Source organism: Citrobacter sp. Cm038 (assembly GCF_030333105.1).
Lineage (GTDB): Bacteria > Pseudomonadota > Gammaproteobacteria > Enterobacterales > Enterobacteriaceae > Citrobacter > Citrobacter murliniae.
This window is the reverse complement of sequence record NZ_JAOWGO010000022.1, coordinates 1-57,671: the sequence shown is the minus strand read 5'-3', so window position 1 is coordinate 57,671 and position 57,671 is coordinate 1. Positions and strand designations below refer to the sequence as shown.

The 57,671-nt window shown below is 46.6% G+C and carries 54 protein-coding genes, 2 tRNA genes, 2 rRNA genes and 1 pseudogene (1 of these 59 running past the window's edge); 33 read left to right on the top strand and 26 right to left on the bottom strand.

The genetic code is table 11. The features are described from left to right. The 4 genes in view from flgE to OGY01_RS11615 are tightly spaced (at most 26 nt apart) and all read right to left on the bottom strand, a layout consistent with a single transcriptional unit that may run on beyond the window. Positions 1–728, bottom strand: the 5' portion of a protein-coding gene (flgE, locus tag OGY01_RS11630; protein WP_045440177.1) for a flagellar hook protein FlgE. The gene continues 505 nt to the left of window position 1, outside the view; 728 of the gene's 1,233 nt are visible here — the first part of the coding sequence; it begins with the start codon at positions 726–728; its stop codon lies beyond the left edge, outside the window. A 26-nt stretch (positions 729–754) separates the two neighbouring features. Next, positions 755–1,639: a flagellar hook capping FlgD N-terminal domain-containing protein gene (locus tag OGY01_RS11625; RefSeq protein ID WP_045440175.1), complete on the bottom strand. Its 885-nt coding sequence runs from the start codon at positions 1,637–1,639 to the stop codon at positions 755–757. Continuing rightward, entirely contained in the window at positions 1,639–2,070 is a 432-nt protein-coding gene (flgC, locus tag OGY01_RS11620) for a flagellar basal body rod protein FlgC (RefSeq protein WP_045440172.1), read from the bottom strand. The genes OGY01_RS11625 and flgC overlap by 1 nt, the downstream gene beginning before the upstream one ends. Before the next feature lie 2 nt (positions 2,071–2,072). Continuing rightward, complete coding sequence (locus OGY01_RS11615; protein WP_045440169.1) at positions 2,073–2,420, bottom strand: flagellar basal body protein; 348 nt, start codon at positions 2,418–2,420, stop codon at positions 2,073–2,075. 82 nt (positions 2,421–2,502) lie between these two features. On the opposite strand from OGY01_RS11615, the gene flgA reads away from it, so the two are divergent. The 12 genes from flgA (at position 2,503) to OGY01_RS11555 (ending at position 15,010) form a co-directional block, all read left to right on the top strand. Continuing rightward, positions 2,503–3,273, top strand: a complete 771-nt coding sequence (flgA, locus tag OGY01_RS11610) for a flagellar basal body P-ring formation chaperone FlgA (RefSeq protein ID WP_284097335.1) — start codon at positions 2,503–2,505, stop codon at positions 3,271–3,273. Positions 3,274–3,367: 94 nt separating this feature from the next. Next, on the top strand, positions 3,368–3,655 hold the full coding sequence (flgM, locus tag OGY01_RS11605; RefSeq protein ID WP_045449457.1) for a flagellar biosynthesis anti-sigma factor FlgM: 288 nt from the start codon (positions 3,368–3,370) through the stop codon (positions 3,653–3,655). 12 nt (positions 3,656–3,667) lie between these two features. Then, a complete protein-coding gene (gene flgN, locus OGY01_RS11600; protein ID WP_045440164.1) occupies positions 3,668–4,096 on the top strand; it encodes a flagellar protein FlgN in 429 nt (142 codons plus the stop codon). A gap of 138 nt (positions 4,097–4,234) precedes the next feature. Further along, on the top strand, positions 4,235–5,179 hold the full coding sequence (locus OGY01_RS11595; protein WP_286493130.1) for a lysine-N-methylase: 945 nt from the start codon (positions 4,235–4,237) through the stop codon (positions 5,177–5,179). 57 nt (positions 5,180–5,236) lie between these two features. Beyond that, a complete protein-coding gene (locus OGY01_RS11590) occupies positions 5,237–7,792 on the top strand; it encodes a glycosyltransferase (protein WP_286493129.1) in 2,556 nt (851 codons plus the stop codon). A 220-nt stretch (positions 7,793–8,012) separates the two neighbouring features. Continuing rightward, a complete protein-coding gene (locus OGY01_RS11585) occupies positions 8,013–9,203 on the top strand; it encodes a UDP-N-acetylglucosamine 4,6-dehydratase (protein ID WP_286493128.1) in 1,191 nt (396 codons plus the stop codon). A 14-nt stretch (positions 9,204–9,217) separates the two neighbouring features. Continuing rightward, positions 9,218–10,369 carry a LegC family aminotransferase gene (locus OGY01_RS11580; RefSeq protein WP_284097337.1) on the top strand — a complete coding sequence of 384 codons (1,152 nt, stop codon included), beginning with the start codon at positions 9,218–9,220 and terminating at the stop codon, positions 10,367–10,369. Positions 10,370–10,380: 11 nt separating this feature from the next. After that, complete coding sequence (neuC, locus tag OGY01_RS11575) at positions 10,381–11,529, top strand: UDP-N-acetylglucosamine 2-epimerase (protein WP_286493127.1); 1,149 nt, start codon at positions 10,381–10,383, stop codon at positions 11,527–11,529. A gap of 6 nt (positions 11,530–11,535) precedes the next feature. After that, entirely contained in the window at positions 11,536–12,609 is a 1,074-nt protein-coding gene (neuB, locus tag OGY01_RS11570; protein WP_286493126.1) for an N-acetylneuraminate synthase, read from the top strand. Beyond that, positions 12,602–13,258 (top strand): acetyltransferase, encoded by a 657-nt coding sequence (locus tag OGY01_RS11565; RefSeq protein WP_200041912.1) that lies wholly within the window; start codon positions 12,602–12,604, stop codon positions 13,256–13,258. Before neuB ends, OGY01_RS11565 begins: the two co-directional genes overlap by 8 nt. A 10-nt stretch (positions 13,259–13,268) precedes the next feature. After that, a complete protein-coding gene (locus OGY01_RS11560; protein ID WP_200041911.1) occupies positions 13,269–14,321 on the top strand; it encodes a nucleotidyltransferase family protein in 1,053 nt (350 codons plus the stop codon). Beyond that, positions 14,318–15,010 (top strand): acylneuraminate cytidylyltransferase family protein, encoded by a 693-nt coding sequence (locus tag OGY01_RS11555; protein WP_284097341.1) that lies wholly within the window; start codon positions 14,318–14,320, stop codon positions 15,008–15,010. Before OGY01_RS11560 ends, OGY01_RS11555 begins: the two co-directional genes overlap by 4 nt. 135 nt (positions 15,011–15,145) lie before the next feature. Here OGY01_RS11555 and OGY01_RS11550 read toward each other — a convergent pair whose 3' ends face one another. The 9 genes from OGY01_RS11550 to OGY01_RS11510 are packed head-to-tail and all read right to left on the bottom strand — an operon-like array spanning position 15,146 to position 24,963. After that, positions 15,146–16,279 carry a hypothetical protein gene (locus tag OGY01_RS11550; protein WP_200041909.1) on the bottom strand — a complete coding sequence of 378 codons (1,134 nt, stop codon included), beginning with the start codon at positions 16,277–16,279 and terminating at the stop codon, positions 15,146–15,148. Positions 16,280–16,287: 8 nt separating this feature from the next. Then, a complete protein-coding gene (locus OGY01_RS11545) occupies positions 16,288–18,354 on the bottom strand; it encodes a glycosyltransferase family 9 protein (RefSeq protein WP_286493125.1) in 2,067 nt (688 codons plus the stop codon). A 42-nt stretch (positions 18,355–18,396) separates the two neighbouring features. Beyond that, complete coding sequence (fliJ, locus tag OGY01_RS11540) at positions 18,397–18,837, bottom strand: flagellar export protein FliJ (RefSeq protein ID WP_045449451.1); 441 nt, start codon at positions 18,835–18,837, stop codon at positions 18,397–18,399. 2 nt (positions 18,838–18,839) lie between these two features. Further along, the gene (fliI, locus tag OGY01_RS11535; protein ID WP_045440130.1) at positions 18,840–20,180 is read right to left on the bottom strand and encodes a flagellar protein export ATPase FliI; all 1,341 of its coding nucleotides are present in this window, start codon (positions 20,178–20,180) and stop codon (positions 18,840–18,842) included. After that, a complete protein-coding gene (gene fliH, locus OGY01_RS11530; protein WP_045440128.1) occupies positions 20,173–20,883 on the bottom strand; it encodes a flagellar assembly protein FliH in 711 nt (236 codons plus the stop codon). Before fliH ends, fliI begins: the two co-directional genes overlap by 8 nt. 3 nt (positions 20,884–20,886) lie before the next feature. Continuing rightward, positions 20,887–21,903 carry a flagellar motor switch protein FliG gene (locus OGY01_RS11525; RefSeq protein ID WP_045440125.1) on the bottom strand — a complete coding sequence of 339 codons (1,017 nt, stop codon included), beginning with the start codon at positions 21,901–21,903 and terminating at the stop codon, positions 20,887–20,889. Then, positions 21,881–23,563, bottom strand: coding sequence for a flagellar basal-body MS-ring/collar protein FliF (fliF, locus tag OGY01_RS11520; protein WP_286493124.1), 1,683 nt, complete (start codon positions 23,561–23,563; stop codon positions 21,881–21,883). Before fliF ends, OGY01_RS11525 begins: the two co-directional genes overlap by 23 nt. A 4-nt stretch (positions 23,564–23,567) precedes the next feature. Beyond that, the gene (gene fliE, locus OGY01_RS11515) at positions 23,568–23,930 is read right to left on the bottom strand and encodes a flagellar hook-basal body complex protein FliE (RefSeq protein ID WP_286493123.1); all 363 of its coding nucleotides are present in this window, start codon (positions 23,928–23,930) and stop codon (positions 23,568–23,570) included. A gap of 46 nt (positions 23,931–23,976) precedes the next feature. Continuing rightward, on the bottom strand, positions 23,977–24,963 hold the full coding sequence (locus OGY01_RS11510; RefSeq protein WP_045440118.1) for a sigma-54 interaction domain-containing protein: 987 nt from the start codon (positions 24,961–24,963) through the stop codon (positions 23,977–23,979). Positions 24,964–25,573: 610 nt separating this feature from the next. Here OGY01_RS11510 and OGY01_RS11505 point away from each other — a divergent pair. Genes OGY01_RS11505 through OGY01_RS11475 form a run of 7 tightly spaced genes read left to right on the top strand, consistent with a single transcriptional unit; the run spans position 25,574 to position 31,831 of the window. Next, positions 25,574–26,437, top strand: a complete 864-nt coding sequence (locus OGY01_RS11505) for a FliM/FliN family flagellar motor switch protein (protein WP_045440116.1) — start codon at positions 25,574–25,576, stop codon at positions 26,435–26,437. Then, the gene (locus tag OGY01_RS11500) at positions 26,430–26,801 is read left to right on the top strand and encodes a FliM/FliN family flagellar motor switch protein (protein ID WP_045440114.1); all 372 of its coding nucleotides are present in this window, start codon (positions 26,430–26,432) and stop codon (positions 26,799–26,801) included. The genes OGY01_RS11505 and OGY01_RS11500 overlap by 8 nt, the downstream gene beginning before the upstream one ends. Further along, positions 26,798–27,556, top strand: coding sequence for a flagellar type III secretion system pore protein FliP (gene fliP / locus OGY01_RS11495; RefSeq protein ID WP_045440112.1), 759 nt, complete (start codon positions 26,798–26,800; stop codon positions 27,554–27,556). Before OGY01_RS11500 ends, fliP begins: the two co-directional genes overlap by 4 nt. A gap of 12 nt (positions 27,557–27,568) precedes the next feature. Beyond that, positions 27,569–27,841, top strand: coding sequence for a flagellar biosynthetic protein FliQ (locus OGY01_RS11490; protein WP_045440110.1), 273 nt, complete (start codon positions 27,569–27,571; stop codon positions 27,839–27,841). A 1-nt stretch (position 27,842) separates the two neighbouring features. Further along, positions 27,843–28,625 carry a flagellar biosynthetic protein FliR gene (gene fliR / locus OGY01_RS11485; protein ID WP_045440107.1) on the top strand — a complete coding sequence of 261 codons (783 nt, stop codon included), beginning with the start codon at positions 27,843–27,845 and terminating at the stop codon, positions 28,623–28,625. Next, positions 28,615–29,754, top strand: a complete 1,140-nt coding sequence (gene flhB / locus OGY01_RS11480; protein WP_045440105.1) for a flagellar biosynthesis protein FlhB — start codon at positions 28,615–28,617, stop codon at positions 29,752–29,754. The genes fliR and flhB overlap by 11 nt, the downstream gene beginning before the upstream one ends. Further along, positions 29,738–31,831, top strand: a complete 2,094-nt coding sequence (locus tag OGY01_RS11475) for a flagellar biosynthesis protein FlhA (RefSeq protein ID WP_045440103.1) — start codon at positions 29,738–29,740, stop codon at positions 31,829–31,831. Before flhB ends, OGY01_RS11475 begins: the two co-directional genes overlap by 17 nt. 38 nt (positions 31,832–31,869) lie before the next feature. Here OGY01_RS11475 and OGY01_RS11470 read toward each other — a convergent pair whose 3' ends face one another. Beyond that, positions 31,870–32,631 (bottom strand): C40 family peptidase, encoded by a 762-nt coding sequence (locus OGY01_RS11470; protein WP_045440100.1) that lies wholly within the window; start codon positions 32,629–32,631, stop codon positions 31,870–31,872. 338 nt (positions 32,632–32,969) lie between these two features. Between OGY01_RS11470 and dpaA the strand changes: the two genes are divergently transcribed. Continuing rightward, positions 32,970–33,710, top strand: coding sequence for a peptidoglycan meso-diaminopimelic acid protein amidase (dpaA, locus tag OGY01_RS11465; protein WP_045440098.1), 741 nt, complete (start codon positions 32,970–32,972; stop codon positions 33,708–33,710). Here dpaA and OGY01_RS11460 read toward each other — a convergent pair. Beyond that, on the bottom strand, positions 33,681–34,448 hold the full coding sequence (locus tag OGY01_RS11460; RefSeq protein WP_045440090.1) for a class II glutamine amidotransferase: 768 nt from the start codon (positions 34,446–34,448) through the stop codon (positions 33,681–33,683). The genes dpaA and OGY01_RS11460 overlap by 30 nt on opposite strands. A 213-nt stretch (positions 34,449–34,661) precedes the next feature. Next, on the bottom strand, positions 34,662–35,240 hold the full coding sequence (gene lpcA / locus OGY01_RS11455; RefSeq protein WP_045440088.1) for a D-sedoheptulose 7-phosphate isomerase: 579 nt from the start codon (positions 35,238–35,240) through the stop codon (positions 34,662–34,664). Positions 35,241–35,479: 239 nt separating this feature from the next. On the opposite strand from lpcA, the gene fadE reads away from it, so the two are divergent. The 9 genes and pseudogenes from fadE to OGY01_RS11415 all read left to right on the top strand — a co-directional run bounded on the left by fadE (position 35,480) and on the right by OGY01_RS11415 (position 44,892). Next, positions 35,480–37,924 (top strand): acyl-CoA dehydrogenase FadE, encoded by a 2,445-nt coding sequence (gene fadE, locus OGY01_RS11450; RefSeq protein ID WP_286493122.1) that lies wholly within the window; start codon positions 35,480–35,482, stop codon positions 37,922–37,924. 109 nt (positions 37,925–38,033) lie between these two features. Beyond that, the gene (locus tag OGY01_RS11445) at positions 38,034–38,801 is read left to right on the top strand and encodes an amidohydrolase (RefSeq protein WP_284097348.1); all 768 of its coding nucleotides are present in this window, start codon (positions 38,034–38,036) and stop codon (positions 38,799–38,801) included. Positions 38,802–38,952: 151 nt separating this feature from the next. Next, positions 38,953–39,363 carry a Spy/CpxP family protein refolding chaperone gene (locus OGY01_RS11440; RefSeq protein ID WP_045440080.1) on the top strand — a complete coding sequence of 137 codons (411 nt, stop codon included), beginning with the start codon at positions 38,953–38,955 and terminating at the stop codon, positions 39,361–39,363. 286 nt (positions 39,364–39,649) lie between these two features. Further along, positions 39,650–40,474 carry a PRD domain-containing protein gene (locus OGY01_RS11435; protein ID WP_045449449.1) on the top strand — a complete coding sequence of 275 codons (825 nt, stop codon included), beginning with the start codon at positions 39,650–39,652 and terminating at the stop codon, positions 40,472–40,474. A gap of 31 nt (positions 40,475–40,505) precedes the next feature. Next, positions 40,506–41,774, top strand: a pseudogene (locus OGY01_RS11430) (PTS transporter subunit EIIC); the annotation flags it as partial. Further along, positions 41,751–42,092 carry a PTS sugar transporter subunit IIB gene (locus tag OGY01_RS23800; protein ID WP_502873411.1) on the top strand — a complete coding sequence of 114 codons (342 nt, stop codon included), beginning with the start codon at positions 41,751–41,753 and terminating at the stop codon, positions 42,090–42,092. The pseudogene OGY01_RS11430 and the gene OGY01_RS23800, both read left to right, overlap by 24 nt. Continuing rightward, a complete protein-coding gene (locus tag OGY01_RS11425; RefSeq protein ID WP_286493120.1) occupies positions 42,092–43,276 on the top strand; it encodes a MalY/PatB family protein in 1,185 nt (394 codons plus the stop codon). Before OGY01_RS23800 ends, OGY01_RS11425 begins: the two co-directional genes overlap by 1 nt. Then, on the top strand, positions 43,269–43,865 hold the full coding sequence (locus OGY01_RS11420; RefSeq protein ID WP_045440072.1) for a KpsF/GutQ family sugar-phosphate isomerase: 597 nt from the start codon (positions 43,269–43,271) through the stop codon (positions 43,863–43,865). Before OGY01_RS11425 ends, OGY01_RS11420 begins: the two co-directional genes overlap by 8 nt. A 73-nt stretch (positions 43,866–43,938) precedes the next feature. Further along, positions 43,939–44,892: a phosphoglycerate dehydrogenase gene (locus OGY01_RS11415; RefSeq protein WP_045440069.1), complete on the top strand. Its 954-nt coding sequence runs from the start codon at positions 43,939–43,941 to the stop codon at positions 44,890–44,892. A gap of 45 nt (positions 44,893–44,937) precedes the next feature. On the opposite strand, the gene OGY01_RS11410 is transcribed toward OGY01_RS11415, so the two are convergent. Together OGY01_RS11410 and dnaQ are read right to left on the bottom strand one after the other, a co-directional pair. Further along, positions 44,938–45,014: transfer RNA gene (locus OGY01_RS11410), tRNA-Asp, on the bottom strand. A 134-nt stretch (positions 45,015–45,148) separates the two neighbouring features. Further along, complete coding sequence (gene dnaQ, locus OGY01_RS11405) at positions 45,149–45,877, bottom strand: DNA polymerase III subunit epsilon (RefSeq protein WP_045449447.1); 729 nt, start codon at positions 45,875–45,877, stop codon at positions 45,149–45,151. 64 nt (positions 45,878–45,941) lie between these two features. Between dnaQ and rnhA the strand changes: the two genes are divergently transcribed. Next, positions 45,942–46,409, top strand: coding sequence for a ribonuclease HI (rnhA, locus tag OGY01_RS11400; protein WP_045440067.1), 468 nt, complete (start codon positions 45,942–45,944; stop codon positions 46,407–46,409). Here rnhA and OGY01_RS11395 read toward each other — a convergent pair. Further along, positions 46,406–47,128 carry a class I SAM-dependent methyltransferase gene (locus OGY01_RS11395; protein ID WP_045440064.1) on the bottom strand — a complete coding sequence of 241 codons (723 nt, stop codon included), beginning with the start codon at positions 47,126–47,128 and terminating at the stop codon, positions 46,406–46,408. The two genes, rnhA and OGY01_RS11395, sit on opposite strands and share 4 nt — an antisense overlap. A gap of 33 nt (positions 47,129–47,161) precedes the next feature. Between OGY01_RS11395 and gloB the strand changes: the two genes are divergently transcribed. Continuing rightward, positions 47,162–47,917, top strand: a complete 756-nt coding sequence (gloB, locus tag OGY01_RS11390) for a hydroxyacylglutathione hydrolase (RefSeq protein WP_200013295.1) — start codon at positions 47,162–47,164, stop codon at positions 47,915–47,917. A gap of 71 nt (positions 47,918–47,988) precedes the next feature. Then, positions 47,989–49,347: a murein transglycosylase D gene (gene mltD / locus OGY01_RS11385; RefSeq protein ID WP_136345274.1), complete on the top strand. Its 1,359-nt coding sequence runs from the start codon at positions 47,989–47,991 to the stop codon at positions 49,345–49,347. 49 nt (positions 49,348–49,396) lie between these two features. On the opposite strand, the gene OGY01_RS11380 is transcribed toward mltD, so the two are convergent. The 3 genes from OGY01_RS11380 to OGY01_RS11370 all read right to left on the bottom strand — a co-directional run bounded on the left by OGY01_RS11380 (position 49,397) and on the right by OGY01_RS11370 (position 52,353). Next, the gene (locus OGY01_RS11380) at positions 49,397–50,167 is read right to left on the bottom strand and encodes a class I SAM-dependent methyltransferase (RefSeq protein WP_286493119.1); all 771 of its coding nucleotides are present in this window, start codon (positions 50,165–50,167) and stop codon (positions 49,397–49,399) included. Positions 50,168–50,245: 78 nt separating this feature from the next. Further along, the gene (locus OGY01_RS11375; RefSeq protein WP_045440054.1) at positions 50,246–51,046 is read right to left on the bottom strand and encodes an endonuclease/exonuclease/phosphatase family protein; all 801 of its coding nucleotides are present in this window, start codon (positions 51,044–51,046) and stop codon (positions 50,246–50,248) included. Positions 51,047–51,177: 131 nt separating this feature from the next. Beyond that, entirely contained in the window at positions 51,178–52,353 is a 1,176-nt protein-coding gene (locus OGY01_RS11370) for an MFS transporter (RefSeq protein ID WP_200013294.1), read from the bottom strand. Positions 52,354–52,457: 104 nt separating this feature from the next. Here OGY01_RS11370 and yafC point away from each other — a divergent pair, with 104 nt between their 5' ends. Then, entirely contained in the window at positions 52,458–53,372 is a 915-nt protein-coding gene (gene yafC, locus OGY01_RS11365) for a DNA-binding transcriptional regulator YafC (protein WP_286493118.1), read from the top strand. Positions 53,373–53,394: 22 nt separating this feature from the next. On the opposite strand, the gene dkgB is transcribed toward yafC, so the two are convergent. The 4 genes from dkgB to OGY01_RS11345 form a co-directional block, all read right to left on the bottom strand. Further along, positions 53,395–54,198, bottom strand: a complete 804-nt coding sequence (gene dkgB, locus OGY01_RS11360) for a 2,5-didehydrogluconate reductase DkgB (protein WP_136345273.1) — start codon at positions 54,196–54,198, stop codon at positions 53,395–53,397. A 160-nt stretch (positions 54,199–54,358) separates the two neighbouring features. After that, a tRNA-Asp gene (locus OGY01_RS11355) sits at positions 54,359–54,435 on the bottom strand. A 55-nt stretch (positions 54,436–54,490) separates the two neighbouring features. Then, positions 54,491–54,606 (bottom strand): 5S ribosomal RNA (gene rrf, locus OGY01_RS11350). A 91-nt stretch (positions 54,607–54,697) separates the two neighbouring features. Then, positions 54,698–57,604 (bottom strand): 23S ribosomal RNA (locus OGY01_RS11345). Between the last annotated feature and the right edge of the window lie 67 nt (positions 57,605–57,671).

The following is a 57,671-nucleotide window of genomic DNA, read 5'->3' as shown; positions in this document are numbered from 1 at the left end:
GTATTCGGATCGAACGTCAGCGTGGTGGGTGGTACGCCGTCCTGCTTCTCGCCATCAAAGGTATAATCAACTTCCCAGGTATTATCCGCCGTCTTGGTAAAGTACTGGCTGACCGAGTGTTCATTACCCAATGAGTCATACACGGTTGTGGTGTAGCTGTCGGTATAGGTATCGCTGTTGTTAGGATCAAAAGGTACAGCATCAACAGGTGGTGTCGCAGTTGCATCACCATCACGATCGATAACCTCATCACTGGCATTAAAGTTTGCCGTGAACGTCATACTGTCCGTTGCCTGTGCCGGAATATTGCCGGTTTTAATCTGAATATCAGTGACTGTACCGGTTTGCAGCGTACCGCTGTCATCAACCGGATAGCCCTGCAGATAATCACCGGTAGCGTTTACGATATAGCCGTTTTTATCGGTCACGAAAGACCCGGCACGCGTATAGGAAATGTTTCCTGCGCTATCGCATGTCACAAAAAAACCGTCGTTATTGATGGCCAGATCCAACGCGTTTCCGGTTGAAACCATGGAGCCCCCCGTCGAGATGCTTTGTGCAGAGCCGGCCACACTCACGCCCATCGCCTGCGTTCCCGCATACATGGCGGAAAACTGCGTGGTCATGGATTTGTACCCCACCGTTCCGGAGTTAGCGATGTTGTTACTGATCCCATCAAGTTGTTCGTTGACGGCATTCAGCCCCGTCGCTGCAATTTCATAACTCATTGTTTATTCCTGTTATTTAAACTTCATCAAAGCACGAGATTTTCGCTGCTACTGTCCGTCTGCTCTGGGGTAACATCATCGCTACCGTCATCCGGTGGCACTGGCGTAACATCATCGGTACCATCCGGTATACCGAACTGAGTGATCATGGTGAAAGGCACTTCACCGACACCATCAACATTGAGCACCGGTGTGCTTCCATCAAGCGGAATACGCACATCTTTAACCTCTCCGGAAACCTCGATAGGGACCTCTTCCTCCCCGGTATTGGTCACCACAGATACGCTGTAATCGCCGGGCGGGATCCCGTAATCAGCCGGATTAATATCGAAATCCACCTGTCCTGGTCCTGCAGAGGTTTCACCTTCCGGGATCAGCGAGACGGTGTAATCGTTGCCCGCTTCGTCGGTAAAATGCAGGTCAACATCGGTACAGGCATCATCCAGCGTGACACGCCCCTGAATCTCCTGATCGCTCACGTCCAGTGATGTGGTCTGTACCATGATGTTGTCACCCACCATATTCCCCAGCGCCATTACCTGAATGTTGCTCATCAGCACGGCATTGGTATTCGCCTGTACGCTCATCTCTTCCATCATCGCCACCTGTGCCATTGAGGAAAGCTGATCGATATAAGCGGTCGGATCGGTAGGGTTGGTTGGATCCTGGTTTTCAATTTCAGCCACGAATAATGTCAGGAACGTTTGCACACCTGACGGCTCCGTAGACGTTGTCGTTGTCGGGGTGTTGCTGGTACCACTGGTATCCGTTGTGCTAGTAGTGTTTGAGGAGCTGCTGTCCCCCAGATTGGTGCTTTGCGACGTCGCCCCCACGTTATTTTCTGCGACTGCTGTCTTCTCCTGAGAAGAAGACAGCGCCTGAGATTGGGCATACAAAGCCAGGCTATTCATTACACTTCTCCCAGTTTGAGTAAGCTTTGCTGCATACTTTTGACGTTATTCAGCACATCAACGTTGGTTTCAAAATCTCGGGATGCGGACATCATGTCAGCCATTTGTTCGACGACGTTGACATCCGGATACCAGACATAACCATCCCGATCCGCCATAGGATGATGAGGCTCATAGCGTTTCACCGCCCCACCGCTTTGCATGACGTCCTGCACCTGAACACTCGCACCATCAATAGCGTGATGGTTGTGCCCACCAATCAGGCTATTGTTGTAAACGGCAGCAAAGACGGGGCTTCTTGCTTTGTAGGCCTGCGCCTCGCTGCTGGCTGGAGACTCGGCATTTGCCATGTTACTGGCGACGGTATTCAGGCGAATGGTTTGCGCCGTCATCGCCGAACCCGAGATCTGATAAATATCAGTAAACGACATCGTTATTTCCCTTCAATGGCCTCTCTGACACCGCTAAGCTGCAGGTTCAGAAAGGTCAGACTGCTTTGATAATCCATACTATTTTGTGAAAACCGAGCCTGCTCGGTATTCAACTCCACGGTATTGCCATCCTCTGAGGGTTGCATCGGCACACGATATTTCACATCAACCTCTGGCATAACATTTGAGCGACTTGCCCGTTGCATCTCAGTGGAAAAATCAATATCTTTAGCCTTGAAATTTGGCGTATCGACATTCGCTAAATTCGCAGTCAGCAGCTCGGTCCTCTCAAGACGTAACTTCACTGCCTGCGGATGTACACCCAATGCCTGTTGAAAACTGATTCCCATTTCTCGCATCACTCCTGCATCAATATCGCTTCTTTAAGCAATATACATGCCAACTTTTAAGTGACTGATGAGAAATGGTTTTATGAAATTAACAATCAACCGAAGGAAGTGTTCTTTCCTCTTTTCCGTGGAAATTATGCTGGCCTTATTCTGTGCCTTACCTGCATATGCCGCTGTCCATCCCGTTCAACACAGCGCCCGGGAACAAATCAACGCGCAGGTTCTCAATGCCGCAAGCCATGAAATTGAAGCCCTGGCGCAAAAGCAGCAGTGGCATGACTATCGCTACACCTTCAATATCTATATCCCCTCCGTGGTAAGCACCAGCGCGCTATGCGCTACAGCTCCGAAAGCCACTTTCACCTCTTCCCCGGAGGCGGTCCTGACACGAATGAATTTTTCAGTCGCCTGCCCAGGAAGTGCTGGTTGGCAAGTTAACGTGGCAGTACGCCCTGATGTATTCGTGCCTGTGGTGATGCCTAAGTCGCTGATTGCGCGGGATACGGTGCTGACCGCCGATGTCCTGCAGCTCAAAAAATTCAATATCAGCGGCCAACGAGAAGGACTGATGATGAATGTTGAGGAGGCTATCGGGCTGACCAGCAAGCGCACCTTACAGCCTGGAAAACCCCTTACCCGTGCGGCGCTGGTCTCTCCCGTACTGGTCAAACGAGATCAACCGGTGATGATTGTGTCGCACATGGAAGGGATCACCGCGTCTATGCCCGGTGTTGCAATGAAAAATGGCCATAAAGGGGATGTGATAAAAATTCGCAATAGCAGCAGCCAGCGGGTGATTAGCGGCGTGGTAGAGGATACGGGTGTTGTCACCACGCTAACGGCGGAACAATAAGAGATTTTTTGTGATGGGATTAAAGTTTTCCCCCCAGCAGTCGCTTTTATCCGATAACAGATACACAACCACACGGAACATGCTCGAGGTTGATATGAAAATTACACCTACTCTGCCTGGTAATCGCCCGACATCTGCGACCGGAACGGACCGCTCAGACAAGAACGCTGCGCAAGCTACGGCAACCAGCGCAACAATGCTTTCTGCCGACGACATTACTCAGGCGGGTTTACAAACCGCACAGCAAACGCTGAGCAGTGATGCGCAAAATGACGTTGATTACGACAAAGTCGCGCAAATGCAGGCCATGCTGGCATCGGGTGACCTGCAGGTTGACAGCGATCAACTGGCTGGCGATATGCTCAGCTTTTTTCAGAAATAAGAGGCGGAAAGAGTGAGCACCAGGCTACAGCAGGTCAAAACCCTGCTTCAGGGCATTCGTGAAGATGAAATGCTGTATGACACACTTCGGGCCCAGCTTGAACAGCAGCGTCTGTGCATGATTCGTCGCGCCAGTGAAGAGTTATTGACCGTCAATGACACCATTCAACAGCACTATGAACGGCTGAAAAACAGCAGTCAGCAACGCCGCTCAATCCTGCAACAGCTGGGGGTAAGCGTCAATCGCGCGGGGCTGGAGCAGGTTTTCAACTGGTTACCTGTACCACAAAAAAGCGCCGCGCACAGCTGGTGGCAAAATCTTGAGCAGAAAGCAGAACGCTGCAAAACCTACAATGAAAAAAACGGCGAACTGCTGATCCGACAATATGAATTTATTCAGTCATTTTTAGGTACTGAAGCAGATTTTATTTACCACCGTTAACGTGTTCAGCCTTCCGTTTCGCGGAAGTCTTTTTTCCTCTGTGCAAATAACTCGTTGATATTTACCCATATAAAATTCAGGCATGCAATTTGCATTACGTTAGCCAGATTTGTCTATTGGGGTTACTGAGAACACGTTATGAGTAAGATTGAAAGTTACGAACCTGACTTTGTCCGGTCGTTTTTATCCCGCAATCCAGATTCTCCTTTGCACACCAGAATAGTGCGCAAAAATGAAATTCGACACAGCCTGCTACTGACAGACATTGCCAGCAGCAAAGCAGCGCTGGGCGAACCCCATGCTTTTACTTTACATGTTTCCTGTTGCGACAGAGAACCGGAAAGCCGCGCACTCTCTCCGCGTGACCAGGTACTGAATCAGGCCGCGCTGGATACCGTAACCCTGGCAGGATTACCGCCAGAGCTGAGGCTCTACGCGCTGGGAATTATACTTTCTTACTCGGAGAAATTGCCCGGCGACACTCCTGATGTCTTACGTCAACTCGCCTCTTTGCCGCAGGCTCTGGCAGGACATGCTGAGGATGGAAAATTACAGGAACAGTTTGCTCAGTTGCCTGCCGTACTTGCACTTCAGTGCCAGTTACTGACTCGCATGGGAGGATTCGACTTTGACTGGCAAATACTGCCGGACAGCTCCCGCAAAATCAGTCTCCCTTTACAGGTCAGCTTACTCATGCTGCAGGACGCCAACAGTGAAGCGCTGTTGCAACAGCAATTACAGGGTCAGTGGCAGAAAACCTATGAGCAGTGCTTTGCACAGGCTCCGTGGATTTTGAATAACTATCTGATTTACCGACTGTATCACGATGTATTTCCGCAACATGACAGCGAAGACGTCAGCCAGCGTTATTTCGAACTGGTGACCGATTTCTACCTGCTTCGTACTTTGTTCAGTCTTTGGACGCTCGACAGTTCAGCATTGACGGACGACGATATTTTCGCGCTGTTCGCCCTGTATGAACGCTGGCGACTTAGTGAAGATGCCGTATCCGCACGTCAGCAATTAGCCAATCAGTTGCCAGCTGATCACTTGCTCTCAGCATTCTCACTGCTTTTTTGTTAGTGCCTGTTGGCCGGGCGAAATCCCGGTCCTTTTTCGATCCGCGAAATGCAAACCATCATGCCCAATACCGCTAAAACTCGCACCACGCTGCCTGACATCGTTAAAACGTTAGAAACTGGTCGTGAAAAACCGTTTGTTAGCGTCGTGACCCCAACCTGGAATCGTGCCGCTTTTCTACCGTATTTACTTTACATGTATCGCTACCAGGACTACCCCGCGGACCGCAGAGAACTGGTTATCCTTGATGATTCAGCGCAAAACCATTTATCGATTATTGAGCAACTCACACAAGGGCATCCTGAAAAATACAATATTCGCTATATCCACCACCCGGAAAAACTGGATCTGGGGAAAAAGCGTAATATGCTCAACGCGCTGGCAAAAGGTGAATATATTCTCTGCATGGATGACGATGATTATTATCCGGCAGATAAGATCTCTTACACCATTGCGATGATGCAACGTCACCGGGCATTAATATCCGGCTCGGACCAGATCCCAATCTGGTACAGCCACATAAATCGGATTTTCAAAACCCGCAGCTTCGGCCCGCAAAATATTCTTAACGGCACCTTTTGCTATCACCGTAATTATTTGAAAAAGCACCGTTATGATGACGCGTGTAACTTAGGTGAAGAGGAAGGATTTACCAATAAATTTACAGCGAATCCACTGCAATTGCCCGGGGAACGCACCATCCTTTGCGTCTCACACAGCCAGAATACCTTTGACAAAGACTTTGTCCTGGGTTCCAGCCAGTCCACAGGGGCCAGCCTTGACGAGTACATTCCCGACCCCATGCTCAAAACATGGTATTTGAGTCTGCATAACGCAACGCATAATCAACCTATCCAATGGAGCGGTATTGATCAGGCGGTGATCGTCAATTTAGATAAACGTCCGGATCGTCTGGCGCTTATTCAGCAGGAGCTGGCGCAACTGAATTTTCCAGCCAGTAAAATAACCCGCCTGACGGCATGTGATGAAAAAAATGGTCAATGGGGTCGCCGCCAGTCCCATTTACAGGCGCTTAAACTGGCGCAGCAGCAAGGCTGGAAAAACTATCTGTTGCTGGAAGATGACACCGTCATCCTGAAGCAGGAAAAACACATCCAGGTGCTGAATAACCTACTCGCAGCCCTGCCCAAATTACCGTGGGAAGTGATCCTACTTGGCGGGGAAATTAAACGTGGGAATGTCCTTAAAAGTCTCAGCGGTATAATCCATGCACGTGACTGCAATAAAGTTTGCGCCTATCTGGTGAATAGCCATTATTACAACGAACTGGCTCAGCAAATGGAACGCGACCGCTCAGACGCACCTGAGGAGCAATGGCAGTCGTTACTGCGTGAAGGAAAATGGCTGGCCTGTTATCCAAGCATTAGCTATCAACGTGCAGGTTACAGCGATATTGAGAATAAAGAAACTGACAATATTGGTTTTTATTTCAATAAAATCAATCAAATGCCAACTGACACGAATAAGAGAAACCAAACACTCGCCAATAACGTAGGCGAAACGATCGGTTTCTTTATGGAAACAGCCTTCCACTATCAAATTTATCGCCCCATTATTGCTTCGCTTCAGTCACAAGGACAGCGCTGTGCGTTGTTAGTTAACGATCGCGTGGCAAAACCGCTGCGAGACGAGATGCTGAATTTACTTAAAACCATCAGCCATTCAGATCTTGGCGGAAATTTGCTCTCCCACGTTCTGGCGCAAGGACAGCGCTATAAATGTCTGGTAAGCCCTTACTATATTGCAGAGCTGGATGGTCTGGCCGGCATACATATTCGCGCCATTCATGGGCTCGCAAACGCACAATGGAATCATGCATGGTGGAACACGTTTTACCAGCAGATACTTTGTTATGCATCTTACAGTCAACGCGCGTTGGATATTAATGGCAGCGCCAAAATCGTAGGCAATCCACGCTTTGATGACTGGCATAGGAAAAGTGAAAAAGCCACTCTACCGTCAGCACTTAAACTCGATCCTAAAAAACTGACAATTTTGTATGCACCAACATATGGTGCATCCAGTTCAGTTCCTCACTGGGCGGAAAAGCTGTCGCGTCTGGGACATGACTACAACCTCTTGTTACTGACCCAACACAGAGTTCCTTATGGAAGTGATGGAGAAAAATGGCTGGCTCTCTGTAATCGCTGCTTTAAAAAGCAGATTGCTGCACATGATCATATTCCTCCAGCATTAGAACTGGCTGACTACATTCTCACTGACAGTGATGAATATGTATTTGATGCTTTCCATCTCAATAAACGTGTTATTCGGCTTGATGAGTCTGGGGCAGAAAAGCCAACAGATAACCGAAATATGGCAACAGACATTCATAAAATAGCACCTGTTGCCAATGATATGAATGAATTAAGACTATTTCTTTCCAATGTTTACGACTGGTCGGCACAACAAATAGCAGTCGACAATATTCGCCATCAGTATTGCGATGCTTTTATGGATGGCAACGCAGGGGAAAGAGCGGCATCAGCTATCGTTGAAGCGATAACACAGAGTGAAACAATAAAAGAGAATTTATTATTAGCGAGTCTGCAAGAAAAGCTGTTCTCTAAAAACATATTGCTCACAGAAAAATAGATTCATATTTGCAAAATAGATTGCCAGTAAAACTGGCAAAAAAATTCAAACACCCCCAGGTTTTACAGAATTAGAACACTGTAAAATCAGGGCGGTAGCGTGCCTGAAATTAATAAAAGCGTGCCAACCATTTTTTGCGGCATACATCTTGTTACTCTTTGGCATCGTTCTAAAGTAATCGATACATTACAACAAATTATTTTCGATCTGCAGGTTTACAATGACTACTGTTTCACAATTAATAGGCAGAGAATATAACATATTTTCTGATGACATCAGCGCACGTCAAAATGAACTACAACAAATAATATCTGGCTCCAGTTTTCTCGTTCTCGGTGGCGCGGGTTCTATCGGTCAGGCTGTAGTCAAAGAGATCATAAAACGTCAGCCAAGAAAATTACACGTCGTCGATATCAGCGAAAATAACATGGTCGAACTGGTTCGCGATATCAGAAGCTCATATGGCTATATCAAGGGTGATTTTCAGACATTTGCGCTGGATATTGGATCTCTCGAATATCATGCTTTTATCAACGCGGATGGTGAATATGATTACATTCTCAACCTTTCGGCACTCAAACATGTCCGCAGTGAGAAAGATCCCTTCACTTTGATGCGTATGGTTGAAGTAAATATACTTAATACGCAAAAAACAATTCAACATGCTATCGCAGCGAAAGCGAAAAAATTCTTCTGCGTTTCTACAGATAAGGCAGCCAATCCAGTCAATATGATGGGGGCTTCGAAACGCATAATGGAAATGTTTTTGATGCGCCAAAGTGAACATATCGAGATCTCAACAGCCCGTTTTGCCAACGTCGCATTTTCTGACGGCTCGCTGTTACATGGCTTTCAGCAAAGAATAAACAAACGCCAACCTATTGTAGCGCCTAATGATATAAAACGTTATTTCGTGACTCCGCAAGAATCAGGTGAACTTTGTCTACTGTCTTGCATTTTCGGAGAAAATCGGGATATTTTTTTCCCAAAACTGGATGAAGAACAACATTTGATATCATTTTCAGATATTGCTGTGCGTTATCTGGAACAGCAAGGATATACACCCTGGCTGTGCGAGTCCGAAGATGAAGCCCGCACACTGGCTAACTCCCTGCCGATAAAGGGAAAGTGGCCATGTCTGTTTACTTCCAGCGACACCACCGGTGAAAAAGATTTTGAGGAATTTTATACAGCGAATGAAAAAATAGATCTGACTCATTTTTTGAAAATTGGCATCATTAAAAATGAGTTAAATTACAACCATGAATTATTACAGCACTTTGAATATCAAATTCACAAATTGCGTAGCACTCTTCACTGGAACAGAGAAGATATCATTAAATTATTTATGACAATGCTCCCTGATTTTAAACATAAAGAAACCGGGAAATACCTTGATAGTAAAATGTAATAAAGGTGCGCTGTATGAATACCCTGTCCGTTGTCGAATTCATCCGTGATATATATAGATCCAACGATTTCATTCCATTACATGCACCATCCTTTGATGGCAATGAAAAGCGCTATGTCCTTGATACACTGACCAGTACTTTCGTCTCCAGCGTTGGTAAATATGTTGATGATTTTGAGAGTAAAATACAAAACGTTACGGGAGCTTCACGCGCCGTCGCAACAGTAAATGGTACGACAGCGCTCAGTACTGCCCTCTATCTTGCAGGTGTGAAGCCGGATGATCTTGTCATCACCCAGGCACTGACTTTTGTTGCGACCTGCAATGCGCTTTATCACCTTGGTGCAAAACCTGTTTTTATCGATATCTCCAGCACCAGTTTGGGACTTTGCCCCACTGCCATGGAAAACTGGCTAGCAGAAAATGCAGAGCTTGTTGAAAACGTTTGCATGCACAAGAAAACGCGTCAGGTTATTCGGGCAGCAGTCCCTATGCATACTTTCGGTCATCCTGTAGAAATAGATGAGATTATCTCGGTGTGCAACAAATGGCATATTACATTAATTGAAGATGCCGCTGAAAGCCTGGGCTCGTTTTATAAAAATGCCCATACCGGGACATTTGGCAAATATGGAATTTTAAGCTTCAACGGAAACAAAATCATCACTACTGGTGGCGGCGGTATGGTGCTGTGTAACTCTGTCGAGGCTGGCATCAAGGCAAAACATATTACCACGACGGCAAAAGTTCCTCACCCCTATGAATTCTATCATGATGAGCCCGGATTCAATTACCGTATGCCTAACCTCAATGCTGCTCTGGGTTGTGGTCAAATAGAAATGCTGGAGGTTTTTCTTCAACAAAAGAGAATCCTCGCAAAAAATTATGCTGATTTTTTTGCCGGTTCTCGGTTTAAATTCGTTGAGGAACCTGTATATGCGCGTTCGAATTATTGGCTTAATTCTATTATCTGCGAGAATAAAGATGAGCAGGATGCTTTTCTTTCCCAAATGAATAATTCGAAGATTATGGTTCGTCCGGTATGGAAACTGATGCATCGATTACCCATGTTCGCGCAAGCTATGCGCGATGAATTAAAACAATCAATCTATATTGAAGAGCGCCTGGTAAACTTACCGAGTTCTGCATCCCATTTATTATCATGACCACAAAGAAAATGAAAATCGCGGTCTTTACCGGTACGCGTGCAGAATATGGGTTGCTGTATTGGCTGATGAAAGATATCCAGGATGCCCCCGATCTTCAGCTCCAGTTACTGGTCAGCGGGATGCACCTTTCACCAGAATTTGGCCTGACCTGGCAGCAAATAGAGCAAGATGGTTTCAGGATTGATGAGAAAATCGAAATCCTGCTCTCCTCAGATTCGGCCGTCGGGGTAGCCAAAAGCGTGGGGTTAGGCATTTTGGGATTTTCTGATGCCTTAATACGGTTACAACCTGATGTATTACTGCTGTTAGGCGACAGATTTGAAGCACTTGCCGCCGCGCAAACGGCGATGTTCCTGCGTATTCCAGTTATGCACCTCCATGGCGGGGAAATAACGGAAGGAGCGTACGATGATGCCATCCGTCATGCCATCACCAAACTGAGTTATCTTCACGGCGTATCGACTGAAGAACATCGCCGTAGGGTTATTCAGTTAGGCGAAGAGCCGTCCAGAGTCGTAAATGTGGGGGCAGTCGGTCTTGACCATCTCAACAGAAGGACGTTTCTGACAGTAGAAGAACTGGCTTGCTCACTTAATTTCCCATTACAGCGTCCCTTCTTTCTTGTGACTTATCACTCCGTCACATTAGGGTATGAACCGCCGGAAGAAAGCTTCAACATATTATTAGCTGCGCTGGATGCATTTCCAGAATATCAGGTTATTTTGACCTGGCCTAATGCCGACGATGGAGGCAGAAAAATTATTTCTCTGATAGAAAAATATGCTCAGAGAGATCGAGAGAGAATCTTGGCAATTCCTTCTCTTGGGCAACATCGTTATCTCAGCGCCGTCAAAAACGCGGCTGTTGTCATCGGGAATTCTTCCAGTGGAATTATTGAAGCCCCTGCATTTAATACACCCACAGTAAATATTGGTGAACGACAGCGAGGCCGAATAGCAGCCAAAAGCGTACTCAATAGTCCTGTCACGAAAGAAGAGATTACTCAAACAATTAAACAAGCTATTAATCATGCGTACACATCTCCAGGTGAAACCATTGTTAATCCCTATGGCAAAGGAAATGCCAGTGAAAAAATCCTGGCAATGATTAGAACAACTCCATTTTGCCAGCAAAAAATATTTTATAATTTGAAGTGAATTGATATGACATTAATTATTGCTGAAGCCGGTGTTAATCATAACGGCGATGAAAAGCTTGCTTTTGAACTTGTTGATGCTGCGTATAAAGCAGGCGCAGATATTATAAAATTTCAGACATTTAAAGCCAAAAACCTTGTTACCGGGCATGCCCAGCAAGCAGCGTATCAGATCGCCAATACGCAAAAGCGGGAATCACAACTCGAAATGTTAAGCCGGCTTGAGCTCTCCTGGGAGACACATCATGCACTGGTTAATTACTGCAATTCATTGGGTATCGAGTTTCTTTCTACGGCATTCGACTCTGAAAGTCTCCATTTCCTTGTAAGCGAACTGGGGTTAAAACGCTTAAAATTACCATCGGGCGAGTTAACAAATGCGCCATTAGTCCTGGAGTATGCCAGAACTGGCTGTGACATTATTATCTCTACAGGAATGGCTTCATTAGCTGAAATTGAGGCTGCGCTGGCAGTGGTCGCTTTCGGCTATACCACGTCAGAAGATACAGTCCCATGTGCAACTGCCTTTGAACAGGCTTACATTTCAAGTGCAGGCCAAAAAGCACTAAAGCAAAAAGTTACCCTACTTCATTGTACGACAGAATACCCGGCGCCGATAAACGAAATTAATTTACGTGTTATCGATACATTACATTCAGCATTCGATCTTCCCGTAGGTTACTCGGACCATAGCGAAGGAATATTTGTCCCTGTTGCCGCAGTTGCCAGAAGAGCTACCGTCATTGAAAAACATTTTACCCTCGACAAGAATATGACAGGTCCGGATCACAAAGCCTCTCTCGAACCCACTGAATTAACTGAAATGGTCAAAGCTATTCGCCAGGTTGAACAGGCTCTGGGGCATAAAATTAAAGCAGCCACCACCTCTGAAATTAAAAATAAAGATATTGTCAGGAAAAGCTTAGTGGCTGCCAGAGATATTAATACTGGTGAGCAATTTACCGAAGAAAACGTTGTTATTAAGAGGCCGGGGAACGGTATGTCACCGTATTTATATTGGAGTGTTATCGGTAAAAGATCAACCCAGAGCTATCACTCCGGAGATCTTATCATTGAATAAATCATCACGAAAAATAGTTATGCTGGGTGCTGGTGGACACGCATCTGTCTTGTTCGACATACTGTGCAACAATAACGAAACCGTGCATCTTATCGTGACCAGTAGAGTCCAAAAAACACGATCTTTATTCAATGGCATAAGCATAATTGACGACAATTCGTTTATAAAAAAATATAGCCCTGAAGAGGTTATATTAGTTAACGGTATCGGTATGCTGCCTCACTCTGCGCTCAGAGAAAACATTTATACTGATTATACGAAACAAGGGTATCAATTCAAAAATATCATTTCCGAGCAATCAATAGTATCACCATTCGCCTTATTGGACGCTGGTGTTCAAATTCTCCCCGGTACAATAATTCAAGCAGGAGCTCATATCGGCGAAAACTGCATTATCAATACACGCGCAGTTATTGAACATGATTGTACTATTGGTCCACATAACCACATAGCCCCCGGAGCGGTTCTCTGTGGCGCAGTAGTCACCGGGAAAAGGACCTTCATAGGTGCTGGATCAACTGTCATACAAAATATAAAAATCGGAGATGACGTTATTATTGGAGCAGGCACAATCATAACAAATGATGTTACGGCTAAATATATAGTACACCCCCAACACCAAAACCATTTTAGACATCGCCCACTTTAAGGTATCCCACATGAAAAAAAACTGGGGAAAAATAGTTCTGTCGTCAGAACATTCCGTATTAGATGCGCTCTCAGTAATAAATGACGGTGCACTTAGAATATGTTTAGTTGTTGATACAGATGATAAACTTTTAGGCGTAATTACCGATGGTGATATTCGCCGGGCGATATTAAAAGACATATCGCTCCATGAAAAAACTTCATCTATTATGAATCGTCAACCCATTACCGTATCCAGTAATACTTCTCATAAACAGCGTCGAAAAATAATGCAAGCGCAAAGTATTCTGGCATTACCCATAGTAGACGCTGAGAATAAAATTCTCGGGCTAGAAACCTGGGAAAAAGAAATATCCACCCCCGCATATGAGAATCCTGTATTCATCATGGCCGGAGGGTTAGGGACACGGCTAAGACCGCTAACTAATGATTGTCCAAAACCAATGCTAAAAGTGGGAGATAAACCTATCCTTGAAATATTGTTGACACAATTTATTAAATCTGGGTTTAAAAACATTTATATATCCACATACTACATGGCGGAAAAAATTATCAGCTATTTCGGCGATGGTTCAGACTGGGGGGCAAATATACAGTATGTTCATGAAGATAGTCCTCTGGGTACCGGCGGTGCATTAGGTCTGTTACCTGATAATATACAAAAACTACCCTTGATTATGATCAATGGTGATGTATTAACAGATACCGATTTTGTACGTCTTCTTGAATTCCATCTGGAAAACAACCCTATAGCCACAATGTGTGTCCGACAGTACGAATACCAGATTCCTTACGGAGTTATCAACAGTAGTGGAAATCGGATTGTAGATATAAAAGAAAAGCCAGTACATCACTACTTCGTTAATGCCGGTATTTATGTCATTAGCCCAGAATTATTTCTACAGGTTCCTAAACACGAAAGAATTGATATGCCTTCGTTACTTGACCAGCAAATATCTGAATCTCATGACGTACTCATGTATCCATTACACGAATATTGGCTGGATATTGGACGCATGGACGACTTCCATAAAGCACAACATGACGTCAAGGAATTAGTATGAGAGCACTGAATGTAGCTATCATCCCCGCCAGAGCAGGCAGTAAACGCTTACCCGGTAAAAATATAAAATTACTCGCAGGGAAACCATTGATTGTCTGGACAATCGAAGCCGCGATAACCAGTAATTTGTTTGATGTCATATTAGTGACTACGGATTCTGAAGAAATAGCCAACATCGCACGCGCCGCGGGTGCCAGCGTCCCTTTCTTAAGGCCCAGCGAACTCTCAACAGACACATCTTCTACCAATGAGGTCATCAGCCATGCTGTCGACTGGATTGAGCAAAATGTGGGGACAGTGTCATGTGTAACGTTACTACAGCCTACATCACCTTTACGTACTGCAGATGACATTGCGCAGGCGATGAACATGTATGATACGAAACAAGCATCAGCGATCGTTTCTGTTTGCCTGACAGAGCATCCAATTCAATTTTGTAATACGCTCCCGATAGATTTATCAATGGCCGGATTTATTAAGACTCAAAATAACAAACGTTCGCAGGAACTTGAACCATCCTGGAGATTGAATGGCGCAATCTATATTTTCGATCGAAAATACGTCAGTAATCTAACTAATCTGTATGAGCAAAACACATTTGCTTATATCATGAAAAGAGAAAGCTCTATCGATATAGATCAGGAATTAGATTTTATATTGGCAGAGATAATTTTATCTAAACCATCCTGATTTTTATATGTAGAACACTCCCACTCAATAATCAAACCAGACTGTATCCACTCTCCGCAGAATAGTATTCTGTTCGGGGGCACCGCTGTGCTCCCCACGTCACAGAACGCTACATTAAAATATCGCCCACTCTAATCACAAATATATAACCTTATCCATCTCAAATGCGTTATATTTATTGGCAATATCACAAAATATTTTATTATCCATTTCAGCCTCACTACCTTTGAGAATAACGAATTCAACATTGATATCTTTCATGCAAAAAAAAGTTGAGCTAAACTCCCCGCCTACATTATGCGGAAGTAAATTAAAGGAGCTTAAAAACTCAATTGGGATTTCATCAGGGACACAAAGGACATCATTACCTATCGCCTGACTGATTTCATGATTTAGTTTTTTATTCTCTGGATGTCCTTTGAATATAACTTTCGCAGAATCTGGAATTTTCCCATCAGTTTTTAGTTGTTGGATTAATGCAATAAGTCGTTGGTGATAAGTCATCGCCTTCACTGGATCCAGACAATAACTTGTGACAAACATCAAGGCATTAGGATCCTTATTAAGCTGTTCCAGTTTGTGATATAACGCCATGGGGAAGTTGACCAGTTTAAGTAACAGTTGTTGCTCTTCTGGCGTAATAATTTTTTGGAGATTAAAATTAGTATATATTACGTGCCGTTCTATTTTATTATAAAATGCATTAGTGTTGTTTTTTTTACGTGAACTAATAAAGTAATATTGAGTATCAACCAAATAGTGCCAGATATAGTTATCAATAATATTCCAGGTATACTCTTTACTTTCTGTTGCTTTCAGCACTGCCAGTAATTGTTTTTTTCGCTGCTGCATCAGATGATCAAAAGCTACTGAGTCAAGCGACTCAATAGCGTCGCGTTCAATTAATGAACCTGAACCATCATCATAAAGATGCAACTTAATGTTATCAAGCGAGAAAAATGGCGCAAGCAACTTCATCATCGGAAAAAGAATGTCTCGCTCACGATGTATATTCGTATGGACTTCAACTCGTGAAGGTTGTACGCCTTTGATAAAGTTAGCCATTGCGGTTAACTTTTCATTCAGACCAATATTAACATTATCAATAAAAACAGTATTTTTCTTATTGGTGTAATTTGTATTAACTTTAAGTCTTTGAAAAGCAATGATATTAACAATATTATCATTCTTATAACTTCTGATATAGTTCAAAAGTTGCTGAGTCAGCGGAAGTGATGCCGGCTCGATATAAAGCTTGACCGTTTTCATTGAATACTCTAAATATAATCAGGTAATTGATCGATAAATTTCTTTGAATCTAAAAATCGATTTATCTCTCGGTAAAAATCGTTCACTTTATACTTTTCAATACAAGAGTAAGTCTTATTATTTGGGCACCACGCATCAAATGTGCCACGAGTATCAAGTGGGTAATATTTTGCACAATGGACATACTGGCAGGACAAATTTATAGCCAGTGCATTCCAGCCCAGGATACCGTGCCGATATGGCAAGCGGTATTTACCCGGAACCACAGAATAGAGCCCACAGATAGCAATATCAGTTGCCGCAGCTAAAGCAACAGGCCCAGAGTCACAGGCAACAAGCAGAGACGATCTTGACATCAAGTAGACAGTTTCACCCATAGTAAATTTATCAATTGCATTGAATACCCTGCTACTGCCAATCTCTACCGTTTTTTTATGGGTGTAGAAATTATTATTAGCGCCAATCAAAACAACAGACCAACCATCATTCAGGAACAACTCTATTAACGCTTCCCATGAAGCTTTTGGCCACGTTCTGTTTGGAACGCCTTCATTTGGATGAATCAGTACAACTTTACTGGTGAGATTGTTACTCTCAATAAACCCATCAACTTTTTTCTTATCTATATCATCTAGTGACAAGACAATTTCTTTTCGGGTATTGCTGATATTTTTCTTGTTATAACAATCTAGAATAGAGTCGATTTGATGTTGTGACGCAAAAATATGCGCCCCGGAACATGGCTGGTGATATTTACCAAGGATGGTAGAGATATAGATATCTTCCTTCATCGTTTTATCTAAATTGTCCCTATCCCAAACAGTATCAACATAAGGGCATAATACTAATAATTCATGATAAATTTTAGGTGCCAGTAAAATGAATGCCCCGGATAATTCACGCCTAAGGGCATTCATGCTGCCAATAGCAAAAAGAGCATCACCCATTGACTCGCCAATATAAAAAATATGTTTCTCAGTGTAATTTTTTTCTAACCGTTTTTGCGTTTCGTCGATAAATAAAAATGGAATACTCTTGCTATAATGAGAACGGAGAAAATGGCTTAACCTGATATTTTCAGGGTGTTTTTTATGCTCATGGAAGTATACGCTTTTTACTTTTTCACTGTCACAGGAAAAAATCGAGAGTGAGCATAGTCCATAAATAACATCAGGGGATACCCCCGCAATTGTTAATAATTCCGGGGTTATAGCATCTGGCAAGCGGATAAAATTTACTGTTGGGTAAGATTTACTGTCGATACTTCCCGTATAATTAATTAGAAATACGAATTCGAAGCCCTGTTCCAGTACACCTTGCAACAGGACAGTATCTTTATCTTCTTCGCCCAACGGAAAATCGGCACCATCATCAATAAAGAAGAGAGTTTTCTTCTGCTCACATATTTTCTTAATTAAAGCAATAGTATTATTTTTAACCCCTGACAATGAAGTTAACTGTGCTAATAGTATTTCATCGGCATAAGCATTCAGGTGGTCAGCATAATGATAATGAGATGCTGAAAACAGTGATTTATCAGCATTTAGATACAGCCTGTTAAAAAAATAATGTGTATCAACGATGTAATTGAAAAGATAATTATATATTGCATGCCAGTTACTATTGTCATCAACTGTCTTTTGTTTTAGTTTTTCAGCAAAATCAAGATAACGCAAACCTTTACCCAACAGATTATTTAATTGTTGGCGGTATGCAATATCATTAAAACTGGCCTCATACAAAAATAATGATAATTGCATTCCACATGGCACATCCTGGTGAATTTTTTTCACCAGTGGATAATTAATATTTGCTGAATACTCAATAGCCGAGTGTATTCTTACTGAAGTGGCATTGATCTTTCTCGAGATATTATATATACCATCAATCCATGCGGGTGTTATACGGTCAGGAAAATCAAATGTATAAACATTTTTCCTGTTTGCTAATTCCGCTGGGGGCTTGCGTAAAAAGAAAAGCGAAACAGTATTATCATTATCGTTTTTTGCATAATCTATCAAATGATAAATATTATGTTGCTCATTGCCCCAGATATAAATATTTAAATTACGCAAAAATAACTCCTAATCGTATGTTCCGACTTTAGTAATGATAAATTATTGTCCCAACATCTTCTGTCGCAGCCAGCACTGTGTGGCAATTTCATCGACTGTTTTTTGTTCTTTGGCAAGCGCCTCATGGCTCAACGCATAGCGCTTTTCATCCAGTGTTATGGAGACAATTTTCTCTTCGCAGGCAGCAGAAACCAGGTTTTTCTGAATACGCAATTCTTTAATTTTGGCCAGCGTTTTCTCCTGTTCCTGCCAGGCGATTACCGTACGTAGCGTGCCTTTATATCCGGTCACATTTTTCAGAGACTCAGCAGAAGGAAGGTCGACACCGGTGGTGGTTTTTTGAATGAGGTAGCCCAATGCTTTGATATTATTTTCGTATCCGGCACAAACCTGCTGCTGCTGAGCAAGTTGTACCGTCATGTCTTTTACCGATTTGTCTCGCAGGCGCTGTAACTGCGCAAGCGTATCAATAATCTGCCGCATCATTATTTACCTTCTGTTTTCTTTGCGACCGGGAAAAGGGTTTGCAAGCGGCTTTGCACCAGTTCGAGGGAAGCAGGCTCGCTGACTTCCTGGCGTAAAAAACGCTCAATAGCGGGGAATACTTTGACGGCTTTATCTACGCCAGGATCGGCGCCTGCCACATATCCACCTAAAGGGATCAGCGGCTTAATATCCATGTAGGTGGCATAATTTTGCTTGAGTAGCCGGGCAGACTGTTGATGCTCATAGCTCGTCACCTGTGTCATGCAGCGGCTGATCGACTGCCCGATATCAATCGCGGGATAATGGCCGGATTCCGCCAGTTTACGGGTCAGAACGATATGCCCGTCCAGCACCGCTCGAGCGCAATCAACGATCGGATCCTGCTGATCGTCACCTTCCGCCAGCACGGTGTAAATGGCGGTCATTGATCCTTCACTTTCACTGTTGCCCGCACTCTCCACCAGTTTTGGGATCATGCCAAATGCAGAAGGAGGATAGCCTTTGGTCGCTGGCGGCTCTCCCAGCGAGAGCGCAATTTCACGCTGGGCCATGGCATAGCGCGTTAATGAATCCACCAGCAGTAAAACGTGGTGCCCGCGGTCACGAAACCAGGCGGCGATAGAGTGGCAAAGCTCTGTTGCTTTTAAACGCATTAACGGCGATTCATCCGCCGGCGCGGCCACAATAATCGATTTTGCCAGGCCTTCCGCACCCAGTGAGTGATCGATAAATTCTTTCACTTCACGACCACGCTCACCGATCAACCCAACCACGACGATATCGGCTTTGGTCTGTCGAGTGATCATTCCCAGCAGCACACTCTTCCCGACACCGCTGCCGGCCATTAACCCCACACGCTGGCCTTTGCCGATCGTGAGTAACCCATTGATGGCTTTGACACCCACATCAAGCGGCTGGCAAACCGACTGACGCGTGAGTGGGTTAATCGAAGGAGCCTGAGGCGGCAGAACATCATTACCGTTCAGACGCCCTTTAGCATCCAGCGGTTCCCCCAAACCGTTGACGACCCGACCCAGCCAGCTTTCGCTAATCAGGATCTCCTGAGCTTTTTCTTCAGGGAACACGCGCGCACCCGCCATCAACCCTACGGGATGTTTGAAAGGCATCAGGTAGGTGATATCCCGATTAAAGCCAACCGCCTGGGCATCTATCAGCGTATGGTTGGCGCTTTCGACGCGGCAAAGCTGGCCGGTCATCAGCGGACACCCCACGCTTTCCAACAAAATACCGTTCACTCGTACCAGTCGTCCCGCAATCCGGGCTAACGGGATAGCTTCAATAGAACGCAATGCATTATCGAAGAACGAGAGATCACTCATTCTGCGGCTCCGGGCTCAACGTCTCTTTTAATGCAGTCATGCATTGGTCGAGTCGATGTTCACAGCCTATATCCAGTTCAGACTTATCAGTAATGACCCGACACTCACCCGCCTGTAAATCCGGAGACGGTGTCAGCCCCCATTCGTTGACCTTTTCCGGTGCCGCATCCTTGATGCGATTAAACTCTTCATTACTCAGCAGCACCTGTAACGACTCAGGCATGGTCGGGAAAGCAGAGAGCGCCTCTTCCACCAGCGACAATAGCTGAGTTGGCTGTAGTGCCAGTTCACAACGAATGACCTGCCGGGTCACCTTTTCCACCAGTTGCAGCAAATCTTCACGCTGTTTGCGCTGAATGTGTGCCAGAAAATCGTTCACTTTGCCGGAGATGTTGTCCAGTGGTTGCGCGGCCTGAATAAACTGTTTGCGTCCTTCCTGTTGTCCCGCCAGACTACCTTCGGTATACCCCTGGCGCTGGCCCTCTTCGCTCCCTTTTTGATGCCCTTCCTGGAAACCTTGTTCCTGCCCCTCAGCCATTCCCTGTTCAAAGCCTTTTTGCATCCCTTCCTGGAAACCGTCCATTAACTGGCGCTGGTAATCCGCTGGCGTAATACCCGGTGTTAGCTGCTCCGTCTGCAGATGGCGCTGGCGAGGAGGAAAACGGTGTAATCGGTAACGACCACGAATGGTTTCAATTGCCATGTTTTACTCCGCCGTCTGTTCAGCAAACAGCTGTAGCTGAATTTCACCCGCTTCTTCCAGCTCGCGGGCAATTCCCATGATTTCACGGCGGATTTGTTCAATTCGACTGACAGGCACCGGACCCAGACGCGAAGTAATCGACTCCAGCTGCTGAACCTGACGTTTTGGCATCACGGCATAAATAGAGCGACGCAGTAGCACCTCAGTGCCTTTGAGCGCCACCGCCCAGTCTTCCATCGGAACTTCATCGAGAAGACGGCGGCGAACCTCATCACTCTGACGGCTGAGAATAAAGAAGTCGTACATTTCATCCTGCAACTGTTCCAGCACACCTTCATCGCGTTCACGGAGTTGATCGAGGATCAACTGCTGGTTACCCTGGAAGCGGTTAACAATATCCGCCGCCTGCTTGATGCCTTTCACTTTCGAGCCATGTTCGGACAACACAGACAACCCGCGTTCAATCAGGCGATCCAGTTCATCCACGACATCACGGTTTACGTCGTTCAGTTTCGCGACCCGATAGAGGATCTCGTTCTGGACTGACTCCCCCATATAAGACAGCACCGTGGCGGAAATTTCCGGTGTCAGGAATGCCAGGAATACGGCCTGCAATTGCAGGTGTTCTTCCGAGATCAATATCGCCAGTTGGCGGGGTTCAACCCACTGCAGACGCGACATTCGCGAACGGATCTCATCACCGTAGATCCCGTTTATGACGCTACTGGCGATTTCTGTCCCCAAAGCTTTATTCAGAATACCTTGCAGCATTGAACGTGATGCACCATTGATGCCGCTCTGCTCGCGGAATTCATCAAAAAAGTTATTGATCACTCTTTTCGCCATGCTGGTTTTCACGCCAGACAAACGCGCCATATTTTCACTCAGACGAACCACCTCTTCGCGACTGAGTTTCTGCATCACCGTGGCCGCCGCTTCCTCTCCAAGGCACAATAATAAAATTGCGGCCTGTTCCAGATAGCTGTTGTTACTGCCGTTACTTGTTGTCAATTCGCTCATTACTGGTTATCCATTGTCTGAGAACTTCAGCTACGCGATCGGTATCGCTCATCGCCAGTTTTTGCAGGAACTCCAGCTTCACTTCCAGCCCGGAACTCTGCGAGGGCAGGCTGTCGTCACCAGGGAAAGAAGGCAGTTCAATACTTTTACGTTCATCATCTGTCGCCGCAAAATGCGGCTCTGTCGCAGGAATAGCTACCGGAGAGCCCGCATTCAGCGCCAGTTCAGGTGCATCAGTTCTCCGACGATCGGCAGCCAGACGTTTCATTAGCGGACGGATTACAAACAACAGCAGCAATAGCGCCAGCAGGCCACAACCAATCAGGCGTACCCAGGCCCGAATATTGTCATCTTTCCATAACGGGATCTGCGGCTCAGCGGGTATCGACTGTGGAACAAAATTGAGCAACGATAGTGAAAGATTATCGCCACGCTTTGTATCAATCCCGGCAGCATTATTCAGCAGGGCTGTCAGTTGTTCAGTTTGTTCCGGTTTCCAGTTTTTCAGCGCAGGAGCACTCTGGTTGAGGACCACAGCCACATTCAGACGCTTAATATCGAATCCGGGGTGCTGAATATGCTCGACGCTACGGTCCCAGGAATAGTCACGCTTGTTTTCGCTATGCTTCGATAGCGCCTCTGGTTGGCGCGGTTCCTCTGCAGTATTCGCATTGGCACCATTTCCCGTCTGGTTTACAGCCGCTGGCGGACGGTTGCTTAACGAGCCTGGGATCCCCATCGCGATTTGATTTGTATCGCTATCGAGAATGGTTTCTTCGCGATTCACCTTCGGCGTGTCGCCATAATGTTCCTGCGTCTCGTCGATATTGCTGAGATCGAGATCCGGCATAACGCTGACCCGGTAGTTGCCTGTTCCTACCAGCGAGTCGAGGACATTTGCCATACTGGCACGAGTTTTATCCTGAATATCCTTGAGGATCTGGTCGCGTTTACGCGTCGCTGCAGAAACAGCTTCTCCTGCTCCAATACCGTCGGACAATAGGTTGCCGGCCTGATCGACGACGCTGACCGTTGAAGCATTCAGATTGGGAACGCTGCCAGACACCAGATGCACAATGGCATTCACCTGGTCTATATCCAGTTTGCTACCATAATGCAGACGCACAATGACCGAGGCGCTGTTTTTCGGTTCGTCGCTGACGACAAACGAACTCTCTTCGTTCAAAGCCAGATGCACACGGGCGCTTTCTACGGCATCCAACGTCATGATGCTCTGAGACAGTTCACCTTCCAGACTGCGTTTATAGCGGATGTTCTGCACAAACTGACTGGCACCCAGCACTTCATCTTTGTCCATCAGTTCATAGCCAGCAGGCAACATCGCCTGAACGCCTTTGGCCGCAAGCGCCATCCGCGTTTTAGAAAGCGCATTTTCCGGCACCAGAATCTGGCCGCTTTGCGGATCAATACGGTATTCCAGCTTTTCGCCATCCAACACGGTGACTATTTGTGAAACTGGGAGATTTTCTTGCCGACCATACAGCGAGACATAGCCGTGATTCCCGTTCCACAGGATGCTCACAATAATCGCAGTAGCCGCAATAGCTGCAGCTGCCAGTAACGCCCAGCGTTTATTACCCTCCAGCCTGAAAGAGAATGAAGGCAATAGCTGAGTAAACTTCTTTATTAATTCATTCATAGCGTTAGACTGACATGTTCATCAGGTCATTGAATCCGGAAGCGATTTTATTTCTTACCTGTACCAGCGCGGAGAAGGACAAAGACGCCTGCTGACCCGCAATCATTGCTCCCGCCAGGTCATCGCTTTTCCCCGTCTCAATAGCCGTTTGCTGTTGCTCCGCAACCTGCTGAAACTGATCAACATGGTTAAGCGCCCCCTGCAAGACCTGATTGAATGAAACCTGAGATGACGCCGACGGTGTGCCAACAACGTTAATCTGAATCGGCGAGAGTTCGGGCGCCTGAGCGACCGTTTTCATTTGCTGCATGTCCTGCATCATCTGCGTTTGCATCGTACTGGCTGGGGTGATCGTATTTATGCTCATGACCTACTCTTAAAATGAAAAAGCGCTCTATGTACAACAGACTGATTCAGGAGAAGATTTCTATTCCCTGTTTTCGCATTGACGCCAGACGATAGCGAAGCGCACGCGGGGTAATTCCTAATAAATCAGCAATCTTTGTTTTATTGCCCTGATATTTGCGCATCAGATCAGCAATGTATTGATACTGCGCACTGCGACCATGCTGGCCCAGATTGTCGCTTTCAGTTAATTGCAAACTGGGTTTAGGATGCCATTCCGGTTCGCTCCAGGAATCCGACTCAATTGACGGAAGACCTAAAGTGTCGGGATAAATCACCCCATCACGATTAAGGATCATGCCCCTTTGAATGGCATTTTCTAGCTGGCGTACATTTCCCGGCCACGCATAACTGAGTAATGCACGTCGTGATGATTCAGAGAGTTTGATATTCTTAGCCAGAACCGTGGAGTATTTTTTAATAAAGGACTCAGCCAGCGGGATAATATCTTCCATACGATCACGCAAAGGTGGCATAGTCACAGGAATCACCGATAAACGATAATAGAGATCCTCTCTAAATCGCCCCGCAGCAACCTCTTCTTCAAGATTCTTATTGGTACAGGCAATTAAGCGGAAATTCAGTTTTATTAAACGATTGCTGCCTAAACGTTCAACCTGTTGTTCCTGCAATACACGCAATATCTTAGCCTGCAGTGCTAAAGGCATATCACCGATCTCATCGAGCAGCAGCGTTCCATTATTGGCTAATTCCATTTTCCCCGGTACGGTTGCAACGGCTCCCGTAAACGCACCTTTGTCATAACCAAACAAAGTTGCCTCGAGCATATTTTCAGGAATAGCGGCACAGTTAACGCCGATATAAGGTGCACATTGGTCCTGCGGAAACGCAATAGAATGTATAAACTTGGCAACACATTCTTTACCTGTTCCCGTTTCACCATGAATAAGGACAGGAACATTAAAAGCAGCGATTCGCCTGGCCAGTGAAAAGGCATTGATGCTGGAAGCTGCTTCGGCAATAAGTTCAAACATGATTATCTTACACTTAGAAGTAAAGTTAACGTCCATTACGAGAAATATATAAATCATTCCAAAACACAATCATCGAATAATATAGATATCGCCCATGCCGTGTTTTAATCTCATCCTTGCTCATGTTTTACCGCGCTCTCAAAGCGTGGTCTTACCCAAGACTATGCTCAAATAAGGTTTTTCCTAAAAAAATACTACCACTGGTGGCGAAAACAATTATGAATTAAAAGATAATAAAAACATTATTCATTCAAAAACAGCAAGTTACAAAACCAACAGATCAAAAAACAAACAATCACAACGTACTAAAAGGCTTAAGTCTGAAAGAGGCGAACATCACGAATACGTAATTAATTATTTTTTAATTATAGGATCAGGATATTAATAACTTGCAGAAGAAGAAGACAGACTATCTAATGATAATCCCGCATCAAAGACGATCGTGGGCAGAGCATTTCATACGTTAGAACATTTCATACGTTAATGAACTCCAACAAGAGAATAGCGTCAGGGATGAACAAAAAATTAAATGGATTTGTATTTTCTTCAATAACTGCGGGATTTGATATCAATTCATCCGCCCACAAAATTACAGCTGAGAACGTGTACCATGCTGAAATATAGTCAAACACCCGGGATCTTTAAACTTGAAGGGAACCGGCTTGGGCGTCCATATCATCGTCTGCCGACTATGTTTACGGGTAATTTTGATACAATTGAATCACATCTCGGAAACTATTTCCTGAAAAAGCATCGCACAAATATAACACTCAGAAAAATACATTGTGAAATGGATGTTATAAATAAAAGTGCTGAGTTGTTAGTTTCTCAGGTCGGTCACCTGGCTTTTGATATAGATCGTTCGTTATTGTTAATGCTGTTAGGCAACTTTTACGGTTTGACATCATCACTGACTGACGAAACGCCGCAAGATGATCTACCGACAAAAACCGAAACCCGTCTGAAAAGCAGGCTGGCGTTGGATATCAGCAATATTATTTTTAATAAAAACATCTCTGGTATTCCACTCACACTCAAAGCCGACAGCAGTACAGTACAAACACATTGGGCCTATCAGCTCACCTTTATACTAGGCGACGATGAGAATTGCAGTTTCAGAATCTTACTGGACGATTCACACACGGATTACATTCTGAATTTAATTCGTCGTAGTGAACACGGCGAGAAAAAGAAGCAGGTCGATAAGATTGATTCTGAAACGCGTAAAAAATCGCTAGTCAAAGAAATCATTAATACGCTACCGCTGACCATGAATGTAAAGATTGCAGAGATCCCCTTAAATGTCGCCGACCTGACAACGATTAAGCCTGGGGACATTTTACCTATTGCGATGCCTGATAGCTTCCCTGTTTATATCGGGAAATCCGAATTATTTAATGCCCTGATCGTAGAAGATAAAGACAAACTGTTTTTATCCGAGTTAACGAGTAAGACTGAGAAATCCTATGAGTAAGCAAGAAGATATTTTAGAGCAAGGTTTCGAGTTAGCACCTGAAACCACAACGCCGCCCACTGCGTCAGTTACCGAAACACTGGTCGCGCGTTTAGAAGATCGTTTTTCAGAGTCGATGACGTTACTTAAACGCATTCCGGTGACATTAACACTGGAAGTCTCTTCCGTCGAAATCATGCTGTCCGATCTGCTGAATATTGACGACGATACCGTGATTGAAATGGATAAACTCGCCGGCGAACCTCTGGATATAAAAGTAAATAATATCCTGTTAGGTAAAGCTGAAGTGGTGGTGGTCAACGAAAAGTATGGCCTGCGCGTCCTTGAATTCAACACTCATGAAATCAATGACCTGGCACCATGAAACTCGCGTCAAAACTCACACTCACGCTGGGTATCTCATTACTCATCCTTTCTCCCTTTGCCTGCGCGCAAGGGGGAGAAATCACATTGCTGAACGTGATTTCTCACGGTAATAGCCAGGAATACAGCGTAAAAATACAGGTTCTGCTTCTGATGACCCTTGTGGGTATTCTGCCTACATTGGTACTCATGATGACCTGTTTTACACGCTTTATTATCGTGTTATCGCTATTACGCCAGGCATTGGGTCTGCAGCAAACACCGCCAAACCGCATACTTATTGGTATAGCGTTGGCATTAACCATGCTGGTTATGCGCCCAATCTGGATAAACATCTACGATCACGCCGTTGTTCCTTTTGAAAACGATCAGCTAACGCTCCCTGACGCACTAAGCACTGCCGCTGCGCCGCTGAAGCGCTTTATGCTGGCGCAGACCAACAAAAAAGCGATAACACAGATCATGACCATCGCCAATGCACAAGGTAACGCCGCCGATCAGGATCTTTCTATTGTGGTGCCAGCCTACGTCCTGAGCGAACTCAAAACGGCCTTCCAGATCGGTTTCATGATTTACATCCCGTTCCTTGTGATCGACCTGATCGTAGCCAGCGTATTAATGGCGATGGGGATGATGATGCTTTCTCCGTTGATCGTTTCCCTGCCCTTTAAGCTCATGCTTTTCGTGCTTATTGACGGGTGGGCGCTCACCGTTGGCACACTCACCTCCAGCATTCGCGGTCTGGGTCTGGGCTAACGGGGATCAGATATGTTAACCATTGATGTAGCAGCAGATATTGTCGCCAGCGGTATAAAGGTCGTGATTATTTTAGTCTGCGTATTGGTCGTTCCGAGCCTGTTGGTGGGTATCCTGGTCAGCATTTTCCAGGCGGTAACACAGATTAATGAACAAACGCTCAGTTTCTTACCCAGACTGATTGTCACCCTGGCCGTACTGGGTATTTGCGGGAAATGGATGATCGTCCAGTTAAGCGATCTCTGCGTTCATCTGTTCACTCAGGCCGCCATTTTGGTGCATTGAAATGCGCGAAACAGACATCACACAGTTAAGCAGCCTGATACTGGGCATGTGGTTTCCATTCGTGCGCATTATGGCGTTTATTCGCTATGTGCCGGTACTGGATAACGCAGCACTGACGATCCGCGTACGCATTATTCTTTCGCTGATGCTGGCCTTCATCATCACGCCGTTGGTCCCTCACCCCGTTCCCGACAGTCTGCTGTCGATAAACAGCATTATTTTAACCGTGGAGCAAATCCTGTGGGGAATGCTTTTCGGCCTGATGCTGCAGTTTTTATTTCTGGCACTCCAACTGGCCGGTCAGATCCTCTCATTCAATATGGGGATGAGTATGGCCGTGATGAACGATCCCAGCAGCGGCGCGTCAACCACGGTGTTGGCAGAAATGATCAACATTTACGCCGTGATTTTGTTTTTTGCCATGGACGGGCATCTATTGCTGGTGAGTATTCTGTTCAAGAGCTTTACCTGGTGGCCAATTGGCAATGCGCTGCATCCGCAGTCGTTACGCACAATTTCTCTGGCGCTGGGCTGGGTGTTAGCTGCAGCTACGCTGCTCGCACTCCCGACCACGTTTATTATGCTGGTCGTACAAGGCTGCTTTGGTTTGCTTAACCGCATCGCCCCGCCCTTAAACCTGTACTCGTTAGGCTTCCCCATCAACATGCTGGCCGGCCTGGTGTGTTTTGCCACTTTGCTTTACAACCTGCCCGATCACTATCTGCATCTGGCGAATTTTGTTCTGCAACAGCTCGACGCGCTGAAGGGGCACTATGGCGGATAACGGCAGCGAAGAAAAAACAGAAAAACCCTCGTCGCAAAAACTTCGCAAAGCCAGACAAGAGGGTCAAATTCCGCGTTCAAAAGACATGGGCCTTGCTGCCAGTCTTTTTGCCGCCTTTATGGTGATTTCCAGTAGTTTCCCATGGTATGAAGATTTCGTGCGCGAAAGCTTCACCAGCGTGCATCAGTATGCACAAGATATTAATAATCCAGACATTATCGGGCAATTTCTTGAGCATCATCTACTGATTTTAGGGAAATTCATCCTGACGCTACTCCCCATGCCCGTCGCCGCCCTGTTTGCCTCACTGGTGCCCGGCGGATGGCTATTTCTACCGAAGAAAATTTTGCCAGACTTCAGCAAACTAAGCCCGCTGAAAGGGATCGGTCGCCTGTTTTCAACGGACCACCTTATTGATACTGGAAAAATGACGCTGAAAGCATTAGTCCTGCTCGTGATGTTGTGGATTAGCCTGCGCAACAATTTCGCAGCGTTCCTTGGGTTACAGGAGTTGTTCTTTAAGCAGGCCATTACCGAAGGGTTATCGCTTTATAGCAGCGTGATGCGCAACTTTGTCATCCTGTTTATTTTCTTTGCCCTGCTTGATGTTCCTCTGAGCAAAAAAATGTTCCTCAAAGGACTGAAGATGACCAAGCAGGAAATTAAAGAAGAGTACAAAAATCAGGAAGGTAAGCCAGAAGTTAAGGCCAGGATCCGCCGTCTACAGCGTCAAATGGCGATGGGACAAATTCGTAAAGTGGTTCCAAAAGCCGATGTGGTGATCACTAACCCAACACATTACGCCGTGGCCCTCCAGTATGACCAGGCTCGTGCCGCCGCCCCTTTCGTTGTCGCGAAAGGGACCGATGAAATTGCATTGTATATCCGTCAGGTGGCAGCAGAAAACAAGATCGAAATTGTTGAATTTCCAAAACTGGCGCGCTCTGTTTATTACACCACCCAGATCAATCAACAAATCCCTTTTCAACTGTATCGGGCGATTGCACACGTCCTGACCTACGTACTGCAAATGAAACACTGGCGTGACGGTTCACAGGCACGCCCATCACTGAACAGACATATTTCCATTCCTAAAGAGGTTCTTAAACTGGATGCCGAAAACAACTAAGCAATTCCTCGCGCTATTGCGCAACGGTAATATCGGCGTGCCGCTGGTTATCCTGTCCATCCTGGCGATGGTGATCCTGCCATTACCTCCCGCCCTGCTGGATATTCTGTTCACCTTTAACATCGTGCTGGCGGTAATGGTGTTGTTGGTGGCTGTTTCTGCGAAACGTCCGCTCGAATTCAGCCTGTTTCCAACCGTCCTGCTGATCACCACACTGATGCGACTGACGCTGAACGTGGCGTCAACACGTGTGGTTTTACTCCATGGTCATATGGGAGCAGGTGCCGCCGGTAAAGTCATTGAGTCCTTTGGACAGGTGGTGATTGGCGGTAACTTTGTGGTCGGTTTTGTGGTGTTCATCATCCTGATGATCATCAACTTTATTGTGGTCACCAAAGGTGCGGAACGTATCTCCGAAGTTTCGGCTCGCTTTACGCTGGATGCCATGCCCGGTAAGCAGATGGCGATTGATGCCGATCTGAACGCAGGATTAATTAACCAGGCACAAGCGCAAATTCGACGTAAGGACGTGGCGGGAGAAGCCGATTTCTATGGCGCAATGGATGGCGCGTCTAAGTTTGTCCGTGGAGACGCCATCGCCGGGATGATGATTCTGGCCATCAACCTGATAGGCGGCGTCTGTATTGGGATATTTAAATATGACTTAAGTGCCGAAGCGGCATTCCAGCAATACGTACTGATGACTATCGGTGACGGTCTGGTCGCACAAATCCCATCTCTGCTGCTGTCAACGGCTGCGGCGATTATCGTGACACGCGTGAGCGACAGTGGCGATATTGCTACTGACGTGCGCAGCCAGTTGCTGGCAAGCCCATCCGTCCTTTATACCGCCACCAGCATTATGTTTGTGCTGGCGATTGTTCCGGGCATGCCCCACTTTCCGTTTCTGGTTTTCAGCGCCCTGCTGGGGTTCACCGCCTGGCGCATGAGCAAACGCCCGAAGGTTGCTGAGACCGAAGAGAAAAATCTCGAAACGCTGACCAAGACCATTGCCGAAACCACCGAGCAACAGGTCAGCTGGGAGACGATTCCTTTAATTGAACCCATTAGCCTGAGTCTGGGGTATAAGCTGGTGTCGCTGGTGGATAAATCAAAAGGGAATCCTCTTACCCAACGAATTCGCGGTGTGCGGCAGGTTATTTCAGACAGTAATGGCGTTTTGCTGCCAGAAATTCGCATCCGTGAAAACTTCAGGCTAAAACCAACGCAATACGCTATTTTCATCAATGGCATTAAAGCTGATGAGGCGGATATTCCATCGGATAAGTTGATGGCGCTGCCCTCCAGCGAAACCTATGGCGAGATCGACGGCATTTTAGGACACGATCCGGCATATGGAATGCCCGTTACCTGGATTGCGGCTGCGCAAAAAGCAAAGGCTTTAAATATGGGGTATCAGGTGATCGATAGCGCCAGCGTTATTGCCACCCATGTGAATAAGGTTATTCGCGGGCATATCCCTGACCTGTTTAACTATGACGATATTACTCAGTTACATAACCGCCTGTCATCGATGGCACCACGCCTGGCAGAAGATCTTAATACGGCGTTGAATTACAGCCAGCTGTTGAAGGTATATCGTACGCTGCTAATCGAAGGGGTATCCTTACGCGATATCGTCACCATTGCCACCGTACTGGTCGCCAGCAGTGCCGTGACGAAGGATCACATTCTGCTGACGGCTGATGTACGTCTGGCGCTGCGTCGCAGCATCACGCACCCGTTTATCCGTAAAGATGAGCTGGCTGTCTATACGCTCAATAATGAACTGGAGAATTTGCTCTCTAATGTGGTCAATCAGGCGCAACAAAGCGGAAAAGTGATGCTCGACAGCGTACCGGTCGATCCGAATATGCTCAATCAGTTCCAGACCAATATGCCGCAGATTAAAGAGCAAATGAAAGCGGCGGGTAAAGAACCCGTGCTGTTAGTCGCCCCACAATTACGCCCTCTGCTCGCCCGCTACGCACGGCTATTTGCGCCAGGCTTACAGGTGCTGTCTTACAACGAAGTCCCGGATGAACTGGAATTAAAAATCATGGGAGCGTTGAGTTAACGATTCCCCAGGCGGTAATGAAAATACCGCCTTTTTTATTACAGGATAGTGTTTTCCGTCAGAATACGGCGGGCGCCGAGATAATGATCCTGCCAGAAAGGATCGGCTAAATTGCTGACCCGAATGGTTTCTCCCGTACGCGGTGATTCAATGAATTGCCCCTGCCCCAAATAAACGCCCATATGATCGGCAATATCCTGGCTGTGAATATGAAAAAACAGCAAATCGCCACGACGGATATCGCGATGAGAGACAATGGTCGCCCGGCGATAGTGATACATTTCATTTGCGGTGCGGGGTAGCTTCGCCGCCAGAATTTTATTGTAGGCATAAAAAATCAACCCACTGCAATCAAACCCCTCATCCGGGCTGGTCCCCCCCCATTGGTAAGGCTTGCCCAGTTGCTGCTCAAGACGATGAATCGCCACCTCAGTGATATTGTGCAAGTGATCACTACTGAGAAAATGGTCGTTCTCTGCCAGTTCCTGCCAGCGATGATCGCTAGCTTTGAGCGGACCAGGAAACCACTCCGGGTGCTGTTTAATCAGAACACGGTTTTGCTGGCGTAGTGCTCTTTTGCTTTCTGCGTTTCCTTCCACAATGTAACCCGCCTGCTTTTTTAGCTGTGTATGATACTGCTTCAGCAGTCGGGTGCGGTTACGCATACGCAATTGCGCCGCATAGCTTAAGTGCGCGTCGGATAAGGAAGGTTGAACTTTGGCTGCTGAGGATACGGAAAACACGACACACAAAGACAGCAGGCCCGGCAAAAAGCGTCGGGGAGAGGATGCAAAAAACATGAAAAAAAGAATACCTGGTCAAACACGTTCGTCGCAGTCTACTGCTATTGCCGATCGAACCGTTTTAATATTTGATTATTAAATAATTAATATTATTAATTCAATATATTAGCGTTGATGTATTCTGCTTGCTCCACGTATTCCGCGCCCCGACAAAATAGGCCAGTGTCTGACTGCTTCTAATCCCAATTTTCAGTATAAGGTGTAAACGCCTCACGAGAGACTTGCGAAAAACTTTCTTGGTGCTAATGTGAGCGCTCCAAATCCAGATTTTTCTGATTTGGGGACTCTTTTTGCCGTCCTGGCGTGTGTAACCGTTTTATCAAGGAACAAGCAGTATGCGTAAAATCGCATTTTTTCTTGCGATGCTTTTGATGCCGTGCGTCTCATTTGCCGGTTTGCTGAGCAGCAGTAGCCCGACCACGCCAATCAGCAAAGAATATAAGCAGCAATTGATGGGATCTCCTGTCTATATTCAGATCTTCAAAGAAGAACGAACGCTTGATCTGTACGTTAAGATGGGTGAACAGTATCAATTGCTCGACAGTTACAAGATCTGTAACTATTCCGGTGGCTTGGGACCAAAACAGCGTCAGGGTGATTTTAAAAGTCCGGAAGGGTTTTACAGCGTACAGCGCGGTCAGCTCAAGCCGGATAGTCGCTTCTATAAAGCGATTAATATTGGCTTTCCCAACGCCTACGATCGTGCTCATGGTTACGAAGGTAAATACCTGATGATCCATGGTGCCTGCGTTTCCGTCGGCTGTTACGCAATGACCGACAACGGCATTGATGAGATTTTCCAGTTTGTGACCGGTGCTCTGGTGTTCGGCCAGTCCAGTGTTCAGGTTAGCATTTACCCGTTCCGTATGACCGACGCGAATATGCAGCGCCATAAGTTTTCGTATTACAAAGATTTCTGGACGCAGCTAAAACCGGGATACGATTACTTTGAACAAACACGTAAGCCACCGACAGTGTCAGTCGTCGATGGCCGTTACGTTGTCAGCAAGCCGTTGAGTCACGAAGTGGTTCAGCCACAATTGGCGTCAAACTACACGCTCCCCGAGACAAAATAGCGCCCACTCGCCTGGCATGATCTTTTGCCAGGTTTCATTACCCGTCAGCGGCTGAGTGGCGATCACGGTGACCACATCATTAGGTGTGGTCTGCGAGCTAAAATCAATTTCGACATCCTGATCAAGCAGCGTAGCAACACCGAATGGCGCACGTCGGGTAATCCAGTACAAATTGGTCGAGCAGAAGGCCATCACATAGCGCCCGTCAGACAACAGCATGTTGAAGACGCCTTTCTTACGTAGTTCCCCTGCCAGCACCGCAATATATTTAAACACTGCCGCCATGTTACCAGGCGTACGAGGATAACGTTCGACCAGTTTATGTAAGAGCCAGCAAAAGGCTTTCTCGCTGTCGGTTTCACCGACCGGGCGAAAATTCCCCGTTGCCAGTGACTTATAACCACTAAGCTGCCCGTTATGGGCATAGGTCCAGTTGCGGCCCCACAGTTCACGTGTGAAAGGGTGCGTATTTTCCAGCGCGACTTCACCACGATTTGCCTGGCGAATATGGGCAACGACGGAACAGGATTTGATGGGATAGTCTTGTACCAGTTTGGCGATAGGCGAATTAAAGCTGGGTTGCGGATCTTTAAACGTACGGCAGCCCTTACCTTCATAAAACGTAATACCCCAGCCATCTTTGTGCGGCCCGGTACCTCCGCCGCGCTGAACCAGCCCGGTGAAGCTAAAGCAGATATCGGTTGGCACATTGGCGCTCATCCCGAGCAGTTCGCACATACATCACCTCCACAAACGCCTTAAAGCGGGAAGGCGTAATTGTTGCAGCCAGTTTGGATTCAAAGTAGCAAATAAAACCGCCTCCTATACCCTAAATAATTCGAGTTGCAGGTAGGCGGCAAGGGAGGAAATCCCCAGGAGCATAGATAACTATGTGACTGGGGTTTCTGAGTGCAGCCAACGCACCTGCAGCTTGAAGTATGACGGGTATAGTTATTTAACCATCTCTTTTTCGATAAGCTGAATCAGGATATGAATCACTTTAATGTGAATTTCCTGAATTCGATCAGCATAACCAAAGTGCGGAACACGAATTTCAATATCTGCGCTACCCGCCATTTTCCCGCCATCTTTCCCGGTCAGGGTAATGACTTTCATGCCCTTCTCGCGAGCAGCGGTAATCGCTTTAATCACGTTTCCAGAGTTACCTGAGGTCGAAATACCTAACAGGACATCACCCTCACGCCCCACCGCTTCGACATAGCGAGAGAAAATATAATCGTAACCGAAATCGTTGCCGACGCAGGAGATATGGCTGACGTCAGAGATAGCGATAGCCGGGTAGCCGGGACGATTTTCGCGATAGCGCCCGGTTAGCTCTTCGGCAAAGTGCATTGCATCACAATGGGAGCCGCCGTTACCGCAGGAAAGTACCTTGCCACCCGCTTTAAAACTGTCTGCCAACAGGACCGCCGCGCGCTGAATGGCGTGAATATTGGCGTCATCTTTAAGAAAATTAGCCAGCGTTTCCGCCGCTTCGCTCAGTTCGTTACGAATAAGATCCTGGTACATGAGGATATCCTTCAGCATGAATGTAAATGACAAGATGCAGTGTACCGGATAGCGCTACGAGCGAGAAGTACAAGCCACAGGAATGCCCATGGCTTTTGATTTTTTGTGCCGGTCAAAACAGCAACAATGTGAACCCTGTTGTAATTATTTTGTAAAATTATTGCTAAAAGAATTCACATACACTACAACCATATCATCACAAGTGGTCAGACCTCCTACAAGCAAGGGAGCTTTTCGTTATGATGATTTTGAGTATTATCGCTACGGTTGTTCTGCTCAGCGTACTGTTTTATCACCGCGTGAGCTTATTCCTCAGCAGCTTAATTTTGCTCGCCTGGACGGCGGCGCTTGGCGTCGCTGGCCTGTGGTCGGTCTGGCTGCTGGTTCCTCTGGCCATTATTCTCGTACCGTTTAACTTTACGCCGATGCGCAAATCGATGATCTCCGCACCGGTATTCCGCGGTTTTCGTAAAGTCATGCCGCCGATGTCACGTACTGAGAAAGAAGCAATTGATGCCGGTACCACCTGGTGGGAAGGAGATCTGTTCCAGGGTAAACCTGACTGGAAAAAATTGCACAGCTACCCTCAGCCACACCTGACGGCAGAAGAACAGGCTTTTATTGATGGTCCGGTAGAAGAAGCATGCCGTATGGCAAACGACTTCCAGATCACCCATGAATTAGCCGATCTGCCGCCGGAATTATGGGCTTACCTGAAAGAACACCGCTTCTTCGCGATGATCATTAAGAAAGAGTACGGCGGACTGGAATTCTCCGCATATGCTCAGGCCCGCGTTCTGCAGAAACTTTCCGGTGTTTCCGGGATCCTGGCGATCACTGTCGGCGTGCCTAACTCCTTAGGCCCTGGTGAACTGCTGCAACATTACGGCACCGAAGAGCAGAAAAACCATTATTTGCCACGCCTGGCGCGTGGGCAGGAAATTCCTTGCTTTGCACTGACCAGCCCGGAAGCCGGTTCCGATGCAGGTGCAATTCCTGATACCGGTGTAGTTTGCATGGGTGAATGGCAAGGTCAGCAGGTATTAGGTATGCGCCTGACCTGGAACAAACGCTATATCACTCTGGCCCCTATCGCTACCGTGCTGGGTCTGGCGTTTAAGCTCTCTGACCCAGAAAAACTGCTGGGTGGTGAAGAGGACCTGGGTATTACCTGCGCACTGATCCCAACGTCTACGCCTGGGGTGGAAATTGGTCGTCGCCACTTCCCGTTGAACGTCCCGTTCCAGAACGGTCCGACGCTGGGTAAAGATGTTTTTGTACCGATTGATTACATTATCGGTGGACCGAAAATGGCCGGTCAGGGCTGGCGTATGCTGGTGGAATGCCTGTCTGTCGGTCGTGGTATTACTCTGCCGTCTAACTCTACAGGTGGCGTCAAATCTGTTGCGATGGCAACGGGTGCTTACGCCCATATTCGTCGCCAGTTCAAAATCTCTATCGGCAAGATGGAAGGTATTGAAGAGCCACTGGCACGTATTGCGGGTAACGCCTATGTGATGGACGCTGCTGCGTCGCTGATTACCTACGGCATTATGCTCGGCGAAAAACCGGCGGTGCTGTCAGCTATCGTGAAATATCACTGTACCCACCGCGGACAGCAGTCAATCATCGATGCGATGGATATTACTGGCGGTAAAGGCATTATGCTTGGGGAAAGCAACTTCCTGGCGCGTGCTTATCAGGGCGCACCTATCGCCATCACCGTTGAAGGCGCGAACATTCTGACCCGTAGCATGATGATCTTCGGCCAGGGCGCAATTCGCTGCCATCCTTATGTCCTGGAAGAGATGGCTGCCGCACAAAGCAACGACGTCAATGCGTTCGACAAACTGCTGTTCAAACACATTGGTCATGTTGGCAGTAATAAAGTGCGCAGTTTCTGGCTTGGCCTGACTCGCGGGTTAACCAGCAGCACGCCGACTGGCGATGCCACTAAACGTTACTATCAGCACCTGAACCGTCTGAGCGCGAACCTGGCCTTACTCTCAGACGTATCCATGGCCGTACTGGGCGGTAGTCTGAAACGTCGCGAACGTATCTCAGCCCGACTGGGCGATGTATTAAGTCAGCTGTACCTGGCCTCTGCCGTGCTGAAGCGTTATGACGATGAAGGCCGTAACGAAGCAGACCTGCCGCTGGTTCACTGGGGCGTACAGGATGCATTGTATAAGGCTGAACAGGCGATGGATGACCTGCTGAAAAACTTCCCGAACCGCCTGGTTGCCGGGTTGCTGAATGTGGTTATTTTCCCTACCGGGCGCCACTATCATGCACCGTCTGACAAGCTGGACCATAAAGTTGCGAAGATTTTGCAGATTCCAAGCGCCACGCGTTCTCGTCTTGGTCGCGGTCAGTACCTGACGCCAAGCGAGCACAACCCGGTTGGTTTACTGGAAGAAGCTTTGCTGGACGTGATTGCCGCCGATCCTATCCACCAGCGTATCTGTAAAGAGTTAGGTAAAAACCTGCCATTTACTCGTCTGGATGAACTGGCACGCAATGCGCTGGCAAAAGGTTTGATTGATAAAGACGAAGGTGCGATTCTGGTGAAAGCCGAAGAGAGCCGTCTGCGCAGTATCAACGTTGATGATTTTGAACCTGAAGCGCTGGCGACTCAGCCGGTAAAGCTGCCAGAGAAAGTGCGTAAAGTCGAAGCAGCATAACGCAAATGCTCGACTACTAGCCCCGCTTATGGCGGGGCTTTTTATTGCCACATTTTTGTTAAAGCTCATGCTACAGTGTCAAAATAATGTTCAACGAGGAGCCTCGATCGTGCCTGGTTTGAAAATAACTCTGCTGCAACAACCACTGATCTGGATGGATGGCCCCGCTAATCTGCGCCATTTCGACAGACAACTGGAAACCGTCACCGGACGTGACGTCATTGTGTTACCTGAGATGTTTACCAGTGGATTTGCAATGGATGCAGCAACCAAATCGCTTTCGCAGGAAGAGGTTGTCAACTGGATGCATACCAAAGCGCAGCAGGCAAATGCCCTGATAGCAGGCAGCGTTGCGTTACAGTCAGAACGTGGTCCGGTAAATCGCTTTTTACTGGTTGAACCTGAGGGTCGAGTTCATCTCTATGATAAACGCCATCTGTTTCGCATGGCGGATGAACATCAGTATTATCAGGCAGGCGAAGAGCGCGTTATCTTTGAATGGCGTGGCTGGCGTATTCTGCCATTGATCTGTTATGACCTGCGTTTTCCGGTATGGTCACGTAATCGCAATGATTACGACCTGGCGTTATATGTCGCAAACTGGCCAGCGCCACGCTCAGTGCACTGGCAGGCGCTGCTTACCGCTCGAGCGATTGAAAATCAGGCTTATGTAGCAGGATGTAACCGCGTAGGCACTGACGGTAATGGTCATCATTATCGCGGCGACAGTCGGGTTATTAATCCGCAGGGTGAAATCATTGCGACCGCCGAGCCACATCAGGCAACGCGGATTGACGCAGAATTATCGCTCGCTATGCTGCGGGAGTATCGTGAGAAGTTTCCAGCCTGGCTGGATGCCGACGGATTCACGCTGTAGATATCGCCTTCTCCTGCTACGGCGCAAATTTTCCGTAGCGGGATTGTTTCACTCCGTAACCAACCGCAAAACAAATTCGCGTGGCGACATGCCTCAAGCAACGTATTCTGAAAATGACAATCACACGTAAATTCTTTTTCAGGATATCAAAATGAAAAAATTCGTACGCATGACTTTGCTGGCTGCTACCCTGGCTGGTGCCTCTTTTAGCACGCTCGCAGCAAACGTATCCAACGTTCCGGTTCCAGCCCAGGATCCAGTAGTACAACATCTTAAACTGACCAACGACCAGGTCGCACAGATTAAAAAGCTGCACCAGCAGCTTGAAACCAATGTCAGCCAGATTTCAGTGAAGGATGTTAAAGACGGTGCGCTGATTGACGTCATCAAGTCCGGAAAATGGGATGATGCCGCAGTCAGGAAACAACTTTCCGCGTTCAGCAACATCGAACAACAGGCGCGTTATTATCGGGTGAAGTACTACTTTGACCTGAGCAAAGTGCTGACTCCGGAACAACGCCAGCAGGTTCAAAAAGATATCGCGCAGACACTGAGCGAATGACGTTTACACGCTGTCGAAGAAAGGCGGGCAACATCACACATAGAAAAACAATATACATATAAGGAATGTATTCACCAAACAAACCATTTGAATGCTGTATGTGAGGTTTGCACTTCAGATTTGGTATGTTAATCCTAAAACAGGACGTACATCTCATTTATTTAAGATAGTTCTGTGTAGGGTATACGCATTAGTGAATAATCTTGTAACTGTTAAATCAGGCAAGACAACGTTTGAAGTAATTATTACTTCTTACTTGTCTTGCCTTTTTTTTTGGAGCCATGAAATGATCATCGAAAAAGTCATGAATAACAATTGTGTGCTGGCATCGATGAGTGGTCAGGAAGTCATCATTTCTGGTCCTGGCGTTGGTTACAATAAAAAGAATGGTATGCCGGTTCCGCCTCATCCGGCTAACCGATTCTTTTATGTCAGAAATGAAGAGAAAGGTAAACTATACAAACTCATAGAGCGAGTAGATATTGATTATGTTTTTGTCTCTGAAAATATAGTTCGCTATGCGGAAATGAATCTTGACAAAAAATTAAACCCATCACTTTTGCTGATTCTTGCAGATCATATTTCCAATGCAATCTCACGGTGCGCATCAGGCATCCAAATAAGCAATATATTTCTTGACGAAATAAAAGCATTATACAAATCGGAGTATGCTATCAGTCGCGACGCTTTATCTATTATTAATGAGTATTTTAAGATCCAACTTCCGGATGATGAGATTGGCTTCATTGCCCTGCATATTTTAAATAATTATGAAAACACCTCCGACTATGAGTCCTTCAGAATTATAGAATTCTCGCAACGAATCACAGACATTATCGAAAAAGTTTACGAGAAAAGAGTAGATCGGAATGCATTCAATTACTCACGTTTCATGACCCATTTGAAATATTTTTCTTGTAGAGTGCTATGCAACGAAAAGATAAAAAATAAAGATATTGGTGATATTTATGAATATTTCCTGGAAAAAGATTTAATTTTACAATGTTCCATTATTGAAATTGAAAAATATTTAAAATCCGAATTTAACTATAGACTAGCAATGGAAGAGAAATTATATCTTTCAATTCGCATTAAAGTATTGATGGACTGATTACCTTTCACTTTATCACGAGACAGTTAATATGAAACAGAAAAAAGCCTGGAGTTTTTTTCAGAGCCTGGGGAAGGCATTTATGTACCCAATCGCTCTGTTAAGCGTATGCGGCATGATGTTAGGTTTGGGAAGTGGATTAGCCAGCGAGGAAATGGCCAAATTAATTCCTGTACTAGGGTTCCCTATCGTTAAATCATTTCTGGATTTTGTTGTTAATTTAGGGCTATTTGCTTTTGTTAATTTACCGGTGTTATTTGCAATCGCTATCCCGTTGGGCCTGCTGAAAGAAAAAGAAGATAAAGCATATGGTGCATTCTCCGGCCTGGTGGGTTTTATGGCAATGCATTTAGGGACAAACTTCTATCTGAAAACCCATGGTCTGTTAGTTCCCGTCGACCAGATGTCTACACATGGACAAACTATCATTCTGGGAATTCAGTCATACAACACCAGTGTACTTGGGGGGATTGTTGCTGGGTTGATGGTATTCACTATGTATAAACGGATCGTCAATCTACGCATCCCTGAGTCGCTGGGATTCTATAGCGGCCCGCGCCTTGCGCCGATCATTACGTTAATTGTCATGAGTGTTTTCGGTATCATTATTCCCTTCGTATGGCCGCCGTTCTTTAACCTCTTTATGTTAATCGGCCACTGGATATCTACCTCTGGCCCAATAGGTTATTTCTTCTATGCCGTTGCAGAGCGCGTAACGATTCCCTTCGGACTAAACCATTTAGTCACTTCCGTATTCAGATTTACACCAATCGGTGGTTCAGCGATCATCAACGGTGAAGAATATTACGGTACTCTCAATATGTTTATGGCCTATGTCAAAGAGAATGCCGTCATTCCTCTGGACCTTGCTGGTAAAATGGAACAGGGAAAGCTAATGATCCAGTATGGTTTAGCTGGCGCAGCTCTCGCAATGTATCAGACTGCCCATGTACAAAATCGTAAGGCTATTAAAGCACTTTTGATTTCTGCGGTGCTGACTGTAATTATTGGTGGTGTTAGCGAACCAATAGAGTTTTTATTTCTGTTTGTCAGTCCTGTTTTGTTTGTGTTCCATGCTTTCATGAATGGTTTTGCTAATATGTTCCTACCGTATCTCGGTGTTAAAATGGGATTTACTGGCGATTTGATTCAATTTATGAGTTTTGGCGTATTGCGCGGAACAAGAACCGGCTGGCCAGTGGCTGTCTGTGTAGAAATAGCCTACTTCTTTATTTATTACGCGGTGTTTAAATGGGCCATTCTTAAATATAACCTGATGACCGTCGGCAGAGAAGATAGTGACCAGACACCTTCAGCAACAGCAACTGAGGTTGTAGTACCTGTTGCACAACCTGAGATAAATACCAATATGGGTCCCAGCACAGCAGAAAAAATGATTGAGGCCCTGGGTGGTAAGGAAAATATCGTATCACTGGATAACTGTGTTACACGTTTACGTCTGACAATCAACGATATGGAGATAATAGACGAGACGGCCATTAAAAAACAGGGAGGGATCGCTATTGTCAAACTCGACAAAAACACCCTGCAAGTCATTATTGGTACAAAAGTTATCGCCTTGCGTAAAGAAATGGACCAATATATGGAGTCATACTGATGGATATTTTTAACACTCCTGTTTCCCGAAAAGGAACGTACTGTACTCAGTGGGACTTCTGCGAAGATAGGTTCGGCGTAAAAGATATTATTCCGTTTTCAATATCAGATATGGATTTACCAATGCCGGAAGCGATAACCAACGCATTACGAAAAAGACTGGAACATCCTATCCTCGGATATAGTCGCTGGCAACATAGCGAATATCTCAATTCAATATGCCATTGGTATGGTCAGAAATATGATACGGAGATCGATGCTAATTGGATCACCTATAGCCCAAGTGTGATGTACTCTATCGCCAAAGCACTAGAGTTATTAACTGATTATGAAGATAACATTCTGATATTTACTCCGGCATATAATGCGTTCTTTGATGTTATCAAAAACACCGGAAGAAAATTAACTACTTCAACATTGATTCGGGAAGAAGACGGTCGATATAGCCTTGACTGGAATGATTTTAATACCAAGGCAAAGCATGCAAAGATAATTTTATTGTGTAATCCACATAATCCTACAGGAAAAGTGTGGTCTGAAGATGAACTGATAAAGATCTCAGAAATCTGTTCAAAAAATAACTGTTGGTTATTATCCGATGAGATCCACAGCGATTTCACATTTAGCCACAAATTCACCTCTGCACTTAAGTTACATTATGATAAAACAGTTGTTTTTAACTCCATCTCAAAGACATTTAATGTCCCAGCTCTAACGGGTTCTTATCTTATTACACCTGATAATAATTTTAATGAGAAATTCAGGTTGATAACTCGATACAGGGATTTTGTCAACTCGCCATCAGTATTGAATATCATTGCCACTATCGTTGCTTATAATGAATGTGATAGATGGTTACACGAATTAAGAACACATCTTAGATCCAACGTTGATTTTGCAGTTAATTATGTTAAGGAAAATATTTCATCGCTGCTACTCAAAGAGTCTGAAGGTTGTTACTTTGCGTGGATAGACTGCTCACAAATCAGTTGTTCGTTCGATAAATTCTATTCAAGATTAATTCATGAAGGAAAAGTCGGGATTATGGCTGGCAGTGTATATGGGCCTGGCGGAGAGAACTTCTTACGGCTTAATCTGGCATGTAGTAGAGAAAAACTACATCAGGGCTTATGTCGGGTCGCTTATGTTATTGATAAAATAAATCAGGAAAATAAACATGAATAATACTGATATCATCTCTCTCATTAAAACCTTCATGCGTAATGAACACAAAGCAGTTGAAGAAATAATTAACGCGCCACTTTCAGAAACAGCAAGTTTAGTCAAAGTAATCCAATCTTGCAGAGGGAAAGTTGTTTTTATCGGCGTGGGAAAATCAGGAATAATTGCTAAAAAACTGGCTGCTACATTTTCCAGCACAGGCACCCCCTCATTTTTTATTCATGGAACAGAAGCTGTTCATGGTGATCTGGGTATGGTTACCAGCGAAGATGTAGTTATCTTGATATCCAATAGTGGTGAAACAACAGAACTGTTAGCTACCTTGCCAAGTCTAAAAAAGATGAATAATTTTTTAGTCTCATTTACCCGAAGCCACAACTCATCGCTGGCTACTAATTGCAATTTATCTGTAGAAATCCCGGTGAGAAACGAAGCAGATAACTTAGGTCTTGCTCCATCCTGTTCTTCAACTGCTGTTCTTGTCGTGGGAGATGCCGTGGCCCTCGCCCTGTCAGAACTAAAGCAGTTTACCCGGACCGATTTTGGTCTATTTCATCCTGGAGGTGCTCTCGGCGTTAAAGCAAATTCATAACTTGTGTCATTTTTATTGTAACCGGTCTACGCCACCACAACCTGATGGCGTTCTCAGGTCTGAGGTATTAGATATGAAAAATATATTAATCACCGTTTCCAGTTTTTCAGCTCGTTGTGTTACAGGTTGCAAGTTACTGCGCGATAACCAGTTTAATCTCATTTTTAAGAACAATATTACTCATCTTATTCAATCTGAACCGGATGACGTGCGTGAATCTATTGATGCAGTCATTGCCGGAACAGATTGTTATGACGCAAGTGTGTTTTCTCTTCTACCAAAACTGAAAATCATCTCAAGATTTGGCACCGGTATTGATAATATAGATACAGAGGCGGCAAAAAAAGCAGGTATTGTGGTTAATAATGCCCGAGGACTCAATGCCAATGCGGTTGCTGAGTTTATAATCGGACTTATTTTCTCTGGTCTAAGAAATATTCCCGGTAATCACATGGACATGCAAAATGGTTACTGGGGATACTCGCTGGGAAATGAATTAAATAGTAAACGAGTGGGATTATTAGGTTTTGGGAATATAGCAAAAACCCTGGTTAAGAGGTTATCCGGTTTCGACATTGAAATTCTCGCATACGACAAATTCCCGGATCACGAGATGGCTGATAAAATGGCGGTAAAGTTTGTGTCAATTGACGACATCTTCATGCAGTCTAACGTCATTATCGTTCTTCTCCCATACACACCATCATTAGAGAATTTTATCAGTCACAAATATCTTTCTATGATGAGAAATGGTGCCTTGCTTATCAATGCTGCTCGAGGGAAATTAATAGATGAACGAGCGTTGTTGCAGGTAACTGATGAAAGGAATGTACATTCCGCTCTCGACGTATTTCAGCATGAACCGCTACCACAATTCAGCCCTTTGCTACATTCCAGAAATATTATCACTACACCGCACATCGCTGCTGCGACGGTAGAATCGTACCATCAGACAGGGATCCATGCTGCGAAGTCAGTTATTGATTTTTTTGCTGGTAAAGCAATAGAAAATATTTGTAATGAGTAAAACGACGAAAGCCTGAATCATTGCTGATTCAGGCTCTCTGAATAGTGGCGGAATGGACGGGACTCGAACCCGCGACCCCCTGCGTGACAGGCAGGTATTCTAACCAACTGAACTACCACTCCGCGTTGTGTTCCGCTTGGGAACGAAGCGAATATTACGGATTGCCTCGCACCTCGTCAACGCTTTTTCTCACGTTTTTTAATCGTTTGCTGCAAAAATCACCCGAATGGCCATTTCTACACTGTAAATGCGTAAACTATGCCCGCCAGAGACAACTTCCGCCTTTCTTCTGAACCAGATCGAGGCGCGATTCATGGGCCGCTAACTCTTCCTCAGTGGCGAAAACAACGCGTAACTTGCTGGAGTGGCGCACAATGCGCTGGATCCCGGTATCATTCTGCTGCTGACTGTCGCCTTCCATTGAAAACGCCATCGTTGTCTGCCCACCAGTCATCATCAGATAAACGTCAGCCAGAATCTGGGCATCGAGTAACGCGCCGTGTAATGTACGCTTACTGTTGTCTATCTCGTAACGTGAGCACAATGCATCAAGGCTGTTACGCTTACCAGGAAACATTTTCCTCGCCAGCGCCAGGCTATCAGTCACTTTACAGAATGTATTTGTTTTCGGGATATCACGATTAAGCTTCGCGAACTCGTAGTCCATAAAGCCGATATCGAACGATGCGTTATGAATGACCAGTTCAGCGCCACGAATATAGTCTAAAAACTCATCGGCCACATCGGCAAACGTGGGTTTATCCAGCAGGAATTCATCCGCGATTCCGTGTACACCAAATGCTTCCGGGTCCACCAGCCGATCCGGCTTAAGGTAAACATGGAAGTTATTACCGGTCAGGCGGCGGTTCACCACTTCAACCGCACCGATCTCAATAATCTTGTGGCCTTCGTAATGGGCGCCAATTTGGTTCATACCGGTGGTTTCGGTATCGAGGACGATCTGTCGTGTAATTCCAGTGCTCATAGCGGTCATTTATGTCAGACTTATCGTTTGATTTCGATTTGCTAAAACAGGAAGTCTACCAGAGATGCTTAAACAGGTAGAAATTTTCACCGATGGTTCTTGCCTGGGAAATCCAGGGCCTGGTGGTTATGGGGCAATTCTACGCTATCGCGGACGTGAAAAAACCTTCAGCGAAGGGTATAACCTGACCACCAATAATCGTATGGAGTTGATGGCCGCAATCGTCGCGCTGGAGGCACTAAAAGAACAGTGCGAAGTGGTTCTCAGTACCGATAGCCAGTATGTACGTCAGGGCATTACTCAATGGATCCACAACTGGAAAAAACGCGGCTGGAAAACTGCAGATAAAAAGCCAGTGAAGAATGTCGATCTCTGGAAGCGTCTGGATGCCGCGCTGGGCCAGCATCAAATTAAATGGGAATGGGTAAAAGGCCACGCGGGTCACCCGGAAAACGAACGCTGTGATGAACTTGCGCGCGCTGCAGCGATGAGTCCCAGTCAGGATGATGTTGGATATCAGGCCGAGACTTAAGCATCAGGCTTCCGGTATTGCCGGGTTGCGCCAACGGCCTGGCGGATACGTGCTTTGCTTTTATTTTGTTTCATCGGATTAAGCGTAAGCGGGATTGTTCGCTTACGTGCAACAATCAGTTGTAAACACCCTAACGCCGGAACATGTGCGCTTAACAGTTTCCCCCCTTGTTTACTCCAGGGCAAAACGTGAAAACGGCTGTAGTGCAACACTTCAAAATTCAGCAAAGAGAGCCAGTCCAGTTGACGCATCAGCGTAAACATCCGGCTGTTATAGGGCGATGTTTTACGTAATACCGGCACCAGTTTACGCAAGCCCATCAGGCTAACCGGATTAAATCCACTGACTATCAGCCAGCCATCATCAATAAGCACACGGTCTGCCTCCCGCATTAAGCGATGTGGATCGGCACACCAAGGCAAAGTATGCGCCAGCAAACAGACATCGACGGATTTATCGGCGAAGGGAAGATGTAACGGATCGGCCAGCACCTGCATCGGTGAACCTTGCGCAGAAACATTTACCTGATGAGAAACCGCGCACGCTTCAGAATTGATTTCTGCGCTTAAATTGCCAATCTTAAGCAGATGAAAACCGTACATTTTTGCGAACCACGGGTTAAGCTCATTCTCCAGCGCCTCACGATAGTGCTCGCCCCAGGGTAAATCATCCCAGCTAACGGGCGCTACGACAGTTTGAGGGATCCTTGCCGGTTTCATCACAACCTTCCGTTACGCATTGAGAGGTATTTTATGAATCTTAACAGCATTCCCGCATTTCAGGACAATTACATCTGGGTCCTGACAAATAATGAAGGCCACTGCCTTATTGTGGATCCTGGCGAAGCAGCTCCGGTATTAAAAGCCATTGCTGAGCATAACTGGGTACCTGAGGCCATTTTCCTCACCCACCACCATCAGGATCACGTTGGCGGAGTGAAAGAACTTCTACAGCATTTTCCACAAATAGTGGTTTATGGCCCAGCAGAAACACAAGATAAGGGAACGACACACATAGTCAAAGATGGCGATATCGCCCTCGTTTTAGGGCATGAATTTAGTATATTTGCTACCCCGGGTCACACTTTAGGACATATTTGTTACTTTAGTCATCCTTATTTATTTTGCGGCGACACGCTCTTCTCTGGCGGCTGCGGCCGACTTTTTGAAGGCACAGCTTCGCAAATGTATCAATCACTTAAAAAAATAAGCGCCCTTCCTGACGATACATTGGTTTGTTGCGCACATGAATACACATTAGCAAATATGAAGTTTGCCTTAAGCATCCTTCCGCACGATTCGTTCATAAATGATTATTATCGTAAAGTTAATGAGTTACGCGTAAAAAAACAAATGACACTGCCCGTAATTCTGAAAAATGAGCGTCGAAATAATATTTTTTTAAGAACAGAAGATATTGATTTAATTAATGAAATTAACAAAGAAACAATATTGCAACAACCTGAAGAGCGTTTTGCCTGGTTAAGGTCAAAGAAAGATACGTTCTGACAATTCCGGGTTGCCTTTTGAAAACTTCGCCGTTATGATCGGTCGTCTTTTAAGCAACTATTGACACACACATGAAGGCAAAAGCGATATTACTCGCCTCTGTCCTGCTTGTTGGGTGCCAGAATACTGGTAACGTCCAACAGCACGCACAGAGCCTTTCTGCAGCTGGTCAAGGGGAAGCAGGAAAGTTCACTAGTCAGGCGCGATGGATGGACGATGGGACATCTATCGCGGCCGATCAAGATTTGTGGGCTTTCATTGGTGACGAGCTAAAGATGGGAATTCCGGAAAACAACCGGATTCGCGAACAAAAACAGAAGTATTTACGCAATAAGAGCTATCTCCACGATGTAACTTTACGGGCAGAGCCGTATATGTACTGGATAGCCGGGCAGGTTAAGAAACGTAACATGCCAATGGAACTGGTACTACTACCCATAGTGGAGAGCGCTTTTGATCCTCACGCAACGTCTGGCGCCAATGCCGCAGGTATTTGGCAGATCATTCCGAGCACGGGGCGCAATTATGGTTTAAAACAGACTCGCAGTTATGATGCACGTCGCGACATAGTGGCTTCCACCACTGCCGCGCTGGACATGATGCAGCGTCTGAACAAGATGTTTGATGGCGACTGGCTGCTGACCGTTGCTGCTTATAATAGCGGTGAAGGTCGCGTGATGAAGGCAATCAAAGCGAACAAATCTCGTGGTAAGCCCACCGATTTCTGGTCGCTCCCTTTGCCTCAGGAAACGAAGCTATATGTGCCCAAAATGCTGGCATTGAGCGATATTCTCAAGAACAGCAAACGCTATGGCGTGCGTCTGCCAACCACAGACGAAAGCCGCGCGTTAGCACGTGTTCGTCTTAACAGTCCGGTTGAGATGGCTCAGGTTGCCGATATGGCGGGTATTTCCGTCAGCAAGCTGAAGACATTCAATGCAGGTGTGAAGGGCTCTACGTTGGGTGCCAGCGGCCCGCAATACGTGATGGTGCCAAAGAAGCACGCAGAGAAGTTGCGTGAATCTCTGGCCTCTGGCGAAATTGCAGCCGTGCAGTCAACGTTAGTTGCGGATAACACGCCACTGAACAGCCGTAGCTACAAGGTTCGCTCTGGCGATACACTTTCTGGCATCGCTTCACGTCTTGGCGTAAATGCGAAGGATCTTAAGCAGTGGAACAATCTGCGTGGATCTACCCTGAAAGTGGGTCAAAGCCTGACCGTTGGTGCTGGCACCAGTGCGCAGCGACTGGCTAACAACAGCGATAGCATCACCTATCGTGTACGTAAAGGCGACTCGCTTTCGAGCATTGCTAAACGTCACGGCGTTAACATTAAGGATGTGATGCGCTGGAACAGCGATACGGAAAATCTGCAACCAGGCGATCAGCTAACGTTGTTTGTAAAGAACAACGGTATGCCGGACTCCTGATGAGATTATAAAAATTAAGGCACTGGTTTCCCCCCAGTGCCTTTTTTATTTATGCCGTTTTATGTGCTTCAACCATGATCGTGTCGCTGGTGAACGAACCGTCTTCCTGTAATTCAAAATACGCCTTCACTTCAGCAGAAGCACTCTCCTGATACAATCGGATAGCCTCTGTCAGTGCAACGGGAGTACGCATTCTCGCAACCCATGAACTGAATTCTAACGGCAGGCGATCTGTGAACAACGTATCGGCAATCATATTCGCGTCATTAATCAGAGACAGCCACTCACCGCTGGAATAGTTGCGCACATGCGAGGTATCGCGCAACGCTTCAACGGTTTGCAGCCAGATATCACGCACAGGGTGTCCGGGAGACATCACATCCATAATAATCAGCACACCGCCGGGTTTCAGTACGCAATTCACTTCTCGCAGCGCTTTCCCGACATCATGCCAGTGGTGCGCTGAATATCGGCTAATCACCACATCAAAAGTTTGATCCTCAAACGGCAGACTTTCAGCATACCCCTGTCGGATGGAAATATTCTCCAATCCCTTCTCTTTTGCCGTCTGTACAACCACCTCGAGCATCTGCGAAGATAAATCATACGCTACCACCTGCTTCACATTCTGTGCCGCAATAAAGCTGGCGTGCCCCGCACCACATCCCATATCCAGTACACTTGCCTGCGGAAAAAAGGACAGTCGCTCGGCCAGTCGCTGCAAATCGCGCCCGGATGCATGTACCGCGCTGGTTAAATAGGCCTTTGCCTGAGAGCCAAACTGCTTTTCGACGTTGTCATGATGGGAGCGTGTTGTCATTGTGTTGTCCTTCGGTTGTTGTGAAATATAAAGGGCAGCACCACTACAGGCCTACCCTACGGCAGACCTGACACACCTTTATTGTTCAGGCTTGCCGGGACTAAATTCAACGAGTAGAGGATTATGGTCGGATGCGCTCGTCACCAGCACAGAGGCTTCGCTCACGTTCAAACCACGGTAAAACACAAAATCGAGGGGGCGACCAAATGCGCGTCGGCGCTGATCGTCAGTAAAGCGCACCTGGCGCAGAGACATTTCACGAGAAAAGCGGTACAGCGCGTTCATACGCCGACGGCTCCATGCATTAAAATCGCCGGCCATAATCACCGGGCCACTGTGATGAGCAATCTGATCGCCAATGGGAAGTAACTGCTTACTATAGACATCCACGCCGAGACTGAAGTTAACAGCATGAATATTCACCACCATTAATAAACGCGAATCAGGCAGCGGGTAAACTGTCACCAGTGCCGATTTTGCTAACCGCAATATGGGTTCACGCTCACGCAGTGGGCAACAGTAAACAGGATGTGCAGCAGAAAGCGTCATGACGCCAGAGGGATGCTGAGGCAACACAAAAGCGGGAACCTGATCGGCAGCAAGATAGTTAGCGGTCGCAAACTGCACCAGTTCAGGCGTAGTCTGTGCTTCTTGCAATAACACCAGATGCGCGTCTTTGCCAAAGTTCTTCAGCACCGACAACCATTCTGCCCGCTGCTGTTTAAAAATATTCCACACCAGGACGCGGATGCGATCCTCGCTGCTTAACGGAACGCCTGCGGGCAATGCCTGGCCAATATGCGCAAACGACCCTGGCGGTAAAATTCGCTCAACGGGCTGTCCGGCAACATAGCGCATAGCATAGGTGTTTTTTCGCACTTTAGACTTTCAAACCTCTGTAACGTCAACCAGCCCGCAACCGGACTGGTTCTTCTGTTATAGGGATTTTAGCACTCACTTTCAACGGACAATTGCAGTTTGTTTTGTAAGTAGGTACTTACATCGGTGATTTATCCCATAGCTACACGTGCGGGTTTATCAAGACGACCGCTCACGCTCATCAGAAAGAAAGCGCTCAATACGATTAGCGCACCAATCCACGGGGTCTGCGCTAACCCATAATGCTCTACCGTTTGGCCACCAATCACTGAACCCAATGCAATGCCAATGTTGAACGCCGCAATGTTCAGTCCTGAGGCCACATCAACCGCATTGGGTGTAAATTGCTCCGCTTTCTGCACCACGTAAACCTGCAGCCCTGGTACGTTGCCGAAGGCAAAAATCCCCATGACAAGGATTGTCGCCAGAGCTGCGTACTGAGTGGATGCAGTTAACTGAAAGACCATCAACAGAACAAACAGGGCTGCGAAGATAAATTTCAACGCTGGAACGGCGCCATGTTTATCCGCCAGTCTGCCACCCCAGATATTACCGATGGCAACAGATACGCCATACCCCAGTAAGATCCAGCTTACCGCTGCCGGTGAGAATCCCGCCAGATCCTGCATCATCGGTGCAAGAAAAGTAAATGCCGTAAAGACACCACCATAGCCCAGCGCCGTAACGGCATAGATGAGTAACAGGCGAGGATGCGTTAAGACTTTCACCTGATCGCGAATACTGGCAGCAGCCCGACCGGGGATATTCGCAGGGATCAGCAACTGACTGCTAATCAGAGCAATGACACCTAACATAGATACCGCGAGGAAAGTCTCACGCCAGCCAAAATGCTGACCAATAAATGTTCCCAACGGAACTCCTGTCACAAGTGCCACCGTTAACCCACCAAACATAATAGCGATGGCTGAAGCTGCTTTCTCTTTTGGCACCAGGCTTGTCGCAATAGTAGAACCAATTGAGAAGAACACGCCATGTGCGAGACCGGTCAGCAGGCGTGCAACAATTAACGTCATATAACCAGGCGCCTGCCATGCCAGCAAATTACCGACCGTAAATAGCACCATTAGCGCAACCAGCAGTTGCTTACGCGGCAGACGTCCGGTCAGAGCAGTCAGTACCGGCGCACCAATTGCCACGCCCAGCGCATAGATAGAAACCAGCATTCCTGCAGAAGGCAAAGAGATCGCCAGCTGTTCGGCGATGGTCGGCACAAGGCCGACAATTACAAATTCAGTCGTACCAATAGCAAAAGCACTTATTGTCAGTGCAAATAAAGCGAGAGGCATAAATAACTCCATATCATCAGTAATCAGATGACACGAAGTATGCCGGGATGTTTTAATAACAAAAATATTCAAAATCTCAATATAATTTTGCTCCAGGTGCAAAAATGAAAGCAACTTCAGAAGAACTGGCCATTTTCGTTGCTGTTGTGGAAAGCGGTAGTTTTAGCCGCGCTGCAGAGCAGTTGGGACAAGCCAATTCCGCTATTAGCCGGGCAGTAAAAAAGCTGGAGATGAAGCTGGGTGTCAGTTTGCTCAACCGAACAACCCGACAGCTCAGTCTGACTGAAGAAGGTGAACGTTATTTCAGGCGAGTGCAGTTGATACTGCAGGAAATGGCTGCGGCAGAAACAGAAATTATGGAGTCTCGTAATACCCCGCGCGGCCTGTTGCGTATCGACGCGGCGACGCCGGTGATGTTGCATTTTCTGATGCCACTCATCAAACCTTTCCGTGAACGTTACCCTGAGATGACGCTGTCACTAGTTTCCTCGGAGACATTTATCAATCTTATTGAGCGAAAAGTTGACGTTGCAATACGAGCAGGTGCGCTTACGGACTCGAGCCTGCGCGCGCGCCCACTATTTACCAGCTACCGTAAGATTATTGCCTCACCGGAGTACATTGCCCGATTTGGTGAGCCTGAGAGCGTAGAGGAGCTTAAACAACATCTGTGTCTGGGTTTTTCCGAGCCTGTCTCACTCAATACCTGGCCTATTGCCTGTAGCGATGGACAGCTTCATGAAATTGAGTGCGGACTCTCTTCTAACAGCGGTGAAACATTGAAACAGCTTTGCCTGAACGGGAACGGAATTGCCTGTCTTTCAGATTATATGATTGATAAAGAAATCTCGCAGGGCGAACTGGTGGAGTTGTTGGCAGATAAACATCTGCCCGTTGAAATGCCCTTTAGCGCAGTGTATTACAGCGATCGGGCTGTAAGTACACGTATTCGCGCGTTTATCGACTTTTTGAGTGAACATGCAAGAACAGCTCCCGCAGGAGCTGTGAAACAGGATTAACTCAACACAAAGGCAGCTGTCATTAATCCCATTCAGGGGCTAAACCTTCGGGGCTGACAAGGCGATCGTTACGATCCAGTGCAGCGATCGCAAGTTTGTCCTCTGTATCCAATTGCAGTTGTAGCGCGAGCAGATTGCTTGCCAAATTTTCACGTTTAGTCGAAGAAGGTATAACTGAGTACCCTTCTCCCATTGCCCATGCAAGAATAGCCTGGGCCGGGGTGGCATTATGTTTAGCCGCAATACGAGCAATCACTTTATCTTTCAGCGCGTTGCCATAAGCCAGTGTCATATAAGAGGTGATATGGATACCGTGTTGTTTGGCCCATTTAACTACTTTACGGTTTTGCAGATACGGGGAAAGCTCTATCTGATTAGTTGCAATATTTTCAGCACCCACCGCAGCAATTGCTTTTTCCATCAAAGGGATAGTGAAGTTAGAGATCCCAATTTCACGGGTTAACCCCTGCACTTTTGCTTCCAGTAATTCCTGCATAAACTCTTCAACGGATACGGCACCGTTAGGAGAAGGCCAGTGGATAAGTGTCAGATCAACATACTCAGTACGCAGCTTTTTCAGACTATCTTTAAGGCTCGGGATCAGCTTGTCCCGGCCCAGATTTTCAGTCCAGATCTTGGTGGTAATATACAATTCGCTGCGTGGCACACCGCTTTCAGCAATTGCCTGACCCACTGCGGCTTCATTATCATAGATTTGCGCAGTGTCGACTGCACGGTAGCCCAGTTCAAGGGCGGTTTTAACAGATGCGATAACAACGTCGTCTTTCAGGCGAAAAGTGCCTAAACCGAATGCAGGGATAGCCATAAATTCCTCTTTTTAATCACAGGGTTTGTTAACTGGGAGGATTATGACCGTCAGATCTTTGCAGAAAAAGAGTGTAAAATGCAGAGGATTTTTGCGTATTTGGCAATAATAAAAATGAATAAAAAAAAGCCCTGAGCATTAGCTCAGGGCTCTTAATAAGTGGCGGAACGGACGGGACTCGAACCCGCGACCCCCTGCGTGACAGGCAGGTATTCTAACCAACTGAACTACCGCTCCACCGAATTTCTTTGTCACTACCCGGATTAGTCATCCCGGTTTACTGCAATTTGATGCCTGGCAGTTCCCTACTCTCGCATGGGGAGACCCCACACTACCATCGGCGCTACGGCGTTTCACTTCTGAGTTCGGCATGGGGTCAGGTGGGACCACCGCGCTACAGCCGCCAGGCAAATTCTGTTTATCAACACGCTTCCGCATGTCAATTTAATCTGTATCAAGCTGAAATTCCGTCTCTTCGCCAAAACAGCTTCGGCGTTGTAAGGTTAAGCCTCACGGTTCATTAGTATCGGTTAGCTCAATGTATCGCTACACTTACACACCCGACCTATCAACGTCGTCGTCTTCAACGTTCCTTCAGGASWCTTAWAGWSTCAGGGAGAACTCATCTCGGGGCAAGTTTCGTGCTTAGATGCTTTCAGCACTTATCTCTTCCGCATTTAGCTACCGGGCAATGCCATTGGCATGACAACCCGAACACCAGTGATGCGTCCACTCCGGTCCTCTCGTACTAGGAGCAGCCCCCCTCAATTCTCCAGCGCCCACGGCAGATAGGGACCGAACTGTCTCACGACGTTCTAAACCCAGCTCGCGTACCACTTTAAATGGCGAACAGCCATACCCTTGGGACCTACTTCAGCCCCAGGATGTGATGAGCCGACATCGAGGTGCCAAACACCGCCGTCGATATGAACTCTTGGGCGGTATCAGCCTGTTATCCCCGGAGTACCTTTTATCCGTTGAGCGATGGCCCTTCCATTCAGAACCACCGGATCACTAAGACCTGCTTTCGCACCTGCTCGAGCCGTCACTCTCGCAGTCAAGCTAGCTTATGCCTTTGCACTAACCTCCTGATGTCCGACCAGGATTAGCTAACCTTCGTGCTCCTCCGTTACTCTTTAGGAGGAGACCGCCCCAGTCAAACTACCCACCAGACACTGTCCGCAACCCGGATTACGGGTCTACGTTAGAACACCAGCCATTAAAGGGTGGTATTTCAAGGTTGGCTCCATGCAGACTGGCGTCCACACTTCAAAGCCTCCCACCTATCCTACACATCAAGGACCAGTGTTCAGTGTCAAGCTATAGTAAAGGTTCACGGGGTCTTTCCGTCTTGCCGCGGGTACACTGCATCTTCACAGCGAGTTCAATTTCACTGAGTCTCGGGTGGAGACAGCCTGGCCATCATTACGCCATTCGTGCAGGTCGGAACTTACCCGACAAGGAATTTCGCTACCTTAGGACCGTTATAGTTACGGCCGCCGTTTACCGGGGCTTCGATCAAGAGCTTCTCCTTACGGATAACCCCATCAATTAACCTTCCGGCACCGGGCAGGCGTCACACCGTATACGTCCACTTTCGTGTTTGCACAGTGCTGTGTTTTTAATAAACAGTTGCAGCCAGCTGGTATCTTCGACTGATTTCAGCTCCATGAGTAAATCACTTCACCTACATATCAGCGTGCCTTCTCCCGAAGTTACGGCACCATTTTGCCTAGTTCCTTCACCCGAGTTCTCTCAAGCGCCTTGGTATTCTCTACCTGACCACCTGTGTCGGTTTGGGGTACGATTTCGTGTTACCTGATGCTTAGAGGCTTTTCCTGGAAGCAGGGCATTTGTTACTTCAGCACCGTAGTGCCTCGTCATCACACCTCAGCGTTAATAAGGTACCGGATTTACCTGGAACCTCCGCCTACATGCTTAAACCGGGACAACCGTCGCCCGGCTAACATAGCCTTCTCCGTCCCCCCTTCGCAGTAACACCAAGTACAGGAATATTAACCTGTTTCCCATCGACTACGCCTTTCGGCCTCGCCTTAGGGGTCGACTCACCCTGCCCCGATTAACGTTGGACAGGAACCCTTGGTCTTCCGGCGTGCGGGTTTTTCACCCGCATTATCGTTACTTATGTCAGCATTCGCACTTCTGATACCTCCAGCATCCCTCACAGGACACCTTCAACGGCTTACAGAACGCTCCCCTACCCAACAACACATAGTGTCGCTGCCGCAGCTTCGGTGCATGGTTTAGCCCCGTTACATCTTCCGCGCAGGCCGACTCGACCAGTGAGCTATTACGCTTTCTTTAAATGATGGCTGCTTCTAAGCCAACATCCTGGCTGTCTGTGCCTTCCCACATCGTTTCCCACTTAACCATGACTTTGGGACCTTAGCTGGCGGTCTGGGTTGTTTCCCTCTTCACGACGGACGTTAGCACCCGCCGTGTGTCTCCCGTGATAACATTCTTCGGTATTCGCAGTTTGCATCGGGTTGGTAAGTCGGGATGACCCCCTAGCCGAAACAGTGCTCTACCCCCGAAGATGAGTTCACGAGGCGCTACCTAAATAGCTTTCGGGGAGAACCAGCTATCTCCCGGTTTGATTGGCCTTTCACCCCCAGCCACAAGTCATCCGCTAATTTTTCAACATTAGTCGGTTCGGTCCTCCAGTTAGTGTTACCCAACCTTCAACCTGCCCATGGCTAGATCACCGGGTTTCGGGTCTATACCCTGCAACTTAACGCCCAGTTAAGACTCGGTTTCCCTTCGGCTCCCCTATTCGGTTAACCTTGCTACAGAATATAAGTCGCTGACCCATTATACAAAAGGTACGCAGTCACCCCATAAAGAGGCTCCCACTGCTTGTACGTACACGGTTTCAGGTTCTTTTTCACTCCCCTCGCCGGGGTTCTTTTCGCCTTTCCCTCACGGTACTGGTTCACTATCGGTCAGTCAGGAGTATTTAGCCTTGGAGGATGGTCCCCCCATATTCAGACAGGATACCACGTGTCCCGCCCTACTCTTCGAGTTCACAACACGTGTGATTTTGTGTACGGGACTATCACCCTGTACCGTCGGACTTTCCAGACCGTTCCACTACCACACATGCTGATTCAGACTCTGGGCTGCTCCCCGTTCGCTCGCCGCTACTGGGGGAATCTCGGTTGATTTCTTTTCCTCGGGGTACTTAGATGTTTCAGTTCCCCCGGTTCGCTTCATTACGCTATGTATTCACGTAATGATAGTGTGTCGAAACACACTGGGTTTCCCCATTCGGAAATCGCCGGTTATAACGGTTCATATCACCTTACCGACGCTTATCGCAGATTAGCACGTCCTTCATCGCCTCTGACTGCCAGGGCATCCACCGTGTACGCTTAGTCGCTTAACCTCACAACCCGAAGATGTTTCGTAAAACACCGTCAGTGTTGCGAAAATTTGAGAGACTCGAACACACC

Coding starts and splice junctions, on each gene's coding strand:
- neuB (WP_286493126.1), top strand. CDS start 11,536: ATGACATTAATTATTGCTGAAGCCGGTGTTAATCATAACGGCGATGAA.
- OGY01_RS11550 (WP_200041909.1), bottom strand. CDS start 16,279: ATGAAAACGGTCAAGCTTTATATCGAGCCGGCATCACTTCCGCTGACT.
- fliF (WP_286493124.1), bottom strand. CDS start 23,563: ATGAATGAATTAATAAAGAAGTTTACTCAGCTATTGCCTTCATTCTCT.
- OGY01_RS11560 (WP_200041911.1), top strand. CDS start 13,269: ATGAAAAAAAACTGGGGAAAAATAGTTCTGTCGTCAGAACATTCCGTA.
- fadE (WP_286493122.1), top strand. CDS start 35,480: ATGATGATTTTGAGTATTATCGCTACGGTTGTTCTGCTCAGCGTACTG.
- neuC (WP_286493127.1), top strand. CDS start 10,381: ATGAAAATCGCGGTCTTTACCGGTACGCGTGCAGAATATGGGTTGCTG.
- OGY01_RS11470 (WP_045440100.1), bottom strand. CDS start 32,631: ATGTTTTTTGCATCCTCTCCCCGACGCTTTTTGCCGGGCCTGCTGTCT.
- OGY01_RS11440 (WP_045440080.1), top strand. CDS start 38,953: ATGAAAAAATTCGTACGCATGACTTTGCTGGCTGCTACCCTGGCTGGT.
- fliH (WP_045440128.1), bottom strand. CDS start 20,883: ATGGCAATTGAAACCATTCGTGGTCGTTACCGATTACACCGTTTTCCT.
- fliJ (WP_045449451.1), bottom strand. CDS start 18,837: ATGCGGCAGATTATTGATACGCTTGCGCAGTTACAGCGCCTGCGAGAC.
- OGY01_RS11395 (WP_045440064.1), bottom strand. CDS start 47,128: ATGAAACCGGCAAGGATCCCTCAAACTGTCGTAGCGCCCGTTAGCTGG.
- dkgB (WP_136345273.1), bottom strand. CDS start 54,198: ATGGCTATCCCTGCATTCGGTTTAGGCACTTTTCGCCTGAAAGACGAC.
- rnhA (WP_045440067.1), top strand. CDS start 45,942: ATGCTTAAACAGGTAGAAATTTTCACCGATGGTTCTTGCCTGGGAAAT.
- OGY01_RS11525 (WP_045440125.1), bottom strand. CDS start 21,903: ATGAGCGAATTGACAACAAGTAACGGCAGTAACAACAGCTATCTGGAA.
- OGY01_RS11425 (WP_286493120.1), top strand. CDS start 42,092: ATGGATATTTTTAACACTCCTGTTTCCCGAAAAGGAACGTACTGTACT.
- gloB (WP_200013295.1), top strand. CDS start 47,162: ATGAATCTTAACAGCATTCCCGCATTTCAGGACAATTACATCTGGGTC.
- OGY01_RS11585 (WP_286493128.1), top strand. CDS start 8,013: ATGACTACTGTTTCACAATTAATAGGCAGAGAATATAACATATTTTCT.
- OGY01_RS11595 (WP_286493130.1), top strand. CDS start 4,235: ATGAGTAAGATTGAAAGTTACGAACCTGACTTTGTCCGGTCGTTTTTA.
- flgA (WP_284097335.1), top strand. CDS start 2,503: ATGAAATTAACAATCAACCGAAGGAAGTGTTCTTTCCTCTTTTCCGTG.
- OGY01_RS11420 (WP_045440072.1), top strand. CDS start 43,269: ATGAATAATACTGATATCATCTCTCTCATTAAAACCTTCATGCGTAAT.
- dnaQ (WP_045449447.1), bottom strand. CDS start 45,877: ATGAGCACTGGAATTACACGACAGATCGTCCTCGATACCGAAACCACC.
- OGY01_RS11370 (WP_200013294.1), bottom strand. CDS start 52,353: ATGCCTCTCGCTTTATTTGCACTGACAATAAGTGCTTTTGCTATTGGT.
- OGY01_RS11505 (WP_045440116.1), top strand. CDS start 25,574: ATGCTGAAATATAGTCAAACACCCGGGATCTTTAAACTTGAAGGGAAC.
- OGY01_RS11460 (WP_045440090.1), bottom strand. CDS start 34,448: ATGTGCGAACTGCTCGGGATGAGCGCCAATGTGCCAACCGATATCTGC.
- mltD (WP_136345274.1), top strand. CDS start 47,989: ATGAAGGCAAAAGCGATATTACTCGCCTCTGTCCTGCTTGTTGGGTGC.
- OGY01_RS11490 (WP_045440110.1), top strand. CDS start 27,569: ATGTTAACCATTGATGTAGCAGCAGATATTGTCGCCAGCGGTATAAAG.
- OGY01_RS11475 (WP_045440103.1), top strand. CDS start 29,738: ATGCCGAAAACAACTAAGCAATTCCTCGCGCTATTGCGCAACGGTAAT.
- fliP (WP_045440112.1), top strand. CDS start 26,798: ATGAAACTCGCGTCAAAACTCACACTCACGCTGGGTATCTCATTACTC.
- fliE (WP_286493123.1), bottom strand. CDS start 23,930: ATGAGCATAAATACGATCACCCCAGCCAGTACGATGCAAACGCAGATG.
- flgC (WP_045440172.1), bottom strand. CDS start 2,070: ATGTCGTTTACTGATATTTATCAGATCTCGGGTTCGGCGATGACGGCG.
- dpaA (WP_045440098.1), top strand. CDS start 32,970: ATGCGTAAAATCGCATTTTTTCTTGCGATGCTTTTGATGCCGTGCGTC.
- OGY01_RS11615 (WP_045440169.1), bottom strand. CDS start 2,420: ATGGGAATCAGTTTTCAACAGGCATTGGGTGTACATCCGCAGGCAGTG.
- OGY01_RS11625 (WP_045440175.1), bottom strand. CDS start 1,639: ATGAATAGCCTGGCTTTGTATGCCCAATCTCAGGCGCTGTCTTCTTCT.
- OGY01_RS11510 (WP_045440118.1), bottom strand. CDS start 24,963: ATGTTTGAACTTATTGCCGAAGCAGCTTCCAGCATCAATGCCTTTTCA.
- fliR (WP_045440107.1), top strand. CDS start 27,843: ATGCGCGAAACAGACATCACACAGTTAAGCAGCCTGATACTGGGCATG.
- OGY01_RS11435 (WP_045449449.1), top strand. CDS start 39,650: ATGATCATCGAAAAAGTCATGAATAACAATTGTGTGCTGGCATCGATG.
- fliI (WP_045440130.1), bottom strand. CDS start 20,180: ATGAGTGATCTCTCGTTCTTCGATAATGCATTGCGTTCTATTGAAGCT.
- yafC (WP_286493118.1), top strand. CDS start 52,458: ATGAAAGCAACTTCAGAAGAACTGGCCATTTTCGTTGCTGTTGTGGAA.
- lpcA (WP_045440088.1), bottom strand. CDS start 35,240: ATGTACCAGGATCTTATTCGTAACGAACTGAGCGAAGCGGCGGAAACG.
- OGY01_RS11590 (WP_286493129.1), top strand. CDS start 5,237: ATGCCCAATACCGCTAAAACTCGCACCACGCTGCCTGACATCGTTAAA.
- flhB (WP_045440105.1), top strand. CDS start 28,615: ATGGCGGATAACGGCAGCGAAGAAAAAACAGAAAAACCCTCGTCGCAA.
- OGY01_RS11415 (WP_045440069.1), top strand. CDS start 43,939: ATGAAAAATATATTAATCACCGTTTCCAGTTTTTCAGCTCGTTGTGTT.
- OGY01_RS11580 (WP_284097337.1), top strand. CDS start 9,218: ATGAATACCCTGTCCGTTGTCGAATTCATCCGTGATATATATAGATCC.
- OGY01_RS11380 (WP_286493119.1), bottom strand. CDS start 50,167: ATGACAACACGCTCCCATCATGACAACGTCGAAAAGCAGTTTGGCTCT.
- flgM (WP_045449457.1), top strand. CDS start 3,368: ATGAAAATTACACCTACTCTGCCTGGTAATCGCCCGACATCTGCGACC.
- OGY01_RS23800 (WP_502873411.1), top strand. CDS start 41,751: ATGACCGTCGGCAGAGAAGATAGTGACCAGACACCTTCAGCAACAGCA.
- OGY01_RS11555 (WP_284097341.1), top strand. CDS start 14,318: ATGAGAGCACTGAATGTAGCTATCATCCCCGCCAGAGCAGGCAGTAAA.
- OGY01_RS11500 (WP_045440114.1), top strand. CDS start 26,430: ATGAGTAAGCAAGAAGATATTTTAGAGCAAGGTTTCGAGTTAGCACCT.